At 73.9% G+C, this 56,134-nt stretch carries 53 protein-coding genes and 1 pseudogene (2 of these 54 running past the window's edge); 28 read left to right on the plus strand and 26 right to left on the minus strand.

Going from position 1 to position 56,134, the window contains the following annotated elements; translation table 11 throughout:
• The 8 genes and pseudogenes from NMK34_RS14500 to rapZ all read right to left on the minus strand — a co-directional run.
• Positions 1-240 carry the 5' portion of a glycosyltransferase family 2 protein gene (locus NMK34_RS14500; protein WP_318333839.1) on the minus strand. Its footprint begins 1,533 nt before the window's first position, so 240 of the gene's 1,773 nt are visible here — the first part of the coding sequence; its start codon is at positions 238-240; its stop codon lies off the left edge, out of view.
• A gap of 363 nt (positions 241-603) precedes the next feature.
• Positions 604-768, minus strand: a pseudogene (gene secG, locus NMK34_RS14505) (preprotein translocase subunit SecG); the annotation flags it as partial.
• A 95-nt stretch (positions 769-863) separates the two neighbouring features.
• Positions 864-1,655: a triose-phosphate isomerase gene (gene tpiA, locus NMK34_RS14510; protein ID WP_318333840.1), complete on the minus strand. Its 792-nt coding sequence runs from the start codon at positions 1,653-1,655 to the stop codon at positions 864-866.
• Positions 1,656-2,855 (minus strand): phosphoglycerate kinase, encoded by a 1,200-nt coding sequence (locus tag NMK34_RS14515; protein WP_318333841.1) that lies wholly within the window; start codon positions 2,853-2,855, stop codon positions 1,656-1,658.
• Between the two features lie 52 nt (positions 2,856-2,907).
• The gene (gene gap, locus NMK34_RS14520; RefSeq protein ID WP_013287466.1) at positions 2,908-3,912 is read right to left on the minus strand and encodes a type I glyceraldehyde-3-phosphate dehydrogenase; all 1,005 of its coding nucleotides are present in this window, start codon (positions 3,910-3,912) and stop codon (positions 2,908-2,910) included.
• Positions 3,913-4,176: 264 nt separating this feature from the next.
• Entirely contained in the window at positions 4,177-5,157 is a 981-nt protein-coding gene (gene whiA / locus NMK34_RS14525) for a DNA-binding protein WhiA (protein ID WP_018788213.1), read from the minus strand.
• Between the two features lie 54 nt (positions 5,158-5,211).
• Positions 5,212-6,216: a uridine diphosphate-N-acetylglucosamine-binding protein YvcK gene (locus tag NMK34_RS14530; RefSeq protein WP_318333842.1), complete on the minus strand. Its 1,005-nt coding sequence runs from the start codon at positions 6,214-6,216 to the stop codon at positions 5,212-5,214.
• Positions 6,213-7,109, minus strand: coding sequence for an RNase adapter RapZ (gene rapZ / locus NMK34_RS14535; protein ID WP_135244018.1), 897 nt, complete (start codon positions 7,107-7,109; stop codon positions 6,213-6,215). Before rapZ ends, NMK34_RS14530 begins: the two co-directional genes overlap by 4 nt.
• 198 nt (positions 7,110-7,307) lie before the next feature.
• Here rapZ and recQ point away from each other — a divergent pair, with 198 nt between their 5' ends.
• Entirely contained in the window at positions 7,308-9,179 is a 1,872-nt protein-coding gene (gene recQ / locus NMK34_RS14540; protein ID WP_318333843.1) for a DNA helicase RecQ, read from the plus strand.
• Positions 9,180-9,271: 92 nt separating this feature from the next.
• Here recQ and NMK34_RS14545 read toward each other — a convergent pair whose 3' ends face one another.
• Positions 9,272-9,925 (minus strand): C39 family peptidase, encoded by a 654-nt coding sequence (locus NMK34_RS14545; protein WP_318333844.1) that lies wholly within the window; start codon positions 9,923-9,925, stop codon positions 9,272-9,274.
• Positions 9,926-10,566: 641 nt separating this feature from the next.
• Between NMK34_RS14545 and NMK34_RS14550 the strand changes: the two genes are divergently transcribed.
• The gene (locus tag NMK34_RS14550; RefSeq protein WP_318333845.1) at positions 10,567-11,118 is read left to right on the plus strand and encodes a GNAT family protein; all 552 of its coding nucleotides are present in this window, start codon (positions 10,567-10,569) and stop codon (positions 11,116-11,118) included.
• Positions 11,119-11,127: 9 nt separating this feature from the next.
• Here NMK34_RS14550 and NMK34_RS14555 read toward each other — a convergent pair whose 3' ends face one another.
• Positions 11,128-12,573, minus strand: a complete 1,446-nt coding sequence (locus NMK34_RS14555) for a M20/M25/M40 family metallo-hydrolase (RefSeq protein ID WP_318333846.1) — start codon at positions 12,571-12,573, stop codon at positions 11,128-11,130.
• A 100-nt stretch (positions 12,574-12,673) separates the two neighbouring features.
• On the opposite strand from NMK34_RS14555, the gene NMK34_RS14560 reads away from it, so the two are divergent.
• Positions 12,674-13,972 carry an NAD(P)/FAD-dependent oxidoreductase gene (locus NMK34_RS14560; RefSeq protein ID WP_318333847.1) on the plus strand — a complete coding sequence of 433 codons (1,299 nt, stop codon included), beginning with the start codon at positions 12,674-12,676 and terminating at the stop codon, positions 13,970-13,972.
• Between the two features lie 26 nt (positions 13,973-13,998).
• Here NMK34_RS14560 and NMK34_RS14565 read toward each other — a convergent pair whose 3' ends face one another.
• The 3 genes from NMK34_RS14565 to NMK34_RS14575 form a co-directional block, all read right to left on the minus strand.
• A complete protein-coding gene (locus NMK34_RS14565; protein ID WP_318333848.1) occupies positions 13,999-15,087 on the minus strand; it encodes an AI-2E family transporter in 1,089 nt (362 codons plus the stop codon).
• 39 nt (positions 15,088-15,126) lie between these two features.
• Positions 15,127-15,915: a fused MFS/spermidine synthase gene (locus NMK34_RS14570; RefSeq protein WP_318333849.1), complete on the minus strand. Its 789-nt coding sequence runs from the start codon at positions 15,913-15,915 to the stop codon at positions 15,127-15,129.
• 71 nt (positions 15,916-15,986) lie between these two features.
• Complete coding sequence (locus NMK34_RS14575; protein ID WP_318333850.1) at positions 15,987-16,958, minus strand: DUF2267 domain-containing protein; 972 nt, start codon at positions 16,956-16,958, stop codon at positions 15,987-15,989.
• A 184-nt stretch (positions 16,959-17,142) separates the two neighbouring features.
• Here NMK34_RS14575 and NMK34_RS14580 point away from each other — a divergent pair, with 184 nt between their 5' ends.
• Positions 17,143-17,457, plus strand: coding sequence for a hypothetical protein (locus NMK34_RS14580; protein ID WP_194801686.1), 315 nt, complete (start codon positions 17,143-17,145; stop codon positions 17,455-17,457).
• Between the two features lie 91 nt (positions 17,458-17,548).
• Here NMK34_RS14580 and NMK34_RS14585 read toward each other — a convergent pair whose 3' ends face one another.
• Together NMK34_RS14585 and NMK34_RS14590 are read right to left on the minus strand one after the other, a co-directional pair.
• Complete coding sequence (locus NMK34_RS14585) at positions 17,549-17,896, minus strand: STAS domain-containing protein (protein ID WP_318333851.1); 348 nt, start codon at positions 17,894-17,896, stop codon at positions 17,549-17,551.
• Between the two features lie 43 nt (positions 17,897-17,939).
• The gene (locus tag NMK34_RS14590; protein ID WP_318333852.1) at positions 17,940-18,284 is read right to left on the minus strand and encodes an STAS domain-containing protein; all 345 of its coding nucleotides are present in this window, start codon (positions 18,282-18,284) and stop codon (positions 17,940-17,942) included.
• 253 nt (positions 18,285-18,537) lie between these two features.
• Between NMK34_RS14590 and NMK34_RS14595 the strand changes: the two genes are divergently transcribed.
• The 5 genes from NMK34_RS14595 (at position 18,538) to NMK34_RS14615 (ending at position 22,887) form a co-directional block, all read left to right on the plus strand.
• Positions 18,538-20,298 (plus strand): PP2C family protein-serine/threonine phosphatase, encoded by a 1,761-nt coding sequence (locus NMK34_RS14595; RefSeq protein WP_318333853.1) that lies wholly within the window; start codon positions 18,538-18,540, stop codon positions 20,296-20,298.
• Positions 20,295-21,341 carry a B12-binding domain-containing protein gene (locus tag NMK34_RS14600; protein WP_318333854.1) on the plus strand — a complete coding sequence of 349 codons (1,047 nt, stop codon included), beginning with the start codon at positions 20,295-20,297 and terminating at the stop codon, positions 21,339-21,341. Before NMK34_RS14595 ends, NMK34_RS14600 begins: the two co-directional genes overlap by 4 nt.
• A 76-nt stretch (positions 21,342-21,417) precedes the next feature.
• Positions 21,418-21,765: an STAS domain-containing protein gene (locus NMK34_RS14605; RefSeq protein ID WP_318333855.1), complete on the plus strand. Its 348-nt coding sequence runs from the start codon at positions 21,418-21,420 to the stop codon at positions 21,763-21,765.
• 71 nt (positions 21,766-21,836) lie between these two features.
• A complete protein-coding gene (locus NMK34_RS14610; protein WP_318333856.1) occupies positions 21,837-22,283 on the plus strand; it encodes a response regulator in 447 nt (148 codons plus the stop codon).
• Between the two features lie 118 nt (positions 22,284-22,401).
• Positions 22,402-22,887, plus strand: a complete 486-nt coding sequence (locus NMK34_RS14615) for an ATPase (RefSeq protein WP_318333857.1) — start codon at positions 22,402-22,404, stop codon at positions 22,885-22,887.
• A 10-nt stretch (positions 22,888-22,897) separates the two neighbouring features.
• On the opposite strand, the gene NMK34_RS14620 is transcribed toward NMK34_RS14615, so the two are convergent.
• The gene (locus NMK34_RS14620) at positions 22,898-23,731 is read right to left on the minus strand and encodes a hypothetical protein (RefSeq protein WP_412098879.1); all 834 of its coding nucleotides are present in this window, start codon (positions 23,729-23,731) and stop codon (positions 22,898-22,900) included.
• A 363-nt stretch (positions 23,732-24,094) separates the two neighbouring features.
• On the opposite strand from NMK34_RS14620, the gene NMK34_RS14625 reads away from it, so the two are divergent.
• Positions 24,095-25,033: an endonuclease/exonuclease/phosphatase family protein gene (locus NMK34_RS14625; RefSeq protein ID WP_318333859.1), complete on the plus strand. Its 939-nt coding sequence runs from the start codon at positions 24,095-24,097 to the stop codon at positions 25,031-25,033.
• Between the two features lie 4 nt (positions 25,034-25,037).
• On the opposite strand, the gene NMK34_RS14630 is transcribed toward NMK34_RS14625, so the two are convergent.
• Together NMK34_RS14630 and NMK34_RS14635 are read right to left on the minus strand one after the other, a co-directional pair.
• Positions 25,038-25,466 (minus strand): OsmC family protein, encoded by a 429-nt coding sequence (locus tag NMK34_RS14630; protein WP_013285994.1) that lies wholly within the window; start codon positions 25,464-25,466, stop codon positions 25,038-25,040.
• 80 nt (positions 25,467-25,546) lie between these two features.
• Positions 25,547-26,494, minus strand: coding sequence for a serine/threonine-protein kinase (locus tag NMK34_RS14635; RefSeq protein ID WP_318333860.1), 948 nt, complete (start codon positions 26,492-26,494; stop codon positions 25,547-25,549).
• Between the two features lie 138 nt (positions 26,495-26,632).
• On the opposite strand from NMK34_RS14635, the gene NMK34_RS14640 reads away from it, so the two are divergent.
• The gene (locus tag NMK34_RS14640; RefSeq protein WP_318333861.1) at positions 26,633-26,848 is read left to right on the plus strand and encodes a hypothetical protein; all 216 of its coding nucleotides are present in this window, start codon (positions 26,633-26,635) and stop codon (positions 26,846-26,848) included.
• Positions 26,849-26,875: 27 nt separating this feature from the next.
• Here the strand turns inward: NMK34_RS14640 and NMK34_RS14645 are convergent, their stop codons facing one another.
• Positions 26,876-27,673, minus strand: a complete 798-nt coding sequence (locus NMK34_RS14645) for an alpha/beta fold hydrolase (RefSeq protein ID WP_318333862.1) — start codon at positions 27,671-27,673, stop codon at positions 26,876-26,878.
• On the minus strand, positions 27,670-28,563 hold the full coding sequence (locus tag NMK34_RS14650; protein WP_318333863.1) for an SDR family oxidoreductase: 894 nt from the start codon (positions 28,561-28,563) through the stop codon (positions 27,670-27,672). The genes NMK34_RS14645 and NMK34_RS14650 overlap by 4 nt, the downstream gene beginning before the upstream one ends.
• A 136-nt stretch (positions 28,564-28,699) precedes the next feature.
• Here NMK34_RS14650 and NMK34_RS14655 point away from each other — a divergent pair, with 136 nt between their 5' ends.
• The 5 genes from NMK34_RS14655 (at position 28,700) to NMK34_RS14675 (ending at position 35,480) form a co-directional block, all read left to right on the plus strand.
• Positions 28,700-29,446 (plus strand): response regulator transcription factor, encoded by a 747-nt coding sequence (locus NMK34_RS14655; RefSeq protein ID WP_412098880.1) that lies wholly within the window; start codon positions 28,700-28,702, stop codon positions 29,444-29,446.
• Entirely contained in the window at positions 29,424-30,956 is a 1,533-nt protein-coding gene (locus NMK34_RS14660) for a sensor histidine kinase (RefSeq protein WP_318333864.1), read from the plus strand. Before NMK34_RS14655 ends, NMK34_RS14660 begins: the two co-directional genes overlap by 23 nt.
• Before the next feature lie 45 nt (positions 30,957-31,001).
• Positions 31,002-33,413, plus strand: coding sequence for a glycosyltransferase family 39 protein (locus tag NMK34_RS14665; protein ID WP_318333865.1), 2,412 nt, complete (start codon positions 31,002-31,004; stop codon positions 33,411-33,413).
• Positions 33,414-33,416: 3 nt separating this feature from the next.
• Complete coding sequence (locus NMK34_RS14670) at positions 33,417-34,640, plus strand: glycosyltransferase family 2 protein (RefSeq protein ID WP_318333866.1); 1,224 nt, start codon at positions 33,417-33,419, stop codon at positions 34,638-34,640.
• 114 nt (positions 34,641-34,754) lie between these two features.
• Positions 34,755-35,480, plus strand: a complete 726-nt coding sequence (locus NMK34_RS14675; protein WP_318333867.1) for a helix-turn-helix transcriptional regulator — start codon at positions 34,755-34,757, stop codon at positions 35,478-35,480.
• 34 nt (positions 35,481-35,514) lie between these two features.
• On the opposite strand, the gene NMK34_RS14680 is transcribed toward NMK34_RS14675, so the two are convergent.
• The gene (locus NMK34_RS14680) at positions 35,515-35,916 is read right to left on the minus strand and encodes a VOC family protein (protein ID WP_318333868.1); all 402 of its coding nucleotides are present in this window, start codon (positions 35,914-35,916) and stop codon (positions 35,515-35,517) included.
• Between the two features lie 180 nt (positions 35,917-36,096).
• On the opposite strand from NMK34_RS14680, the gene NMK34_RS14685 reads away from it, so the two are divergent.
• The 4 genes from NMK34_RS14685 to NMK34_RS14700 all read left to right on the plus strand — a co-directional run bounded on the left by NMK34_RS14685 (position 36,097) and on the right by NMK34_RS14700 (position 41,183).
• Positions 36,097-36,255: a hypothetical protein gene (locus NMK34_RS14685; protein WP_013286005.1), complete on the plus strand. Its 159-nt coding sequence runs from the start codon at positions 36,097-36,099 to the stop codon at positions 36,253-36,255.
• Positions 36,252-37,667: a methyltransferase domain-containing protein gene (locus tag NMK34_RS14690; protein ID WP_318333869.1), complete on the plus strand. Its 1,416-nt coding sequence runs from the start codon at positions 36,252-36,254 to the stop codon at positions 37,665-37,667. The genes NMK34_RS14685 and NMK34_RS14690 overlap by 4 nt, the downstream gene beginning before the upstream one ends.
• Entirely contained in the window at positions 37,660-39,723 is a 2,064-nt protein-coding gene (locus NMK34_RS14695) for a sulfatase-like hydrolase/transferase (protein WP_318333870.1), read from the plus strand. Before NMK34_RS14690 ends, NMK34_RS14695 begins: the two co-directional genes overlap by 8 nt.
• Positions 39,724-39,899: 176 nt before the next feature.
• Positions 39,900-41,183, plus strand: a complete 1,284-nt coding sequence (locus NMK34_RS14700) for a citrate synthase (RefSeq protein ID WP_318333871.1) — start codon at positions 39,900-39,902, stop codon at positions 41,181-41,183.
• 179 nt (positions 41,184-41,362) lie between these two features.
• Here the strand turns inward: NMK34_RS14700 and NMK34_RS14705 are convergent, their stop codons facing one another.
• Positions 41,363-42,760 (minus strand): glycosyltransferase family 4 protein, encoded by a 1,398-nt coding sequence (locus NMK34_RS14705; protein ID WP_318333872.1) that lies wholly within the window; start codon positions 42,758-42,760, stop codon positions 41,363-41,365.
• Positions 42,761-43,077: 317 nt separating this feature from the next.
• Here NMK34_RS14705 and glgX point away from each other — a divergent pair, with 317 nt between their 5' ends.
• The 4 genes from glgX (at position 43,078) to NMK34_RS14725 (ending at position 50,049) form a co-directional block, all read left to right on the plus strand.
• Complete coding sequence (gene glgX, locus NMK34_RS14710) at positions 43,078-45,198, plus strand: glycogen debranching protein GlgX (protein ID WP_318333873.1); 2,121 nt, start codon at positions 43,078-43,080, stop codon at positions 45,196-45,198.
• 3 nt (positions 45,199-45,201) lie between these two features.
• Positions 45,202-47,502, plus strand: coding sequence for a malto-oligosyltrehalose synthase (gene treY / locus NMK34_RS14715; RefSeq protein WP_318333874.1), 2,301 nt, complete (start codon positions 45,202-45,204; stop codon positions 47,500-47,502).
• Positions 47,499-49,232, plus strand: a complete 1,734-nt coding sequence (gene treZ / locus NMK34_RS14720) for a malto-oligosyltrehalose trehalohydrolase (protein ID WP_318333875.1) — start codon at positions 47,499-47,501, stop codon at positions 49,230-49,232. Before treY ends, treZ begins: the two co-directional genes overlap by 4 nt.
• Before the next feature lie 169 nt (positions 49,233-49,401).
• Positions 49,402-50,049, plus strand: coding sequence for a maleylpyruvate isomerase family mycothiol-dependent enzyme (locus NMK34_RS14725; protein WP_318333876.1), 648 nt, complete (start codon positions 49,402-49,404; stop codon positions 50,047-50,049).
• 64 nt (positions 50,050-50,113) lie between these two features.
• Here NMK34_RS14725 and map read toward each other — a convergent pair whose 3' ends face one another.
• Positions 50,114-50,887, minus strand: coding sequence for a type I methionyl aminopeptidase (gene map, locus NMK34_RS14730; protein ID WP_318333877.1), 774 nt, complete (start codon positions 50,885-50,887; stop codon positions 50,114-50,116).
• A gap of 66 nt (positions 50,888-50,953) precedes the next feature.
• Here map and NMK34_RS14735 point away from each other — a divergent pair, with 66 nt between their 5' ends.
• The 3 genes from NMK34_RS14735 (at position 50,954) to bla (ending at position 52,992) form a co-directional block, all read left to right on the plus strand.
• The gene (locus NMK34_RS14735; RefSeq protein ID WP_318333878.1) at positions 50,954-51,244 is read left to right on the plus strand and encodes a helix-turn-helix transcriptional regulator; all 291 of its coding nucleotides are present in this window, start codon (positions 50,954-50,956) and stop codon (positions 51,242-51,244) included.
• Between the two features lie 47 nt (positions 51,245-51,291).
• On the plus strand, positions 51,292-51,897 hold the full coding sequence (locus NMK34_RS14740) for a DUF6518 family protein (RefSeq protein WP_318333879.1): 606 nt from the start codon (positions 51,292-51,294) through the stop codon (positions 51,895-51,897).
• A 144-nt stretch (positions 51,898-52,041) separates the two neighbouring features.
• Positions 52,042-52,992 (plus strand): class A beta-lactamase, encoded by a 951-nt coding sequence (bla, locus tag NMK34_RS14745; protein WP_318333880.1) that lies wholly within the window; start codon positions 52,042-52,044, stop codon positions 52,990-52,992.
• Positions 52,993-53,005: 13 nt separating this feature from the next.
• Here bla and NMK34_RS14750 read toward each other — a convergent pair whose 3' ends face one another.
• On the minus strand, positions 53,006-54,484 hold the full coding sequence (locus tag NMK34_RS14750) for a glutamate--cysteine ligase (RefSeq protein WP_318333881.1): 1,479 nt from the start codon (positions 54,482-54,484) through the stop codon (positions 53,006-53,008).
• 187 nt (positions 54,485-54,671) lie between these two features.
• Here NMK34_RS14750 and NMK34_RS14755 point away from each other — a divergent pair, with 187 nt between their 5' ends.
• A complete protein-coding gene (locus NMK34_RS14755; protein WP_318333882.1) occupies positions 54,672-55,013 on the plus strand; it encodes a DUF3817 domain-containing protein in 342 nt (113 codons plus the stop codon).
• On the opposite strand, the gene NMK34_RS14760 is transcribed toward NMK34_RS14755, so the two are convergent.
• Positions 54,994-55,884, minus strand: coding sequence for an alpha/beta hydrolase (locus NMK34_RS14760; protein ID WP_318333883.1), 891 nt, complete (start codon positions 55,882-55,884; stop codon positions 54,994-54,996). The genes NMK34_RS14755 and NMK34_RS14760 overlap by 20 nt on opposite strands.
• Positions 55,885-55,920: 36 nt before the next feature.
• Positions 55,921-56,134, minus strand: partial view of a hypothetical protein gene (locus NMK34_RS14765; protein ID WP_412098881.1) — the 3' portion only. It continues 326 nt past the right edge of the window; the window shows 214 of its 540 coding nt (coding positions 327-540); the start codon falls outside the window, past its right edge; the stop codon is at positions 55,921-55,923.

Genomic DNA, 56,134 nt, shown 5'->3' on the forward strand with positions numbered 1-56,134 from the left:
GCCGGGGTGCTTCGCGGCGTACCGGTCGAGCAGGCGGCCGCTGCCGTCGGTGGACCCGTCGTCCACCGCCACGATCTCCACCCGGTCCGCCCCGATGGTCTGCCGCAGCACCGAGTCGAGGCAGGACCGCAGATAGCGCAGCGTGTTGTAGACAGGCACGACGACACTCACGTCGGGGCGGCTCGTCACCGGTGGGCGGGGCGTGGTCGGTGGGCGATGCGTCGCCTCCTCGGCTGCCACGGCTGCTCCTTCACGGTCGCCCGGACGATCCGGCGCGACCCAGCGTGGTGGAGCGAGCCGTCCGGGTGACGACACCGGCGTGACGGCGAGGTGACCGGAAGGCAGCCGTTGGATACGCGCGAAAGGGCCCGGCCCCTCGTGGTGGGGGTCGGGCCCTTCCGCGTGCTCATGTTCTTGCTCTGCAGCCATCGGTGCGGCGGGTGGTCAGCTGGTGCTGTAGCCGCGGGTGGCGATCCAGTCGGCGAGGTTGTCGATGCTCATCCGGTAGGTGGCGGTGTTGGGGTCGGCGCTGTCGGCGATGGTGACGGTCTCACCGTTGTCGCGGTAGCCGATGACGCTGATGTAGTGGCCGCCTTCTGGCCGGTTCTTCTCGGCCACCGACGAACCGGCCAGGCTGGAGCTGACGCCACCGCCGAACATGCTCGACAACCCGCCGCCCTTACCGCGGTGCAGGAGGATCAGCAGGGTGAGCAGGACGCTCGTGATGACCAGCAACGTGATCATCGTGTAGGCGAACCAGATCGGCATGGCGGGGGTCAGTCCTCTCGTTGCGATCACTGCCCGGACCTGTCGGGCACTGCGGCACCGACCGGTGGACGGGCAGCGTCAAGGATAGCGAGCGATCAGCGGGTGATGTGCTCCGGGAACCGGCAGATCTGCGCGAACTCCTCCGCGTCCAGGCTGGCGCCCCCGACCAGAGCCCCGTCCACGTCCGGCTGCGCCATGATCGCGGCGACGTTCGACGCCTTGACCGACCCGCCGTACAGGATCCGGACCTGCTCGGCGGTGCCCTCGTCGTAGGTCTCGGCGATGCGCTTGCGCACCGCGCCGCAGACCTCCTGGGCGTCGTCCGGGTTCGCCGTCTTGCCGGTGCCGATCGCCCAGACCGGCTCGTACGCGACGACGACCTTGGTGACCTGCTCGGCGGTGAGCCCCTTCAGCGCGCCGTCGAGCTGGTCGCAGCAGTGCCGCACCTGACCCGACTGCTCCCGGACCTCCAGGCCCTCACCGATGCAGAGGATCGGGGTGAGCCCGTTCGCCAGCGCCGCCGACACCTTCGCGTTGACGAGCGCGTCGTCCTCGTGGTGGTACTGCCGCCGCTCCGAGTGCCCGACCACCACGTAACCGCAGCCCAGCTTGGCGAGCATCGGCCCGGCGATGTCACCGGTGTACGCGCCGGACGGGTGCGGCGACAGGTCCTGCGCGCCGTAGCCGATCAGCAGCTTGTCGCCGTCCACCGCGGTCTGCACGGTACGCAGATCCGTGAAGGGCGGCAGCACCACGCACTCGACGTCGGTGAGCTGCTTCTCGTTCAGGCTCGCGGCCAGCTTCTGCACCAGCAGGTTGGCCTCGAGGTGGTTCAGGTTCATCTTCCAGTTGCCGGCCATCAGCGGCCGGCGGGTCGTGCTCGCCATTCAGTTCTCCAGGGCCGCGATGCCGGGGAGGGTCTTGCCCTCCAGGTATTCCAGGGAGGCGCCACCACCGGTGGAGATGTGCCCGAACGAGGACTCGTCCAGGCCCAGCGCGCGCACCGCCGCGGCCGAGTCGCCGCCGCCGACCACGCTGAACGCGTCTGCCTTGGTGATCGCCTCGGCCACGCCCCGGGTGCCGTTGGCGAACGCCGCCATCTCGAACACGCCCATCGGGCCGTTCCAGAAGACGGTCTTCGCCTGCGACAGCGCGGCGGCGAAACCGGCCACCGTCTCCGGGCCGATGTCCAGGCCCAGCCGGTGGCTGGGGATGCCGTCGGCGGGCACGATGTCGTGCGCGGCGTCAGGCGCGAACGCGTCGGCCACCACCACGTCGACCGGGAGCATGATCTTGCCCGGCGCGCGCTCCATCAGGTTGCGGCAGGTCTCGACCATGTCCTTCTCCAGCAGCGACGTGCCCACCTCGTGGCCCTGGGCCTTGAGGAAGGTGAAGCACATCCCGCCGCCGATGAGCAGCCGGTCCACGGTCGGCAGCAGCGCCTCGATCACGGCGAGCTTGTCCGAGACCTTCGAGCCGCCCAGCACCACCACGTACGGCCGCTCCGGCTCGCCGGTGAGGCGGCTGAGCACCTCGACCTCGCGCAGCACCAGCCGGCCCGCGAAGTGCGGCAGCCGGGCCGGTACGTCGTGCACGCTGGCGTGCTTGCGGTGCACCGCGCCGAACGCGTCGTCCACGTAGGCGTCACCGAACGCCGCGAGCTGGTCGGCGAACGCGCCCCGCTCCGCGTCGTCCTTGCTGGTCTCGCCCTTGTTGAACCGCAGGTTCTCCAGCAGCGCGACCTGCCCGTCGGCCAGGTCGGCCACGCATGCCCGCGCCGAGTCGCCGACGGTGTCCTCGGCGAAGTGCACCGGGGCACCGAGCAGCTCACCGAGCCGCCCGGCGACCGGGCGGAGGCTGAACTGCGGGTCCGGCGCGCCCTTCGGGCGGCCCAGGTGCGAGCAGACGACCACCTTCGCGCCGGCCTGCACCAGCGCGCTCAGCGTCGGCAGGACGGCCCGGATCCGGCCGTCGTCCGTGATCTCACCGGTCTGCTTGTCGAGTGGGACGTTCAGGTCGGCGCGCACCAGCACGCGCCGACCCGACACCCCCTCGGCGAGCAGGTCGTCGAGGTTGCGGATGCTCACAGAGCTAGCCCTCCGTTCGTGACTGCGGGGCTCGTAAGCTCGCTCCTCGCACTCACAGGGACTGACCCACCAGCTTGACCAGGTCCACCAGGCGGTTCGAGTAGCCCCACTCGTTGTCGTACCAGCCGACGACCTTGACCTGGTTGCCGATCACCTTGGTCAGCGGCGCGTCGAAGATGCACGACGCCGGGTCGGTCACGATGTCGGCGGAGACGATCGGGTCCTCGTTGTAGGTGAGGATGCCCCGCAGCGGGCCCTCGGCGGCGGCCTTGAGCGCGGCGTTGACCTCGTCCACAGTGGTCTCCCGGCCGACCTCGACGGTCAGGTCGGTGGCCGAGCCGGTCGGGATCGGCACGCGCAGCGCGTAGCCGTCCAGCTTGCCCTTGAGCTCCGGCAGGACCAGGCCGATCGCCTTCGCGGCACCGGTCGAGGTCGGCACGATGTTGAGCGCGGCGGCGCGGGCCCGGCGCAGGTCCTTGTGCGGCGCGTCCTGCAGGTTCTGGTCCTGCGTGTACGCGTGGATGGTGGTCATCAGGCCCTGCTTGATGCCGAACGTGTCCTGCAGGACCTTCGCCATCGGCGCGAGGCAGTTGGTGGTGCAGGAGGCGTTCGAGATGATGTTGTGCTTGGCCGGGTCGTACTGGTCCTGGTTGACGCCCATGACCACGGTGACGTCCTCGTTCTTCGCCGGCGCGGAGATGATGACCTTCTTGGCCCCGCCGTCGAGGTGCGCCTTCGCCTTGGTGCCGTCGGTGAAGAAGCCGGTGGACTCGATGACCACGTCGGCGCCGACCTCGCCCCACGGCAGCTTCGCCGGGTCCTTCTCGGCGTACGCCTTGATGGTCTTGCCGCCCACGGTGATCTCGTCGGCGGTGGCCTTCACCTCGTGCGGGAGGCGGCCCAGGATGCTGTCGTACTTGACAAGGTGGGCGAGCGTCGCGTTGTCGGTCAGGTCGTTGACCGCCACGACCTCGATGTCAGCGCCGGACGCCAGCACTGCCCGGAAGAAGTTGCGGCCGATCCGGCCGAAGCCGTTGATGCCAACCCGGATGGTCACAGGTCCCATCTCCTCGCGTTCTGGTCCGCCGGCGCCAGACCGCTGCCGGCGGAGGTGTGTGCGCCGACCGTTGGAGCCGGCCGTCGACATGTCATCTCGGCCACCCCGCCGCGGTCACGGAGACCTGACCGCCCGAGGCGGTGAGCACGGCGAGGAGCGCCTGTTCCGGCCCCCTTGCCGTACGCAGCGACCATATCCGAGCGCGCGGCGTCGCGCTGCGGCGGGTGGTGATCCCGCTCGCGGTGCGCTGCCGCCCGAGTCCTATCAGACCACGAGCATGTCCGGCGTGACTGCCGCTTCCGTATCCGGGATGCCCAGGTCACGGGCACGCTTGTCGGCCAGCGCGAGCAGCCGGCGGATCCGGCCGGCGATGGCGTCCTTGGTCAGCGGCGGCTCGGCGAGCGCGCCCAGTTCCTCCAGCGAGGCCTGACGGTGCTCCAGGCGCAGCCGCCCGGCCGAGGTCAGGTGGTTCGGCGCGTCGTCGGCGAGGATCTCCAGCGCGCGGGTCACCCGGGCGGCGGCGGCCACCGCGGCACGGGCGGAACGGCGCAGGTTGGCGTCGTCGAAGTTGGCCAGCCGGTTCGCGGTGGCGCGCACCTCCCGGCGTACCCTCCGCTCCTCCCAGGCCAGCACGCTGGAGTGCGCCCCGATGCGGGTGAGCAGCGCGGCGATCGCGTCTCCGTCCTTGACCACCACCCGGTCCACGCCGCGCACCTCGCGGTTCTTGGCGGTGATACCGATCCGGCGGGCGGCGCCGACGAGCGCCAGCGCCGACTCCGGGCCGGGGCAGGTGATCTCCAGCGCGCTGGAACGGCCCGGCTCGGTGAGCGAGCCGTGCGCCATGAACGCGCCCCGCCACGCCGACACGGCACAGCAGACGTTCGCGGCCACCACGTGCGGCGGCAGGCCGCGCACCGGGCGGCCCCGCACGTCGAGCAGGCCGGTCTGCCGGGCGAGCGCCTCGCCGTCCTTGACCACCCGCACGATGAAGTGGCTGCCCTTGCGCAGCCCGCCGGAGGCGAGCACGTGGATCTCGCTCGGGTAGCCGTACACCTCGGCGATCTCCCGCCGCAGCCGGCGCGCGACCGCGCCGGTGTCCAGCTCCGCCTCGACCACGACGCGGCCCGACACGATGTGCAGGCCGCCGGCGAAACGCAGCAGGGCGGCCATCTCCGCCCGCCGACAGCAGGGCTTGGGCACGTCGACCCGACTCAGCTCGTCCTTGACCGCAGCCGTCATCGCCATAGTGCGCCCCCTCACGGACCGGTTCCGGCGTGTCGCCGGTGATTACGTACGTGTCTAACGATCGGCGCGCAGGACAGGCACCAGCGCGGCGCCCAGTGCGGCTGGATCATGACGGGGCGTGCCGTCCAGGACGGCGACGGGAGCGAGGACCAGCCGGGCACCAAGCGATTCTGCCGCACGTTCGACCGCCGCGGGATCACCCACCGCCGTGGAGTCGGCGAGCACCCGGTCCACCTTCAGCTCGGGCAGATAGCGCCGCAGGGTGTCCAGATGGTCGGGCAGGGAGAGCCCCGAGGTCTCCTTCTCGGCCACCAGGTTGAGCGTCACCAGCCGCCGCGCCGGACTGGACACGATCGCGTCGGCAAGCCCCGGCACGAGCAGGTGCGGCAGCACACTCGTGTACCAGCTGCCCGGCCCGAAGATCAGCCAGTCCGCGGCGCGTACCGCCGTCACCGCCTCGGCGCACGCGGCCGGCGCGGACGGGCTGAGCCGCAGCGACTCGACGGTGCCCGGCGTGACCGCGACCTGGTGCTGGCCGCGCACCGTGGACACCTCGTCCGGGTGCTCCGGGTCGGCGCCGCGGACCCGGGCCTCGATGCCGACCGGCTGGCGGGACATCGGCAGCACCCGCCCCACCGCGCCGAGCATCGCCCCGGCGTGGTCGAGCGCCGCCACCGGGTCGCCGAGCAGTTCGGTGAGCCCGTGCAGGAGCAGGTTGCCGACCGCGTGGCCGGCGAGCGAGTCGCCGATCGCGACCGGCACCGGCGCGGCGATCGTCGGCGCCGGCGGCACGGCGGCGGCGAAGCGGTGCTGGAACAACGCCGCGCTGCGCCGGGTGGCCGGGTGGTCACCGGCCAGCGCGACGAGCGCCTGCCGAAGGTCGCCCGGCGGCAGGCCGCCGCGCTCGGCGCGCAGACGGCCGCTGGAGCCGCCGTCGTCACCGACGGTGACCACCGCGGTGATGTCCAGGTCCAGCTCGGGTACGCAGTGACGCAGCGCCCGCAGCGACGCCGAGAGCCCGTGCCCACCGCCGAAGGCGACCACCCTGGTCGGGGTCACTCCCGCCCCAGGTCCCGGTGCTGGGCGTTCGCGGCGATGCCGGAGTGGCGCAGCCGGGAGGCCAGCTCCTCGGCGATGGCCACGCTGCGGTGCTTGCCGCCGGTGCAGCCGACCGCCACGGTCAGGTAGCGCTTGCCCTCCCGCTCGAACCCGGCGGTGGTGGCGTTGACCAGGTCGGCGTAGCCGGCCACGAACGCGTCGGCACCCTCCTGGCCCAGCACGTACGCGCTGACCGCCTCCTCGCGGCCGGTGTGCTCGCGCAGCTCCGGCACCCAGTACGGGTTCGGCAGGAAGCGGGCGTCCATCACGAAGTCGGCGTCCGGCGGCAGGCCGTACTTGAAACCGAACGAGATCACGGTGATCCGCAGCCGGCGGGCGTCCTCGCCGCCGAACAGCTCCTCGACCCGGCGGCGTAGCTGGTTCACGTTCAGGTGGCTGGTGTCGATGATCACGTCGGCCTGCTCGCGGGCCTCCTCCAGCAGCGTCCGCTCGACCGCGATGCCGTCGGCGAGCCGCCCGTCGCCCTGCAACGGGTGCGAGCGGCGCACGCTCTCGAACCGGCGGATCAGCACCTCGTCGTCGGCGTCGACGAAGACCACCCGGGGCTGGAAGCCGCGCTCGCGCAGCTCGCGGATCGCCCCGGCCAGGTCGGTGGAGAACGCGCGCGAGCGCACGTCCAGCACCATCGCCGTACGCCGGGCCGCGCCACCGGCCTTGAACGCCAGCTCGGCCATGTCCAGCAGCAGCGCCTGCGGCAGGTTGTCGACCACGTAGTAGCCGACGTTCTCCAGCGCCCGCGCCACAGTGCTGCGCCCGCCGCCGGACAGGCCGGTCACCACCACCAGGGAGGTGTCCGACTCGGCCGGCGCCGTCTCCCCCTCGGTCCGTCCCAGGTCACCCGCTGTACGCGCCTCGCTCACCCGCTACCCCCAGCCGTGGCGCCGCGGCCGGTCGGCCGCGCATGGTCAATCAGCGACTCTAACGGCTGCGACCCGGCCCGGGATTCCACGGGGTGACCACCGGAACATGTCGCCGCCCCCGGAACGGCTCGCCGGGCGGGCGCTGTCGGGGGACGCTCGTAGACTGCGCGGATGGTCTCCCCCACCGACGAGCGGACCACCTCCGCACCGGCCGGCTCCGCACCGACCGGCGACGCGCTCGACGTGTTGCGCCGGGTCTTCGGGTACGACGCCTTCCGCGGCTTCCAGCAGGAGGTCGTCGAACACGTGGTGGCCGGCGGCGACGCGCTGGTGCTGATGCCCACCGGTGGCGGCAAGTCGCTGTGCTACCAGATCCCCGCGCTGGTCCGCGACGGCGTGGCGGTGGTCGTCTCGCCGCTCATCGCGCTCATGCAGGACCAGGTCGACGCGCTCACAGCGGTCGGCGTCCGGGCCGGGTTCCTCAACTCGACCCAGGATCCCGCGCAGCGGCGCCGGGTCGAGGCGGCCTACCTCGCCGGTGAGCTGGACCTGCTCTATCTCGCCCCGGAAGGGCTCGCCGTGCGGTCCACGCTGGGCCTGCTGGAACGCGGCCGGATCGCGCTGTTCGCGATCGACGAGGCACACTGCGTGTCGCAGTGGGGGCACGACTTCCGCCCCGACTACCTCAACCTGTCGATGCTGCACGAGCGCTGGCCGGACGTACCGCGAATCGCGCTGACCGCCACCGCGACCCAGGCCACGCGCACCGAGATCGCCACCCGGCTGCGGCTCACCGAGGCCCGGCACTTCGTCGCAAGCTTCGACCGGCCCAACATCCAGTACCGGATCGTGCCCAAGCGGGAGCCGCGCCGCCAGTTGCTGAGCCTGCTGCGCGACGAGCACCCCGGCGACGCCGGCATCGTCTACTGCCTGTCCCGGGCCTCGGTGGAGAAGACCGCCGAGTTCCTGGTCGCCAACGGCATCCCCGCGCTGCCGTACCACGCCGGGCTGGACGCCTCGACCCGCGCCGCCAACCAGCAGCGCTTCCTGCGCGAGGACGGTCTGGTCATGGTCGCCACCATCGCGTTCGGGATGGGCATCGACAAGCCCGACGTACGCTTCGTCGCCCACCTCGACCTGCCGAAGTCGGTGGAGGGCTACTACCAGGAGACCGGCCGCGCCGGGCGCGACGGGCTGCCGTCCACGGCCTGGCTGGCGTACGGACTCCAGGACGTGGTCCAGCAGCGCAAGATGATCGAGACGTCGGAGGGCGACCTGGCGCACCGGCGCAACCTCGCCGCCCACCTGGACGCCATGCTGGCGCTCTGCGAGACGGTCCGCTGCCGCCGCTCCCAACTGCTCGAATACTTCGGCGAGACCGGCGTGGCCGACTGCGGCAACTGCGACACCTGCCTCGAACCGCCGGAGTCCTGGGACGGCACCGTCGCCGCGCAGAAGCTGCTGTCCACCGTCTTCCGGCTCGACCGCGAGCGCAACCAGCGGTTCGGCGCCGGTCACAGCATCGACATCCTGCTCGGCAAGCACACCGACAAGATCGACCAGTACGGCCACGACGCGCTGAGCACGTTCGGCATCGGCACCGAGCTGCGCGAGGCGGAGTGGCGTGGGGTGGTGCGGCAGCTCCTCGCCGAGGGGCTGCTCGCGGTCGAGGGCGACTACGGCACGCTGGCGCTGACCGAGGCCAGCGCGGACGTGCTCGGGCGCCGCCGTACCGTGACGCTGCGCAAGGAGCCGGAGCGCCCGGCGGCCGGCCGGTCCGCCAAGCCGCGGGGCGCGGCCACTGTGGTCGCCGACCTCTCCCCCGCCGCCGCGCCCGTCTTCGAGCGGCTCCGCGCGTGGCGCGCGGCCACCGCCAAGGAGCAGGGCGTCCCGGCGTACGTCATCTTCCACGACGCGACCCTGCGGCAGATCGCCGCCGAGCCGCCCGCCTCGCTGGCCGAGTTGTCCCGGGTCAACGGGGTCGGCGAGAACAAGCTCGCCAAGTACGGCGAGGCGATCCTGGCCGTACTCGCCGAGTCCTGACGGCACGCGGAAGGGCCCGGCCCCTCGTGGTGGGGGTCGGGCCCTTCCGCGTGCTCATGTTCTTGCTCTGCAGCCATCGGTGCGGCGGGTGGTCAGCTGGTGCTGTAGCCGCGGGTGGCGATCCAGTCGGCGAGGTTGTCGATGCTCATCCGGTAGGTGGCGGTGTTGGGGTCGGCGCTGTCGGCGATGGTGACGGTCTCACCGTTGTCGCGGTAGCCGATGACGCTGATGTAGTGGCCGCCTTCGAAGGAGTGGGTGGTGCCGTCGGTGTCGGTGGCGGTGCCGGCGATGTTGGCGACCACGGCCCGGCCGGCGTCGACGGTCTTGACCACGTCAGCGCGGAGGGTGTCGGTCTGCTTGTCGTCGGCCTTGGGGGTGCTGATCTCGACCGACTTGTAGGCGTCCTTGGCGCCGGTCTCCTTGTTCAGCACGGGGGTGATGTCGTTGATGCTGTTGGTGCCGGCCTCGGTGGTGCCCATCTCCTTGGCCATGGCGTGCACGTCGATGTTCTTGCCCTGCACGCTCAGGGCGTTGCGGGCGGCGGCGGGGCCGCAGAAGTAGAAGTTGGGCTGGGCCTCGTAGCGGACGTCGAGTTCCCGCTCGCCGTGGCCCTTGCGGTCGGCCACCACGCTGGTGCCGGTGGTGGGGGCGGCGTGGGCGGCGATCGCGGGGCCGGCGATACCTCCGGCGGTGGCGGCGATACCGGCAGCGGTCAGAACGGTCTTACGCAGCAGAGTGGTAGCCATGATGGTTGCCTCCCTGAAGTCGGGGGATCACGCGGCGAAGGGGGATGCCGCACGAGGGGGGAAGTCTTGGGGGTGCCCGTCGAGTGGGCTGGCGCGCGGGCGACCCGGCGGGGCCTGCTCCGCGGCTCGGGGATGTAACGACCGGCGGTCCGGGGTCATTCCCGGGGACGGCCGGGGGTGCTCGTCGCTCGAGGATGTAACGACGACCGGGCCGGGCCGATTCCCTGACCTGCCGTGGGTGCCGGGCGGGCCGGTGTGTCCGGCGCTCGTGCCTGGGCGGTCAGCCATGTACAACGCCCCGCGCCCGCCACCGATTCCATGCTGACGATGGCACCGACCACAGCCCCCGCAAGGCCCCCGCAACGAACCGGACACCGCACACCAAACCCGTCACGCCGTCACCCGGCCGGACCGCATCACCGCGCGATCTTGCATTTTGGTCCTCGGTGATCCCCCGCAAAGCCGACATCTCCCGGGCATCAAGTGCAAGATCGCGTGGGTGTCGGATGCCCCAGGGATCTTGGTACGACAGGGGCCCGCATAGGGGCCGTTTCCTACCAAGATCTACGAAGGGCTCGGGGTGGCGGCGGGGAGTGCACCCCGGGTGGGGTGGGATGGACGCGGTGGCGGAGAGTGGCGCTGTGCGATATCTGCGCAGCGACGGACGCGTCGCCATCCGCCGTCCCCGACCCGCCGACGAGGCGGAGTTCGTCGCCGCCGCCCGGCGCAGCCGCGACCTGCACCATCCGTGGCTCTCCGCGCCCGACGACGCGCAGCGGTACGCGGCGTACCTGCGCAAGATCCGGGGGCGGGACGGCGCCGGGTTCCTGCTCTGCGACCGGGCCACCGGGGACATCGCCGGATACGCGAACATCAGCGGCATCGTGCTGGGCGCGCTGCGCGGCGGTTACCTCGGATACGCGGCGTTCCGCCCGTACGCGGGTACCGGGCACGCCTCGGCCGGGGTGCGGCTGGTGATCGAGTACGCGTTCGGGCCGCTCGGTCTGCACCGGCTGGAGGCGAACATCCAGCCCGGCAACGAGCCGTCGAAGCGGCTGGCGCGCCGGCTCGGCTTCCGGCTGGAGGGGTTCTCCCCGGACTACCTGTTCATCGACGGCGCGTGGCGCGACCACGAACGCTGGGCGATCACCGCACCGGCGCCGGATCGGGCGGAACCGGCGCCGGGGCGGTGACCGGCGGCCTCAGCTGCCGGGCTTCGGGAAGGCGACCGGGCTGCGGTGCCCGTCCCGGTCCACCGCCCGTACGCCGAAGAACACGTTGTCCTTGGACAGGTCGATGGTCACCTCGGTGACGTCGCCGACCGGCAGCACCTTCTGCCACCGGTCGGCGGTGGTCTCCCGCCACACCACCTCGTACCCGGCCAGGTCCGGCTCGGGCCCGCGCTGCCACCGCAGCGTGGTGTCGTTCGTCAGGTTCGTGGTCACCACGGTGACGCCCTTGGGTGTGCCCGGCGCCTGGGCCAGTGACCACAGCGTCGCGGCGTTCACCCGCGCCACCCGGGTGATGTAGCCGAAGTCGCAGAACTCGGGCAGGTCGCCGTACTGCACGCCGTCGACGACCCGCACATCCTGGTGCTGGTGGGCGAAGTCCTCGTTCGGCTCGGTGAACCGGCCGGCCGGCCAGCCCTCGCGCAGGAACGAGATGTGGTCGCTGCCGCGCAGGTAGCGGTCCCGCCGGTAGATGACGCGTACGTCCATGCCGGTGGCGGAGTTCTCGGCCACGTCGGTGACGAACCGGGCGACCTGCCGGGACGGGGAGTCGTTCTCGCCGCCGACGGACTGCCGCACGCTCGCCTCGGCCGGGGTCTCGGCGGTCGGCACGCCCTCGGCGAACAACCGCACGGTACGCGGGTCGCGGGTGCCGTCGTCGGCGGTGCTGGAGCCGACGATGTCGTTGCTGAACATCCCTTGGATGTCGGCGCCGGCCGCCTTCAACTGCGCGGCCAGGTACGCCGACCCGTACAGTCCCTGCTCCTCGGCGGCGACGGCGGCGAGCACGATGGTGGCCTCGGTGCGGCGGGTGGACAGCACCCGGGCCAGCTCCATCACCACCGCCACGCCGGAGGCGTCGTCGTCGGCGCCCGGTGCGTCGCTGACCGCGTCCATCACGTCGGTGGCCCGGGAGTCGTAGTGGCCGGTGATGACGTACACCCGCTCGGGCGTGACGTCGCCGCGCAGGGTCGCCACCACGTTGGTGATGGTGGTGGGGACGGGGATGCGGGAGGCGGGTTGCTGCACGTACGACTGCAGTTCGACGCTCATTCGGCCGCCGGACGCGGCCGCGTACCCGGAGAGCTGGGCGTGGATCCAGTCGCGGGCGGCGCCGATGCCGCGTACCGGATCGGTCTGGCTGGACAGGGTGTGGCGGGTGCCGAACGCGGCGAGCCGGCGCACGACGGCCTCGATCCGGCGGCTGTCGATCTCGCGCAGCAGCGCGGTCAGCTCGCGGCCGGGCCGCTGCGGGCGTGCCGGACGGCCGGGGCCCGGGGGAGCGCCGGTCGCGGCGGCGGCCGGGGCGGCGGTGAGCGGGGTGGCGACGGCGGCGGCGGTGGCCGCCGCGGAGGCGGTGAGGAAGGTACGCCGGCTGGACCTCGTGGGCCGACCCCCGGCGGTCTCGTGGTTTCCCATCCCGGCATCCTCGCGCCGATCACGAGGAATGTCCATATAGCCGCCGATGGATGGACCATGGGCACGTTTGTCGCAGGTCTGCCCGGGAACGGCAGCAGGCATGACGAAACCACGGGTGGTGATCGTGGGGGCCGGGTTCGCCGGGTACCACGCGGCCAAGACGTTGCGCCGACTGGCCCGCGACCGGGCCGAGATCGTCCTGCTGAACACGACCGACTACTTCCTCTACCTGCCGCTGCTGCCCGAGGTGGCGGCCGGTGTGGTGGAGCCGACCCGGATCGCCGTGCCGCTCGCCGGCACGCTCGACGGCGTCCGTGTGGTGGTCGGCGAGGCGGACCGGGTCGACCTGCAGAACCGGTGGGTCGGCTACCGCTCGATCGAGGGCGACCACGGGCAGCTCGCGTACGACCGCCTCGTGCTCAGCGTCGGCAGCGTCAACAAGCTGCTGCCGATCCCCGGCGTGACCGAGTACGCCCACGGCTTCCGCGGCCTGCCCGAAGCGCTGTTCCTGCACGACCACGTGGTCCGGCAGGTGGAGCTGGCCGAGCTGACCGACGACCCGGCCGAGCAGCGGGCCCGCGCCACGTTCGTGGTGGTCGGCGCCGGCTACACCGGCACCGAGGTGGCCGCGCACGGGCAGCTGTTCACCGATCGGCTGATGGCCCAGCGCCCGCACCTGAAGGTCCGGCCGCGCTGGATGCTGCTGGACGTGGCGCCCCGGGTGCTGCCCGAACTGGACCGGCGGATGTCGGTCACCGCCGACCGGGTGCTGCGCAAACGCGGCGTGGACGTGCGGATGGGCACCTCGGTCGCCGAGGCCACCCCGGACGGGGTGATGCTCACCGACGGCGAGTACGTCCCGACGTGCAGCCTCATCTGGTGCGTCGGCGTACGCCCCGACCCGTTCGTGGCCGAGCTGGGGCTGCGCACCGAGAAGGGCCGGCTGGTGGTCGACGAGTTCCTCAACATCCCCGGCTACCCGGAGGTGTTCGCCTGCGGCGACGCCGCCGCCGTGCCCGACCCGACCCGCCCCGGGCAGGTGTGCGCGATGACCGCGCAGCACGCCCAGCGGCAGGGCAAGCTGGCCGCGCACAACATCGCCGCCTCGTACGGGCAGGGCGTGCGCAAGTCGTACAAGCACCACGACCTGGGCTGGGTGGTGGACCTGGGCGGCAAGGACGCGGCGGCGAACCCGCTCAAGGTGCCGCTCGCCGGGCTGCCCGCCAAGGCCGTCACCCGCGGTTACCACCTGCTCGCCATGCCCGGTAACCGGCCGCGGGTCGCGGCGGACTGGGCGCTGGACGCGACTCTGCCCCGGCCCGCCGTGCAGCTCGGGCTGGTCCCGGCGAACGCGGTGCCGCTGGAGAGCGAGTCACCGGAGCTGGCCCGCCGCCGCTGAGCCTCGACCACCCGCCGGCCGGTCCGTCACCCGCCGGCCGGCGGGTGACGGGAACCCGCCGGATCGCCGTCGGCGGGCTGCGGCAGGGCCTGCCGCCCGGCCGGCGCGAACTCGCGCAGCAGCACCTGCACGATGCCGGCGGCCGGGATCGCCAGCAGCGCCCCCACCAGCCCGGCCAGCTCGACCGACAGCAGCACGCTGACCAGCACCGTCAACGGGTTCAACCGGACTGCGCGGCCCATGATGACCGGTTGCAGCAGATGGTTCTCCACCTGCTGGTAGACCACGAAGAAGACAAGCACGACGAGGCCGGCGGTGGGGGAGTGCAGGAACGCCGCGCCGGCCGCGGCGAGCGCGCCGAGCGTGGCGCCGACGAGCGGGATCAGGTCGAACACGGCGACCGTCAGGGCGATCACCGCGGCGAACGGCACACCGAGCAGGAACAGCACGACGAACGTCAGACCGCCGCAGATCACGCTGATCAGCAGGTTGCCGCTCAGGTAGCCGGTGACGATCCGGGACGAGTCGCGCCCGATGCGCCGCAGCCGCGCCGCCGCGCCGTCGCCGGTGAGCCGCAGCGTCGCAGCCACGATCTTCGGTGCCTCCAGGACCATCAGGTACGCCAGCACCACCACGGTGACAACCGCGGCGACCGCCTGGGCCACGCTGCGGACCACCCCGACCGTCGGGTCGCCGAGCCGGGCGCCGTACCGGCGGAGCTGGCCGGGTTCGGCGTACCGGAGCAGGTGGAAGCGGTCCAGCAGCCGCCCGAGCGGCCCCTGCCCGGCCTGCGCCTCGCGTACGAGGTCCGGCGCCCGGTCGGCGAACCGGCCCACCTCGTCCACCAGCGGCACCACGATCAGCGCGGCGACGGCGGATAACAGCGCGAACGCGGCCAGGAACACCAGCAGCGTGGCGAGGGCGCGGCGGCGTACCCGGCGTTCGAGACGGTCCACGAGCGGTTTGAGGGCGACCGCGAAGAACACCGCCACCAGCCCCCACACCAGCACCCGGCGGGTGGCCCAGACCAGCGCCAGCCCGACCCCGGTGGCGAGGACCAGACCGATCACGATCAGCGTCCGGCGCGCGATGGACCGATCGTCGGCGGCGCTCATCCGGCGCGGCTACCCGCGCTGGGGGTACGAAAACCCGGCTCAGCCCAGGTCGGCGTCGGTGACCGGGTGGGCGCCCGCGGCGAACGCGTCGAGCGTCGCGCCGTGCAGCACCGTTCCGGGCACCGGGTCGGCGGCGACGCGGGTGGCGAGCCGGATCACCGGGATCCGGCCCGCCGTGGGCGTGGCGGCGAGCACCACGTTGCCGTAGCGGCGCCCGCGCAGCATCCGCCGGTCGGCGACCAGGCAGACGTCGGCGAACACCGCCCGCAGCGTCGCCACCTGCGCCCGGGTGTGCGCCAGCGGCGGCAGGTCCGTGAGGTTGATCAGGTAGAGGCCGTCCGGGCGCAGCACCCGGGCCACCTGCGCCGCGAACTCGACCGCCGCCACCTGCGGCGGCATCCGGGCGGCCCGGTACACGTCGGCCACCACCACGTCGTACGCCCCGGGCGGCTCCTCGGCGACCGCCTCCCGGGCGTCGCCGAGCGCCACCACCACCTCCGGCGGCAGCCGCGGCAGCCTCCGCCGGACCAGCTCGACCACGCCCGGATCGCGCTCGATCACCCGCTGCGCCGAGCCGGGCCGGGTGCTCGCGAGCCAGCGCGGCAGCGTGAGCGCGCCGCCGCCCAGGTGCAGGGCGGTCAGCGCCACCCCGCGCGGGGCGGCCAGGTCGATCGCGGCGGCGATCCGCCGCACGTACTCGAAGTGCAGGTACCGGGCGTCGGCCACGTCCACGTACGACTGCTCGACCCCGTCGGCCAGCAGCGTGCGCCCGGACGGGCGGGCCGGGTCCACCACGATCTCCAGGGTCTCGGTGTCGTCGTGATCCACGGCGGGACACGGTACCGCGCGGACACGGGTGGCCCCGGCCCGCGTGGGACCGGGGCCGTTCCGCCGCCGGGTCAGCCGGCCGCCATCCCGGCGCCGGCCTCGTCGACTGCCGCGTCCACCCGGTGCGCGAGGTCCACGTCCGCTGCCGTCACGCCGTCGACCTGCTGGGTCCGGACCGTCAGCACGGCGTTGTCCGGGTCCGGCCGCCCGATCTGCGGCGACCGTCCGACGTCGGACTTGAGCCGGTCCAGCCGGTCGAGCACCCGGTCCAGGTTGCCGCCGGGCAGCTCGATCGTGCGCACGAGCGAGCGCCTGTCGCTGGACCAGTAGGGCAGCGTCGCGAGCGCGTCGCGCAGCTCCGCCTCGGTCAGCGGCGCGGTGGCCGAGGACGCGCCCACCAGGCCGCCGCCGAAGTCGGTCGGCCCGAGCAGGTCACGCAACTCGTCCGGTACGCGCAGCGACTCGACCAGGTCCGCGTCGGCCTCGGCGAGCGCGGCGAGCGTCGCCTCGGCCTGATAGCGGGCCTGCTCCGGGGTGAGGCGGCTGTACCGGCCCACCTCGGCCAGGAAGCCGGGCAGGTCGCGGCGGCGTTCCAGGCCGTACACCGGCACCACGTCGTGCAGGGTCAGCGGCACCGCCTCCAGCAGCCGCTCCCGTTCCGCCTCGTCCAGCGCCCGGGCCAGGGCCAGCACGGTGCCCTCCGCCGCGACCTTGGCCGTGGTGAAGTCCACCCCGGCGCGCCGGCTCACGTCGTCGACGAGATCCCGGTAGCCCATCGAGACCCCGGGTGACGGCGTCGGGTCCGGCAGCGGGCGCTGCTGCTCCGCGACGGCGACCGGTGGCGGCGCGGGACCGCCCCGGGTGGTGTCCGGCTTGTGCCGTCCGGCCGGCGGCGGGCCGGACCGGTCGTGCTGGTCCAACGACGTGACCTGCTTGGACGCGCTCAGGCTGGCGCCGGTCTGGCTCGGCCGCAGCCCTCGTTCGCGGGCCTCGCGGGCCAGGGCCCGGCGGCGCTGGTTGTCGCCCTCCATCTGCTTGCGCATCGTCGCACCTCGTTCCTGGGTCGGTTGCGCTTGCGCCGACCGCGTTCCCGGCGCTGCCGGGAAGGTAACGGCGGACCGCCCGGCCGGACGCTTCATTCGCTGCGGGTGAGGAGTGCTCACCCCGGCGGGCGGCAGGCTCGGACGGACCGGACAACTTCCGACGCACGCGGAAGGGCAGGTCGACATGAAACGGATCGTGGAGATCGTCCCCGCCCGTCCCGGCTGGTACGCCCGTTGGCGCATCGGCCCGGACGACACCCGCTCCTACCCGGTGACCCTGTGGGCGCTGCTGGAACACCACGACGGCAGCGGACGCGAGGTGGTCGGTGTCGACTGTGTGGGGCAGTGGCCCGGCGCGGACGACGACGACATGAGTGGGGACTTCGTCCGTTATCTGTTCCAGACGCCTGATTCCGGCGCGCCGGAGGACGTCGAGCCTCCGCTCGCGGGGCAGTCGCGCGACGAGACGCGGCACCGGCAGGCCGAGCCTGCCGCCTGAGCCATCCTCCCGGCCCCCGGCCCCTGGTCCCAGGGTCGGGGGCCACCCCTGTCCGCCTGTCGCTCAGCCCGCCTGGCGGGTCTGGGCCGGGTCAGCCGGCCTCGCGGACCCCGCCGGTCAGGTCGCGCGGCGGGGTGGCGAGCAGTTCGGCCAGGCCGGTGCGGTCCAGCAGGTGCCTGATCTGCGGGTTCAGGTTGAACAGGCGGATCGCCCCGGTGCCGGCCCGGTGGATCACCACGAGCGCGCTCAGGCCGGAGGAGTCACAGAGGTCCACCCCGGCGAAGTCGAGTTCCAGCTCCTGGTGACCGTCGCGGCGCAGGTCGGCCACGGCGTCGACGAGTTCCGGCGCGGTGTCGAAGTCAAGCTCTCCGGCCAGCCGCACCCGGGCGGAACCGGCGTCGAGCCGGTCCACCTCGATGGTCAACATCTGGGAGGGCACGTTCCCATGTTCCCAGCCGGGCCCGGGCGGGAAACCCCCGGGGTCACGCGGACGCGGTCGAATCCGGCGCGGAGAGGCCCGGCGCGTCGTCGACCGGCGAGCGGTCGAGCAGACCGGTGACGCCGGTCAGGTCGAGGATGGTCTCCAGGAACCGGGGGACCGCGCGTAGCTCGATGGCGGTGCCGGCCTGCTGGCCCTCCCGCCAGGCGTGCACGATCACGGACAGGCCGGTGCTGTCCATGAACTGCAGGTCGCCGAAGTCGAACACCAGCGTCACCGGACGCGCGGCGAGCAGCCGGTCGATCTCGGCGCGTAGCGGGGCCGCCGTGGCGTACGCCAGGTCGCCGCCGACGACCACCACCGGAACGGCCGGGTCGGAACGATCCACGGAGATGCTCAGCGGGCTCGCCTCGGGCCTTCTCCGTTGAGGAACCACGTCACGCCTTTCCGCGGGGGTGCCGGTCGGGCCGGGATGACAGGATCGTAACAACAGCGGCATCACCTCGCTGGACGCGCGAGCCGGGCGCCCGCGCCGTGGGGTGGCGGTCCCGGCGTACCGGCGTAGGGTGGGCGGTGAGACGTGACCACAGGCGCCGGCTCCGGCGCCTCCGGGTGTCGACGAGGAGAGTGGGGCTCAGCTGGTGACTGCTGCCGACGTCAGGGGTGCCGACCCGGGCGACGGACGGATCTCCACGCCGAGCGCCGCACGGGCTCCGGCGTGTTCCGCCGCCGCGCCCGTGCCGCCCGCCCTGCCGCCGCTGGCCGCCGACCGCGACCTCACCGTCCCGAACTGGTCCGAGGTGGTCGAGCACTTCCGTGAGGGCCTGGTCGTGTGCGACGCCGACGGTGTCGTCCAGCACGTGAGCCCGGTCGCGGAGCGCCTGATCCCCGAGGTGACGCCCGGCGAGCTGCTGGCCGCCGCGGGTCCGGCCCCGCTGCGCGGCGACGGGCCGGCCGAGTTCACCCACCGCGGGCGGCGGCTGCGCGTACGCCCGGTCGCACTGTCCCACCGCGGGCGCTGCTGGTACGTCGACGACGTCACCGAGATCGTCAGCCGGGCCGACGCGCTGCTGGCCGAGCGGGCCCGCTCGGCGTTCCTCGCTGTGGTCGGCGAGAAGCTCGGCAACCCCCTGCACCCGGACCGGGCCGCCGCCGCGGTGGTGCGCCTGGCCGTGCCGACGGCGGCCGACGTGGCGGTCCTGGTCCTCGCCCCCCGCTCCGGCCGGGTCCGCTGGTGGCGGGCGGTACGCGCGGACGACCGGCCGCCGGTGGTGGACAGCGGGGTGCTGCCCGCCACGGCGCTGCCCGCGGCGATCGAAGCCGGTCTGGCCGGCACCGAGCCGCACGCGCTGGACTGGCTGGTCGAACAGGCCGCCGACGCGGGCTGGCTGCCCGGCCTGGACGCCTCGGGCGCCACCGCACGGGTGGTGCCGCTGCCCGGCCGGGAGGCGCCTGCCGGTGCGCTGCTGGTGGCCCGGCGCGCCGACCGCTGGTACGACGAGGCCGACGTGGACCTGGTCCGCGCGTTCGCGGCCCGGGCCGGCGCGGCGCTGACCACCGCGATGCTCTACCGCGACCAGGCCGAGGTCGCCGACACGTTGCAGGCCAGCCTGCTGCCGGTCGAGCCGGCCGCCGCGACGGGCGTGCAGTGGGGCACCGCGTACCGGCCGGCGCAGGCCGGGCTGCGCATCGGCGGTGACTTCTACGGCTCGCACCGGCTCGCCGACGGCGGCTCGGTCTTCTTCCTCGGTGACGTGTCCGGCAAGGGTGTGGAGGCGGCCGTGTTCACCGGCCAGCTCCGCCAGTGCCTGCAGGCGCTGCACCGGGTGGAGACGCAGCCGGGCCGGCTGCTGAAGCTGCTCAACGACGCGTTGCTGGAGACCACGCAGGCGCACGGGCAGGGCCGCTTCGCCACCCTGGTGCTCGGCGTGTCCCGGCCGCACCGTGACGGCGGCCTGACGCTGACCCTGGCCGGCGGCGGGCACCTGCCGCCGCTGGTGCTGCGGGAGTCCGGCGAGGTCGAGGTGGTGCCGTTGCGCGGCATGCTGATCGGCGTGGTGCCCGATCCCCGCATCGGCGAGGTGACGGTGCACCTGGCGCCGGGGGAGACCTGCCTGTTCTACAGCGACGGGGTGACCGAGGCGCGCGGCGGCCGGCGCGGCGACGAGCAGTTCGGCCCCGAGCGGCTGCTCCACGCGGTGACCGGCTGCCACCGGATGCCCGCGCCGGCGCTCGCCGAGCGGGTCGAGCAGGTGACCTGCGACTGGCTCGCGCACGGCGACCACGACGACATCGCGGTGCTGGCGCTGCGCGCCACCGGCCCGGCCGGGCGGGCGCCGCGGCACCTGCACGCGGTGCCGGACCCGGCCGTGACCGAACCGACGAGGGAGTTGTCCGCGTGACCGTGCCGACCGTCGAGGCCGACCCGGGCCACGCCTTCCCCCGCTACCTGGAGTGCCTGGCCGACGCCGACGAGTCCGCCGCCGTGGCGGTGGCCCGGGGGCTGCTGGAGGCGGGCGTACCGGCCGAGCGGGTGCTGCTGGACCTGGTCGCCCCGGCCCAGGCCGAGGTGGGTGAACGCTGGGCCCGCAACGAGTGGAGCGTCGCCCAGGAGCACGCCGCCACCCACATCAGCGAGCGGGTGGTGGCGGCGGTGGCCGCGTACGCCGATCCCCGCCCGACCCGCGGGCGGATCGTGATGGCCTGCATGGACGGCGAGTGGCACGCGCTGCCGGCCCGGCTGGTGGCCGAGGTGCTGCGGCTGCGCGGCTGGCAGGTGGTCTTCCTCGGCGCCAGCGTCCCGGCCGCGCACCTGGTGTCCTACCTGCACCGCTACGACGCGGAGGCGGTGGCGCTGGCCTGCGCGCTGCCGATGCGGCTGCCGCACGCCCACCGGATGGTGGAGGCGTGCCGCCGCTCCGACGTGCCGGTGGTGGTCGGTGGCCGGGGATTCGGCGACGACGGCCGCTGGGCCCGCGTGCTCGGCATGCCGTGGGCGCCCGACGCGCCGGCCGCGGCGGACCTGGTGGCCGACGAGCGGGCGTTGCGCGAGGCGCCGCCCGCGCGGCTGGACCACCTGGCCGACGACGAGTACGCCAGCCTGGTCAAGCGGCGCGGCGAGCTGATCGACAGCGCCCTGGCCGACCTGCGGGAGCGGGTGCCGTCGACCGCGGACTACACGCCCGCGCAGCTCGACTCCACGATCAGCGACCTCGGCTACATCGTGGACTTCCTGGCCGCCGCGCTCTACGTGGACGACGCGACGCTGTTCACCGGGTTCGTCGAGTGGCTGGTGGAGATCCTGGTCAGCCGTGGGGTGCCGGCGGGCGCGGTCGGGCTGACGCTGGAGCACTATGGACAGCATCTGCGGGACTTCCCGCGCGCGGCTGCCTTCCTCGACCGGGGCCGCGCTCTGGTGGGCGGGCTGTCGGCGGCGGGCCGCTGACGGGCGCCGGTGCGGCCGTCGCATATACTTGCACCACTGCAAGTGTTTTCCTGTGGTGGGAGCGAGGGGGGCCACTGTGACGTTCACCGTCACGTACGCCCAGCGGGACGGGGGCGGCGCCCGCCTCCGGCTGGCCGGCGAGCTCGACCTCGGCACGGCCGGAGAGCTGAACTCGGCGATCGACCGGCTGATCGCCGAGGGGCACCGCGAGCTGCTGCTCGATCTCACCGAACTGACGTTCTGCGACTCCACCGGCATCGCGGCGTTCGTCCGGGGGGACAACCTCGTCGCCGCCGACGGCGGCTGGCTGCGGCTCACCGGGGCGACCGGCCGGGTCGCCCGGGTGCTCCAGGTGACCGGGCTGGCCGAGGTGCTCCACCTCGACCGCGACACCGTCGACCCGACCGCGCCGGCCGCCTCCTGATCCGATACATTTCCCCGCCAGCAGCCGGCCGTGCGGCCGGACGCCCTCCTCACCGAGAAACAGGTAAACCCATGGGTCAGACCAGTCCCAGCCCCGTTCGCATCCTGGTGGTGGACGACGACCCGGGCGACGTCCTGATGATCGAGGAGGCGCTCGCCGAGTCCGACGTCGACAAGGTCATCGACGTGGTCGCCGACGGCCAGGAGGCGATGGAGTTCCTCCGCCGCGAGGGCCGGCACACCGAGGCGCAGCGCCCGGACGTGATCCTGCTCGACCTGAACATGCCCCGGATGGACGGGCGGCAGGTGCTCGGCGAGGTCAAGGGTGACGAGAGCCTGCGGACCATCCCGATCGTCGTGCTCACCACCTCCAACGCCGACACCGACGTGGTCAGCAGCTACACGCTGCAGGCCAACGCGTACGTGACGAAGCCGATCGACCTGGACGACTTCAACGACGTGGTACGCCGGATCGACGAGTTCTTCGGACGGGTGGTCGTGCTCCCGAAGCACCAGTAGGGGCGGGAAGTCCGGGCCCCCGCATCCTGCACATTTTGTGGGAACGGCCGCGCCCGGGAGCGTCCGGACCGCAGGATCGGCTGGTGGGGACGCACACCGGCTGCCTGGGGGGCGACGCATGAGGTTCTCGGTGGTGGAGACCGGCTATGACAGGCGTCAGGTGGACGCCTGCCTGGACGAGCTGAGCCTGCGGCTGAGGCGGCTGGCGGCGCGTGCGGAGGGCGCCGCCGGGGCCGGCCGGGAGTGGGACCAGATCCGGTCGGACGCCCTGCACCTGTGCGACTTCCTGCATCGCCGTACCGCCCCGGTCGAGGGCGGCACGTCCCGCCCGCCGGTCGCCGAACGGGAGGCCGCCGAGCTGCTGGCGCAGGCCCGCGCCGAGCTGGAGGCCGCCCGCGAGGAGGCCCGCCGGTTGCGGGAGGAGGCGTACGCCGAGGCCGTGCGGGCCCGCCGCGAGTTCGAGGCGGCCCTGCTGGCGCGCCGACGCCGGGAGTCCCGGGTCGACGAGATCCTGGCCGGCGCGCGGGGCGATCGGGTGGCGGTGGACACCCCCACCGCCGCGGCGGGCGTGCGGCCCGGTGGCACCGGGCGCAGCGCCGCGTGACCCGCGCCGGTCAGACCAGCGCCGCCACCACGGTCGTAGCGCGCCTCTCGTGCCGGGCGTACGCGTCGGGGTAGGCGGACACCTGCACCGCCTGGGCCGCGGCGGTGACGCTCATGTCCTCCCAGCCGGGTACCTCGCGCAGCGCCGCGTAGAAGGCCCGGGCCGCGTACGCGGGACGCATGAGCTGGGCGACGGTGCCCCAGCCGCTGCTGGGCCGCTGCTGGAACAGCCCGACCGAGTCGTGGTCGGAGCCGCTGCCCTGGTGCGGGTGGTCGAAGGACTCCGGCAGTACGTCGCTGGCCAGGTTGTAGAGGTCGCTCTCCTGCATGGCGGTGGCGACGGCGACGACCAGCGCCCGGCGGGGCATCTTCATCTCCCGCCCCACGTCGACGATGGCCTTGGCGTTGTCCATCTGCCGCTGGTCCAGGCCGGCGACCGGCCGGGGGCGCTTGGGCGGCACGGGCTTGCGCGGCGGCTTCCTCGTCGCCGGGGTGGCGCTGGGTGTGGGGGCGGGCGGCGGCACGGCCGCGGCGGCGGGCGGCGCGATCCGGGTGAAGTCGCGGGAGGCGCGCTGGTCGGTGGCGGCCCGGTCGGCGACGGCCTCGCGTACCTCCAGGTGCGCCGGGCCGGTCTCGCCGACGCCTGCCACGCCGATCAGGCCGAGGCAGCAGGTGACACCGGTGGCGACAGCGATCCGGCCGGGTACGGTCCGGGCCGGGCCGCGTCGCGGCGGTTCCGGGGCGCGGTGACGCCCCACTCTCCGTTCGGCTGATGCCGGGTCAATCGTTCGGCGAACCGGGCGGTTGGCGGGCAACGGCTGATGATCGGAGTCGTCGGGATGCACCCGCCGAGGCTAGAGAGCTTCCGGGCCTTTGCCATCGGGGTGATTGGTGGCATGCGCCACAATCCGCCGGATTCGCGGTCCGCATTAGGGGTGCTGGATCATGAAAACCGCTAACGCCTCGTACCCGGAAGAATGCCTATGTCGGTTTCGGCGGTGCGAAACGGACGCTCGGCCGATCCGGCGGCGGCGCACCCCCGGTTCCTCCGTTCGGCGGAGGGTGCCCTGTTCGGACGGCCTGCGCGCGGCGTCGGTCCACCGACCGGCAGGGATCGACGCCGCGCGATCGGACGGTCCGCGCCTGCGCCCTGTGGATCATGGTGAGGCCGCCGCGCGGCGGCCCGGGCGCTCGATACGATTCCCACGGTGACGGAGCGGATGGTCGACGAGCGCCCGAGCGGCCCCCGCAGCCGGCGCGGCACGCTCGTCGTCGTCTGCGCCGTGCTGCTCGCGCTGCTGCTCGCCGGACACCGGCTGGTGCCCAACGTCCACGGCCTGGGCAGCCTGGTGGACAGCGTCAACCCGCTGCTCGGGATCGCCGTACCGGTGCTCGCGCTGGCGGCGCTGCTGCGCCGCTCCCGGCCCGCGCTGCTGGCGGTCCTGCTGCCGGCCCTGATCTGGGCCGGGCTGTACGGACGCGCCTGGCTGCCCCCGGCCGCCGGCGCGGACGGCGCCACGGTCCGGGTGGTCAGCCAGAACCTGCGCGTGAGCAACCCCGACCCGGCCGCCACCGTCGGTGCGCTCACCGGCGACGCCCCGGACCTGATCGGGCTCCAGGAGGTCGCCGACGGTGGCCGGGTGGCGCCGGTGCTGGCCGAGCGCTACCCGCACCGGGCGGCCGTGTCGACAGTCGCGCTGTGGAGCCGGTGGCCGATCCGCGAGGCACACGGCGTGGACACCGGGCTGGGCTGGGACCGCGCGCTGCGGGCCGTCGTCGCCGCGCCCCGGGGTGACCTGACCGTGTACGTGGTCCACCTCGGCTCCGCGCGGGCCGGGCACACCGCCACCCGGGACCAGACCGTCGCCGCGCTGGCCGACGCCGTGCGCGCCGACCCGGCCGACCGGCTGGTGGTGCTCGGCGACCTGAACACCGCCACCACCGACCGCGTCTTCGACCCGCTGACCCGGCTGCTCGGCGACGCGCAGGCCGAGGCCGGGCAGGGATTCGGCTTCACCTGGCCGGCGGAGCTACCGGTCACCCGCCCGGACCACGTCCTCTACCGGGGACTCACGCCGACCACCGCCGGGGTGCTGCGCACCCCGGACAGCGACCACCGCGCGGTGACCGCCGGCTTCCGCTGGTGAACGCTCAGTGCCGGCCGTTCTCCGCCGGGGTCACGGTGAGCCGGTGCCGGCTCGGGTCGCCGCTGGAGAACGGCCACAACCGATCGGCGTACGCGACAAGGTCGGCCAGCTGATCCCGGGTCAGTCCCGCCGAGGAGATCTCGGCGTGCACGTCGGCCCGGTAGCGGCCGTCGTCGTCGCGGCCCAGCTTCGCCTCGGCGGTCACCTGCACGGTGTGCGCCTCGTCCGTGATCTCCCCGGCCGCCTCCACCGCCGCGTGGTGCAGGCAGGAGGCGAACGCCGCGGCCAGGAGCTGCTCCGGCGTCAGGCCGGTGCAGTGCGGCGCCAGCGGGGACGCCAGGGCGGAGGAGAGCCCGCCGTCGTCGGTGCGTACGTGACCGCCCGCCGCGGTCGCCGTGGCCGTCTCGGCCAGCCAGGAACTCGGATCCGGCATCGCGTTCCTCCCGTCACTCACCGGACCGCGTTCCCGGACCCGCAGCGGCGAAACCGTGCCCGGGTGGGCAGTAGGAGCGCTCAGCCGACCCGGCCGCTGGTCGCGGCGTCGACGACCATCGCCTCGGTGGCCTCGGCGGCGGCCCGGCTTGTCCACGGCGACACCTGCGGTTCCCGCTGCCGGGGCAGCGCCGCGGTCATCGGCACGTAGACCCGGGCGTCCACCGCCTCGGCCAGCAGCAGCGCCGCCATCGGGCTGGTCGGCCTGGCGCACGGGTCGGCGTCGAGGCAGCGCCGGCACAGCTCGGCCACCTCGCCCGGCAGACCGGGCACCTCGGGCAGGGGGCGGGGCGGCCGGCGGCGGCGCGACCCGAGCAGCTGGGTGGTGCTGCCGGCCTCGTACGGCAACTCGCCGGTCAGGCAGTAGTACAGCAGCACGCCGAGCGCGTACATGTCGGCCGCCGGGGTGGCCGGCTGCCGGTCGAGCTGCTCCGGCGCCAGGTACGCCGGGGTGCCCACCACCACGCCGTCCGGAGTGTGGTCCGGTGCGCCGGCCGGGGTGGCGATGCCGAAGTCGAGCACCTTCACCCCGCACGGGGTGAGGATCACGTTCGCGGGCTTCACGTCCCGGTGCACGATGCCGTGCGCGTGCGCGGCGGCCAGCGCGGCGCACACCTCGGCGCAGACCCGTACCGCAATCCGCCAGTCCAGCGGCCCGCCGCGCAGGTGCGCGGCGAGCGTCTCGCCCTCGGCCAGCTCCATCACGATGTACGGCACCGGCCGCCCGTCCGGCAGCGTCGCGGTGCCGAAGTCGTGCACGCTGGCGACGTTCGGGTGCACCAGCCGCGCCGCCGAGCGTGCCTCGGCCCGGATCCGGTCCACCGAACCGGCGTCGCCGTCGAGCGCGGGGGAGATGAGCTTCACCGCGACGGTCCGGTCCAGCACGCGGTCGTGCGCGCGCCACACCTCCGACATGCCGCCCAGGCCGGCTCGCTGTTCGAGCTCGTACCGCCCGCCCAGCGTCCTCATCGCCCACTCCTCGCCTCGTCCGGTGCCCTCCGGTCCCGCTACCCGGCCCCGGAGCTGTGCAAACCGCCGAGGGGCGGCGCCGCGGCGGGGTAGCTTCGCGGCGGGGGCGTCGAGGAACGGGGGACAGCGGTGGGCGCGGTGCGCGTACGGTTCGTCGGCGGACCGGCCGACGAGCTGACCCGGGAGCTGCCGGCCGGGCCGGACGGCGCGCCGCCGCCCCGGTGGGTGCTGCGTCACCCGGAGGAACCGGCTGAGGGGATCGCCGACCACCTCTACGAGCGCGACGACCACGCGTCGCCCGGTGGCTGGACGATGCGGTACGTGCACACGTTCCCGTTCGGCGCGACCGAGTGAGGCTCCGGAGCAGCCGGGCGCGTCGCGTCAGGCCGGCCGGACGCCGGTGGTGCCGAGGATGACCGAGGCGACCAGATCCGGGTCGTCGTGCATCGGCACGTGCCCGCAGCCGGGCAGGTCCAGGTGCCGCGCGGCGGGCAGCCGGGTACGCGCCAGCGCCGCCTGCCGGTAGGGCAGGATCCGGTCCCGCGTACCCCAGGCCACTGTGACCGGCACTGTCGGCGCGCCGGCGTAGGCGTACCCCCGTCCGGCGCGGGCGACGGCGCGGAACGCCCGCGCCTGGCGCAGCGCGCGGGCGTCGGCCAGCGCGTCGTCGAGGGCCATCCGGTTGGGCCGGGCCAGGATCATGCCCATCGCCAGCATCCGCAGCGCGGGCGCGGCGAACAGGCGGCGCAGCACCGGTTCGGGCAGCCGGGCCGCGTTGCGGTGCAGGGACAGCACGGTCAGCGCCCAGCGCAGCTCGCGCGCGGTGCAGAAACCGGCCGGCGACAGCGCCGTGGCCGACGAGACCGCGCCGAGCGCGGCCAGCTCCAGCGCGATCGCCCCGCCGAGGCTGTTGCCCGCCACGTGCGGACGTTCCAGCCCGAACGCGGCGAACAGCTCGACCATGGCCACGGCCAGGCCGGGCATGTCGGCGGGCAGCCCGGCGGCGGGCACCGGGGAGCGGCCGAAGCCGGGCAGGTCGACGGCTATCACGTCGTGCGCCTCGGCGAGGCGGTCCAGCACCGGCCGCCAGGCGCCGCCGTGGTGGCCGATGCCGTGCAGCAGCACCAGCGCCGGCCCGGCGCCCCGCCGCTCGTAGACGACCTCCACCGGCGCGGTCACGGCCGCCCCTGCGGCGTGCTGGCGCCGAAGCCCCGGCCCAGCGCCCGGGACTGCTCCTCGATCAGCGGGACGGTGGCCCGGGCGGTGCGGCCCACCAACCGGTCGGCCAGCGGGCTGACCAGCACCGACCGCATCGCCTGCACGCCGGCCACGGCGCGCGGCACGTACACCCGGCGGCTGCGGCGCTCGATCGCCCGGACGAACGCCTCGGCGCACTCGGCCACTGTCGTGGTGCGCCGCAGCGGCCACGGCAGCTTCGCCAGCGCCGTGGAGAAGGCCGGCAGGTCGGCGCGCGCCTCGCGGACCAGGTCGGTGTCCACCCACGACGGATGGGCGGTGCCGACCGCCACGCCCCGGTGCGCCAGCTCCAGGCGGACCGCGTTGCCGAACTGCTCGACGCCCGCCTTCGACGCGCAGTAGGCGGCCATGCCGGGCAGCGCGGCGAACGCCGCGGCCGAGGAGACGATCAGCAGGTATCCGCCCCGGTCCACGAGCGCCGGCACGGTCGCCGCCGCCGTGCGCATCACCCCGATCAGGTTGACCTCGACGGTACGCACCAGCGCCTCGACGTCGCCGACGGCGATCGTGCCGCGGTTGGCGACCCCGGCGTTCGCGACCACCGCGTCGATCCCGCCCAGCGCCGCCACGGTGCCGTCGACCGCCTCGGCCAGCGCCTGCTGGTCGGTGACGTCGGCGGCGAACCAGGCGTGCCCCGGGCCCAGCTCGGCGGCGAGCGCGGCGAGCCGGTCGGGTTCCAGCCCGACGAGGGACAACCGGGCGCCGCGGGCGGCGGCGAGGCGGGCGGTGTGCTCGCCGATGCCCCGGGCCGCCCCGGTCACCAGCACCACCTTGCCGGCCAGCCGACCGGAAAAACGACCGTCGATGGACATGCCGGGAAGTTACCACCGGGTAGCCCGGGTGCGGAAGACCTCGCCGGACCTGCCTGGATCCGCACCGTACGGCGCGCACAGCTGGTACACAGGATCGGGACAGCCCGCCGACAGCGGGTCCGCCCACGATGGGGGCATGGTCATGAACGCGCAGTCCGCGCAGGGCCGCATCGAGCTGCGCCGACCGGACGGCGAACCGGTGCGGGTGCTCGTCGTCGACGACGAGCCGACGCTCACCGATCTGCTCTCGATGGCCCTGCGGTACGAGGGCTGGCAGGTCGCCGCCGCCGGCAGCGGCATGGCGGCGGTCACCACCGCCCGCCAGTTCCGCCCGGACGCCGTGGTGCTCGACGTGATGCTGCCCGACCTGGACGGCTTCCAGGTGCTGCGCCGCCTGCGCGAGCAGTTCCCGAGCGTGCCGGTGCTGTTCCTGACCGCCCGCGACGCGGTGGAGGAACGCGTCGCCGGGCTCACCGTCGGCGGCGACGACTACGTCACCAAGCCGTTCAGCCTGGAGGAGGTGATCGCCCGGCTGCGCGCGCTGCTGCGCCGCTCCGGCTTCGCGGTCGCCGCCCGCCAGGAGGCGGTGCTCACCGTCGGCGACCTCACCCTCGACGAGGACAGCCACGAGGTACGCCGCGGCGACGACCTGATCACGCTCACCGCCACCGAGTTCGAGCTGCTGCGCTACCTCATGCGCAACCCGCGCCGGGTGCTCAGCAAGGCACAGATCCTCGACCGGGTGTGGAACTACGACTTCGGCGGCCAGGCCAACGTGGTCGAGCTGTACATCTCGTACCTGCGCAAGAAGATCGACGCGGGCCGCGCGCCCATGATCCACACATTGCGCGGGGCGGGTTATGTCCTCAAGCCCGCCGAGTGACAGCCGTGGCCGGCTGCGCCGCCGCCTGGCCGGCTGGTCGCTGCGCCGCCGGCTCGTGCTCTCCGTGGTGGCGCTGCTCGCGCTGGTCAGCCTCGGCATCGGCGGCCTGACCACAGTGGCGCTGCGGCACTTCCTGATCGACCAGATCGACAACCAGCTCACCTTCGGTGACCGGCGGCCCGCCGACTTCGAACGCTGGGCCCGCCGCGGCATCGACCCGCCGCGCCCGGATCAGCGGTCCACCCCGCCGGAATCCGACGAGGTCGCGCCGGACCCCCCGGGCGGCTTCCCGCCAGGCTCCATCGCGGTCCGGGTGCCCGCCGCCGCCGAACCCGTCGGCCGGGTCCGGTCCGAGAGCGGCGGCAGCGAGGAGGTGCCACCCGCCGACCTGACCGAGCTGGCCCGCGTACCCGTCGGCGACCGCCCGCGCACCGTCGTCGTCGGGGACCGCGGGGACTACCGTGCGATCGCGCTGCCCTCGCCGCGCGGCGACGGCGACGTGCTGGTCCTCGCGATCCCGCTGGCCCAGGTGGACGACACCGTCATGTGGATGATCGTCGCGCAGGCCGGGGTGATCGGCGCCGGCCTGGTCATCGCCGGCGCCCTCGGTCTGCTCATCGTCCGGGTCACGCTGCGCCCGCTCAACCGCGTCGCCGCCACCGCCGCCCGGGTCACCGAACTGCCGCTCGACCGCGGCGAGGTCGCCCTGTCCGTGCGGGTGCCGGCCGCCGACACCGACCCCCGCACCGAGGTCGGGCAGGTCGGCGGCGCGCTCAACCGGATGCTCGGCCACGTCGCCGCCGCGCTCGCCGCCCGGCAGGCCAGCGAGACCCGGGTACGCCAGTTCGTCGCCGACGCCAGCCACGAGCTGCGCACCCCCCTCGCGGCCATCCGCGGGTACGCCGAGGTGGCCCGCCGGGGCCGCCAGGAGGTGCCGCCCGACGTGGCGCACGCGCTGCGCCGGGTCGAGTCGGAGAGCACCCGGATGACCAGCCTCGTCGACGACCTGCTGCTGCTGGCCCGGCTGGACTCCGGCCGCCCGCTCGCCGCCGAGCCGGTCGACCTGACCGCCATGGCGGTGAACGCGGTCAGCGACGCGCACGTCGCCGGGCCCGACCACCGCTGGCAACTCGACCTGCCCGACGAGCCGCTCACCGTCACCGGCGACACCCACCGGCTGCACCAGGTGCTGGCGAACCTGCTGGCGAACGCGCGGGTGCACACCCCGGCCGGCACCACAGTCACGGTCCGGCTCGCACCAGCGCCCGACGGTGTCGAACTCCGCGTCACCGACGACGGGCCGGGCATCCCGGAGCAGTTGCAGCCGGAGGTCTTCGAGCGGTTCGCGCGCGGCGACACCTCCCGCTCCCGCGCCCAGGGCAGCACCGGCCTGGGGCTGGCCATCGTCGCCGCCGTGGTGGAGGCGCACCACGGCCGGGTCGACGTGGTCAGCCGGCCCGGCCGTACCGCGTTCACGGTCTGGCTGCCGGGATCCACAGCCGACGCATAGGCCGTTCACGGGAGCGGGCCAGCGGGCCCGCCGAGTCTTGCCGGCATGAACCGAACCGACAGCCTGCCGACCGTGCCCACGGCCGCGCCGCCCGGCACCGAGCCGGCCCCCGCGCCCGTACCCCCGCAGACCCGCACCGGCCGCGATCCGCGCTGGGCCCGGCCGGCCCTGCTCGGCCTGCTGGTCGTGACCGCGCTGCTCTACCTGTGGGGTCTGGGCGCCTCCGGCTGGGCCAACGCGTTCTACTCGGCCGCCGTGCAGGCCGGGTCGCAGAACTGGACGGCGTTCCTCTACGGCTCCTCGGACGCGGCCAACTCGATCACCGTGGACAAGACCCCCGCCTCGCTGTGGCTGATGGCGCTCTCGGTGCGGATCTTCGGCCTGAGCGGCTGGTCGATCCTCGTGCCGCAGGCACTGCTCGGCGTCGCCTCCGTCGGCGTGCTGTACGCGACCGTCCGCCGCTGGTACGGCCCGGCCGCCGGCCTGCTCGCCGGCGCGGTGCTCGCGCTCACCCCGGTGGCGACGCTGATGTTCCGGTTCAACAACCCGGACGCGCTGCTGGTGTTCCTGCTCGTCGCCGCCGCGTACGCCACGGTGCGCGCGGTGGAGACGGCGAGCACCCGGTGGATCGCGCTGACCGGAGTGCTCGTCGGCTTCGGCTTCCTCACCAAGATGCTCCAGGCGTTCCTGGTGATCCCGGTCTTCGCCGGCGTCTACCTGCTGGCCGCGCCGACCGGCCCCGGACGGCGGATCCGCCAGCTCCTGCTCGCCGGGCTCGCCGTGGTCGTCTCCGCCGGCTGGTGGGTGGCGATCGTCGAACTGGTGCCGGCGAGCGCCCGCCCGTACATCGGCGGCTCGCAGAACAACAGCATCCTGGAGCTGACGCTCGGCTACAACGGCCTGGGCCGCATCACCGGCGACGAGGTGGGCAGCGTCGGTGGCGGCGGTGGCGGCCGCCCCGGCGGGGGAGGCGGCGGACCGTTCTCCGGCCAGACCGGGCTGCTGCGGATGTTCGACACCGAGGTCGGCGGGCAGATCTCCTGGCTGCTGCCGGCCGCCCTGATCCTGCTGGTGGCGGGGCTGTGGCTGGCCGGGCGCGCGCCGCGTACCGACCGCACCCGGGCCGGTCTGCTGCTCTGGGGCGGCTGGCTGCTGGTCACCGGACTGATCTTCAGCTTCATGTCCGGGATCTTCCACGCGTACTACACGGTCGCCCTGGCCCCGGCGGTCGGCGCGCTGGCCGGCATCGGCGTCACGCTGCTCTGGCGCGCACGCTCGGCACCGGTCGCGGCAGACGCGGCAGCTCCGGTCCCCGCTGCGGCGGATGCGCCGGTCGTCGCGGGTGCCTCGGTCGTCGCGGCTCCGCGCCGGCGGCGGGCGCTCGTCGCCACGCTGGTCCTGGCCGGCACGCTGGCGGTCACCGCCTGGTGGTCCTGGCACCTGCTCGGCCGCACCCCCGACTGGCACCCCTGGCTGCGCCCCACAATCCTGGCCCTGGGCCTGACCGCTGCCGCCCTCCTGGCCACCTCGGCGGTGATCAAGGAGTTCGTGTCCGGGAACGGCGTTCGACGTGACGCGAACTCCTTGGTCAACTCGGAGACGGGGGTGAAGGCGAGGTCCGGGGCCGGGGTTGCCGGGCGGGTCGTGCGGTGGGTGGTGCCGGTGGTGTCCGTCGCCGGGATCGCGGTGGCGCTGGCCGGGCCGGCCGCGTACGCCATGCAGACCGCTGCCACCCCGCACAGCGGCTCGATCCCGAGCGCCGGGCCGGCCGGAGCGGGTGGCTTCGGCGGCCCCGGTGGACCGGGCGGGCGGATGCCGGGTGGCGGGAACGGGCAGTTCCCCGGTGGTCCGGGCGGTGGGAACGGGCAGTTCCCGGGCGGCCCGAACGGCACCGGCTCCAACGGCACCGGCTCCAACGGCACCGTCCCGGGCGGTACCGGCCAGGACGGCGGGGCGAACGCCGGCGGGTTCCCCGGATTCCCCGGTGGTGGTTCGGCCCCGGGCGCGCCCGGCGGCACCGGGCAGGACGGCGGGACCGGGCAGGACGGCGGGACCGGGCAGGACGGGCGGGGGCAGCGCGGCGGCATGGGCGGGCTGCTCGACGCCCGCGAGCCGAGCGCCGAGATGACCGCGCTGCTCACCGCCGACGCCGACGACTACACCTGGGTCGCCGCGACTGTCGGTTCGAACAACGCCTCCGGCTACCAGCTGGCGACCGGCCGGCCGGTCATGCCGATCGGCGGATTCAACGGCAGTGACCCGTCGCCGACGCTCGCCCAGTTCCAGCGGTACGTCGCCGACGGGCGGATCCACTACTTCCTCGGCGGCGGCGGGTTCCGGGCCGACGGCGGCAGCAAAGCCTCGGCCGAGATCGCCGCGTGGGTCGCCGAGACCTTCACCGCGACCACCGTCGACGGCGTGACCGTGTACGACCTGAGCAGCGGAAAGCAGGGCTGAGCGATGACTGACACGTACGCGCCCCGGGCCGCCGTGCAGGCCCGGCCCGCCGCCGGCAGCGCGGTGCTCGACGTGGTGGTCCCGGTCTACAACGAGGAGGCCGACCTCGGGCCCTGTGTCCGGCGGCTGCACGCGCACCTGACCGCGCACTTCCCGTACCCGTTCCGGATCACGGTGGCCGACAACGCCAGCGTGGACGGCACCCCGGCGGTGGCCCGGGTGCTCGCCGACGAGTTGCCCGAGGTGGGGGTGCTGCGCCTGGACGAGAAGGGCCGCGGCCGGGCGCTGCGGGCGGCGTGGTCGGCCTCGCCGGCGCCGGTGCTCGCGTACATGGACGTGGACCTGTCCACCGACCTGGCCGCGCTGCTGCCGCTTGTCGCGCCGCTCATCTCCGGGCACTCGGACCTGGCCATCGGCACCCGGCTGGCCCGCACCAGCCGGGTGGTCCGGGGCGCCAAGCGGGAGGTCATCTCGCGCGGCTACAACCTGCTGCTGCGTGGGGCGCTCGCGGCGCGTTTCTCCGACGCCCAGTGCGGGTTCAAGGCGATCCGCGCCGACGTGGCCGCCGAGCTGCTGCCGCTGGTCCGCGACACCGGCTGGTTCTTCGACACCGAGCTGCTGGTCCTGGCGCAGCGGGCCGGGCTGCGCATCCACGAGGTGCCGGTGGACTGGGTGGACGACCCGGACAGCCGGGTCGACATCGTCGCCACCGCGCTGGCCGACCTGCGCGGCATCGGGCGGCTGGGCCGGGCGCTGGTGACCGGGGCGCTGCCGCTGGCGCAGTTGCGCGCCCAGCTGGGCCGGGGGCCGTTGCCGGCACCGCCGGCGCGGGTGCCGATCGGGTTGCCGCGCCAGCTCGCCCGGTTCGCCGCGGTGGGGGTGGCGAGCACGCTCGCGTACCTGCTGTTGTTCCTGCTGGCCCGCGGCCCGCTCGGGGCGCAACCGGCGAACCTGCTGGCGCTGCTGCTCACCGCGGTGGCGAACACGGCGGCCAACCGGCGGCTCACGTTCGGCGTCAGCGGGCCTCGGCACGCGGGCCGGCACCACCTCCAGGGGCTGCTCGCGTTCGCGCTCGGCCTGGCCCTGACCAGCGGCTCCCTGGCCGCGCTACACGCCACCACCACCCCGAACCGCGCCCTGGAGCTGACCGTCCTGGTGACGGCCAACCTGGCGGCGACGGCCCTGCGCTTCCTCCTGCTCCGCCTCGCCATGCATCACCGCCCCTGACCCCGACCGTCCCGGCCCCCACCCACCCCGTCGATCATGAGGTTGGCGGTGCGACACGCCGGGTGCCGGTGCCGTCAACCTCATGATCGACGGGGACGGTGGCAGGGTTGGGGTGTGTACCGGGAGTGGAAGGTGGCGGGGGTTCCGGGCGGGGTGCTGTGGCGCAGCGTCTCCGGTGGGGGTGAGACGCGGGTGCTGCCGGACGGGTGCCTGGATCTGCTCTGGTCCAGCCGGAGCGGGCTGCTGGTCGCGGGTCCGGACCGCACCGCGCACCTGTCGCGATCCGCGCCGGGGGACCGGTGGATCGGGCTGCGCCTGCCGCCGGGAACCGGCCCGGCCGTGTTCGGGGTACCGGCCGAGGAGCTGCGGGACCGCCGGGTACCGCTGGCCGACCTGTGGGGCAGCGCCGCCGCCGAGGTGACCGAGCGGGTCGAGGCGGCGCTGGCCGCGCCGGGCGACGGGGCCGCCGCGGTGCTCGCCGGGGTCGCCCGCGACCGGCTGCGCGCGGCCGGCGGCCCCGACCCGATCGGCGCGCATGTCGCCGCCCGCCTGGCCGCCGGGGCCACCGTCGCCGCGACCGCCGCCGAGGTCGGCCTCGGTCCGCGCGCCCTGCACCGCCGCAGCCGGGCCCTGTTCGGGTACGGCCCGAAGACGCTGGCCCGCATCCTGCGGATGCGCCGCGCGCTGGACCTGGCCCGCGCCGGTGCGCCGCTCGCCGAGGTGGCGGTGCGCAGCGGGTACGCCGACCAGGCCCACCTGACCCGCGAGGTGCGGGAGCTGGCCGGGGTGCCGCCGACCCGGCTGCTCGCCCCGGCCCGGAGCCGCGCGCAGGCGAGCTGACCGGCCCGGAAGCCGCCCGCGAGCCGGCTCACGTCTACTCGGTCGTGGGCAGCGGGGCGAACAGGTCCACGCCGTTGCCGTCCGGGTCGTGCAGGACCGCGTACCGCTGCCCCCAGAACGCGTCCCACGGCGGCATCTCGCCGTGGTGCCCGGCGCCGGTCAGCTCGGCGTACCAGCGGTCCACCTCGGCCGGGTCGGCGCACCGGAAGGCCAGGCTCATCCGGTTGTTGCCGCCGGACGGGTCGAACCCGGGATGGAAACTGCGGATCACCTCGACCGTGTCCCAGGCCAGCCGTACCCCGTTCGGCAGGGTGACCTCGACGTGCCCCTCGGTCTCGGCGCCGGGCGGGATCGGCAGCCCCAGCCGCCGGTAGAAGTCGAGCGTGCGGGCCATGTCGGTGACCACGGCCCCGACCAGATCGAACTGCGGTGTCATGCGGCCACCGTAGGCGCGACCGGGCCGGCCCGTCTTGAACGGATCGGACGGGGGACGAGTGGCCGGTGTGGCCGCGCACCCGGACGCCGAGACGTTACGGTGGGGGACAAGTCCGGCGTGGAGCAATAAAGCTCGCATTCCGGGCGTGCTCCGATGACCGGCGAGGGAAGGAAAGCAGCCGTGACGCATCTGGCCTACCTGGACGCGGGATCCGGCAGTCTCATCGTGCAGGCGGTGGTCGGCGGGGTGGCCGGGGTGGCGGTGGCCGCCAAGCTCTACTGGCGCCGCCTGGTGTCCCGGTTCCGGCGCCAGCCCTCCGACCAGGGTCCGGCGGCGTGACGATCCCCGACACCGGCGCCCGCGTCGAGCCCGGCTCCTTCCGCGACCCCGGCAACCGGGTGTTCCACCGGGGCGATGAGGTGCTGCGCGGACTCGACGAGCGCTCCGCCCGGGACTGGCGGGCGCTGTCCGTCACCGACTTCTTCCGGCAGGCCACCAGCAGCGGGCAGATCGTCGGCACCGAGGAGCTGACCCCGACCCCTGTCGACGCGCCCTGGACCGCGGTGCTGCGGCACGAGCGGATCCCGTTCGTCTCGCACCCCTACGAGTGGTCGTCCGCCATGCTGCGCGACGCGGCGCTGCTGCACCTGGACGTGCTGCGCGCCGCCCTGGAAGCGGGCTTCACCACGAAGGACGGCTCGGCGTACAACGTGCAGTGGCGCGGCGCCCGGCCGGTCTTCATCGACGTGGGCTCGTTCGAGGCGCTGCGCGACGGCGAACCCTGGGCCGGCTACCGGCAGTTCTGCCAGACGCTGCTCTACCCTCTGCTCATCCAGGCCCACCTCGGGCTGGACTTCCAGCCGTTCCTGCGCGCCCGCGTCGACGGCGTCGAACCGGACCAGATGCGCCGGCTGTTCGGCGGCACCCGGCGCTGGCGGGCCGGCGTGCCCACCCACGTGCACCTGCACGGCGCCATGCAGGCCCGCAACTCCGCCGCGAGCACCACCGACGTCCGCGCCCAGTTGCGCGCCGCCGGGTTCTCCCGCGAGCTGGCGCTGGCCACGGTACGCGGGCTGACGAAGCTGGTCCGCCGCCTCGACCACCGGCCCGGCGACAGCCACTGGTCGGACTACCAGCGCACCTGCGCGTACTCGGTGCCGGACCGGCAGGCCAAGGAGGAGTTCGTCGACCGGGCGGTGGCCGCCGTCGGTGGCGGCTCGGCGCTGGACCTGGGCGCCAACGACGGCCGGTACGCCCGCGTCGCCGCCCGGCACGCCGCGCACGTCGTCGCCGTCGAGCAGGACCCGGCGGTGGTGGACACGCTCTACCGCGTGCTGCGCGACGAGGGCGAGACACGGATCCTGCCGCTGGTGATGGACCTGGCCGACCCGTCCCCGGGCGGCGGCTGGCGCGGCGTCGAGCGGGCCGCGTTCGCGGACCGGGCCCGCGCGGACACCGTCCTGGCCCTGGCCGTCGTGCACCACCTGGCGATCGGGCGCAACGTGCCGCTGCCCGAGGTGCTCGACCAGCTCACCGCGTTCACCGCGACCGGCGGCAGCCTGGTGGTGGAGTTCGTCCACCCGGACGACCCGATGGCCCGCCGTCTGCTGGCGAACAAGCCCGACGGACTGTTCCCGGACTACCGGCGCGACGCCTTCGAGGCGTTGCTCGCCCGCCGGGGCCGGATCGTCGCCCGCACCGAGCTGCCGTCCGGCACCCGCACGCTCTACCAGGTGGTGGTGGGTGGCTGAGGACACCCTCGCGCCACCCCGGGACCACGCCGCCGTCCCGGTCCGGCGGGAACGCCGGCAGTGGTGGCGTCCCGAGGCGGCGCGGCTGGCCGAGGTGGTGGCGCTGGTCGGGCTGGTGGTCACCCAGCCCCTGCTCGACGTGCTCGGCCGCAGCCCCGACTTCTTCCTGTTCCACCGCGCCTCCCGGGGCGAGGTGCTGCTCCTGGTCGCCCTGATCGCGCTCGCGCCGACGACGGTGCTCGGGCTGCTGGGCGCGCTCGCGCTGCTCGGCTCGCTGGCGGTGCCCGCCGGGCACCTCATCCGGGCCGCCGTGCACACCGCGTTCGTCGGCCTGCTGCTCGCCGCGCTGGCGGTCCAGGTCGGCCGGCACGTCACGCCGCTTCGAGGCGTACCCCTGCTCGTCGCCGCCGGTGTGGCCGGAGCCGCCGGCGCGGCCGCACACCGGCGGTGGCGGGCGCCCCGGCGGGTGCTGCGGGTCGCCGCCGCCGGACCGCTGGTGTTCGTCGGGTTGTTCCTGTTCGCGTCGCCCGCCTCGGCGGTGGTGCTGCCGCGCGGCGAGGGCGGCGCGGCCGGTGTGGCCGGCGCGGGCGCGCACCCGCCGGTGGTCATGATCGTGCTGGACGAGCTGCCGCTGGTCTCCCTGCTCGGCCCGGACGGCCGGATCGACGCCGAGCGCTACCCGAACTTCGCGGCGCTGGCCGGCGGGTCGACGTGGTACCGCAACGCCACCGGCGTCAGCGGCTGGACGCCCTACGCGCTGCCGGCGATGCTCACCGGGCGCTACCCGGAGCGGGGGGCGGCACCGCACTACTCGCAGTACCCGGACAACCTGTTCACCGCACTCGGCGGCCTCTACCGGATCAAGGCCGAGGAGAGCATCACCCGGCTCTGCCCGCCGAGCCGCTGCGAGCAGGCCACCACCCCGGAGCAGGGACTCGGCGTGCTGGTCCGGGAGAGCGGCAAGCTGATGGGCCGCATCGCCGCGCCGGTGGACAGCCGGATCGACCCGGAGGACTCCTACCGCGAGCGGACCGCCGCCGAGGCCGGGCTGGACGCCGCCGAGCCGGTGCCGGACGACCCGAAGTTCCGCTGGGACACCCTCGACGACAACCAGCCGGCCCGGTTCACCTCGTTCCTGGCCGGGCTGCGCCCCGACACCCGGCCCACGCTGTACTTCCTGCACCTGCTGATGCCCCACTCGCCGTGGGCGTACCTGCCGTCCGGGGCGCACTACGCGGCGCCGGAGGATCTGCCGAACGACGGCGCCGGCTGGGTCGACCTGGCCCGCGCCCGGCACCTGGCGCAGCTCGGCTACACCGACCGGCTGATCGGCGAGACGCTGCGGACGCTGCGCGCCACCGGCCTCTACGACAAGGCGCTGGTGGTGCTCACCGCCGACCACGGCGTCAGCTTCCGCCGGGACTGGCAGGGCCGGGGGATGGACGCCATCGACCACGCCGCGAACGAGGTGGCCTGGGTGCCGATGTTCGTCAAGGAACCCGGCCAGCGCACCGGACGGGTCGACGACCGCAACTGGGAGCACGTCGACCTGCTGCCCACGATCGCCGACGAGACGCACATGCGGGTGCCCTGGCGGATGGACGGCCGGTCGGCGAAGGCCGCGCCGCGCGAACGGGCCGACAAGCGCTTCTACGACCGCCCCGGCCAGCCGGTCACCGTCACCGGTGGCGTGCCCGCCCCGCTCCCGCCGCTTCCCGTCGACCCGCTCGTCGGCACCCGCGTCGGTGACGCGCCGGTCGGCGGGACCGCCACGGTGGCGAACCGGGACGCGTTCGACGCGGTCGACCCGGCCGGCGGCGGGCTGCCCGCGCTGGTCTGGGGCACCGTGCCGGACGGCGTACCCGACGGCACCCGGCTCGCCGTGGCGGTCAACGGCACCGTCGGCGCGGTGGTGCCCGTGGTGCCGCCGGACGCCGGTGGACGGCGGTTCGCCGCGCTGCTCGCCGACGACCGGCTGTTCGCCGCCGGAGCCAACCGGCTCGACCTCTACCGGGTCGGCGACGACGGGACGCTGCGGCGGCTCACGCTGTCGTGACGGACCTCCCGAACGTGCCCATGGCCGCGCTCCCATCCGGTTTCCGGACCGGCTGGCCGGGAAACAGGTGACGCACACCTCACCCTCAAACCATGACGAGCGGTGTTCTCCGCGCCGTGATTACGGTAGAAGCGAAGGCAATTCAACGAAGATCTTGCCGGCGAAGCGAGGAACAGATGACGGAAGTCAAGCTCGACCACCCCGGTGGGCAGCTGTCGATGCCGGTGCAGTCCGCGGTTGAGGGCCCCGCCGGGATCGGGGTGAGCAAGCTGCTCAAGGAAACCGGGATGACCACGTACGACCCCGGTTTCGTGAACACCGCGTCCTGCTCGTCCGCCATCACCTACATCGACGGTGATGCCGGCATCCTGCGGTACCGGGGTTACCCGATCGACCAGCTGGCCGAGAAGTCCTCCTTCCTGGAGGTCTCCTACCTGCTGATCTACGGCGAGCTGCCGACCCAGGCGCAGCTCACCGAGTTCAGCGAGCGGATCCGGCGGCACTCGCTGCTGCACGAGGAGATGCGCCGCTTCTTCGACGGCTTCCCCCGCGAAGCGCACCCGATGGCCGTGCTCTCCTCGGCCGTCAGCGCCATCTCGACCTTCTACCAGGACAGCCTGGACCCGTTCGACTCCGAGCACGTGGAGATGTCCACGGTGCGGCTGATGGCGAAGGTCCCCACCATCGCCTCGTACGCGTACAAGAAGTCGATCGGGCAGCCGCTGCTGTACCCGGACAACTCGCTGGGCTACGTCGAGAACTTCCTGCGGATGACGTTCGGCGTACCGGCCGAGCCGTACGAGGTCGACCCGGTCGTCGCCCGGGTGCTGGACATGCTGTTCATCCTGCACGCCGACCACGAGCAGAACTGCTCCACCTCGACCGTGCGGCTGGTCGGCTCCAGCAACGCCAACCTGTTCGCCTCGGTCTCGGCCGGCGTGAACGCGCTGTTCGGCCCGCTGCACGGCGGCGCCAACCAGGCCGTGCTGGAGATGCTCCAGAAGATCCAGGCCGACGGTGGCGACGTCCGCTCCTTCGTGCAGAAGGTGAAGGACAAGCAGGACGGCGTGAAGCTGATGGGCTTCGGGCACCGGGTCTACAAGAACTACGACCCGCGCGCCGCCATCGTGAAGAAGGCCGCCCAGGACGTGCTCGGCCGGATGGCCAAGCCGGACCCGCTGCTGGACCTCGCGGTGCAGCTCGAGGAGATCGCGCTCGCCGACGACTTCTTCGTGTCCCGGCGGCTCTACCCGAACGTGGACTTCTACACCGGCCTGATCTACAAGGCCATGGGCTTCCCGACGAAGATGTTCACGGTGCTGTTCGCGCTCGGCCGGCTGCCCGGCTGGATCGCGCAGTGGCGCGAGATGATCAACGACCCGGAGACCAAGATCGGTCGGCCGCGGCAGATCTACACCGGCGCCACCGAGCGGGACTACGTCCCCGCCGCCCAGCGCTGAGCGTGCAAGGAAGGGCCCCCTATTATCGCCTCGGGTAGAGGCGGGGCCCCCTTTTAACACGCGGACGACGAAGGCCGCCGACCCTGCTCGGGTCGGCGGCCTTCGTCGTGCTCACCGGGGTGCGGGGGCGTTAATAAGGGACCCTTCCTCTACCGGAGGCGTTAATAGGGGGCCCTTCCTTACCGCAAGCCGGCGGCGGTGAGGAGGTTGCCGTCGGGCACGTGCGGGGTCGCGTGGCCGTGTGCCATGCGGTGCTGGGCGCGGGCGGCGGTGAACGCCGGATCGCCGGCGATGGCGGCGGCGTACGCGGCGGCCGTACGGGACGCGATCGCCGCCCAGCCGTACTGCTCGTGCACCATGGTGCGGGCCCGCCGGGCGAGCGCACGCGCCCGGTCCCGGTCGGACAGCAGCGTGTGCACCGCCTCGGCGAGGCCGTCCGGGTCGTGCGGGGCGAACGTCATCCCGGTGACGCCCGGCTCGACGATCTCGGCCAGCCCGCCGGTACGGGCGACTGCCAGGGGCGCGCCGGCGGCGGCCCCCTCCAGCGCCACCATGCCGAACGGCTCGTAGATGCTCGGCACCGCGAAGCAGTCCGAGGCGGCCATGACGGCGGGCAGGTCGGTGCCGCCGAGGAACCCGGGCATGCTCACCGTGGCGCCCAGCCCGAGGCGGTGCACCTCGGCCTCCAGGTCCGCCTTGTACGGCCCGTCGCCGACGATCACCGCGCGCAGCCCGGGGTGCCGGTCGCGCAGCCGGGGCAGCCCGGCCAGCAGGTGCTGCACGCCCTTCTCGTACACCAGGCGGCCGGCGAACGTGATCAGCGGGCCGTCGGCGGCGAACCGGGCCCGGGCGGCGGCGACCGCCGACGCGGGCACCCGCCAGCGGTGCGGCTCGACGCCGTTGGGGACCACGTCGACGCGGGCGGCGTCCACGCCGAACAGCGCGCCCACCTCGTCGCGCATGTACCCGGAGCAGACGATCACGCGCCCGGACTCGCCGGCGAGCCAGTGCTCGACGCCGTGGATGGTCCGGTTCATCTCCTCGGGCAGCCAGCCCTGGTGCCGGCCCGCCTCGGTGGCGTGGATGGTGCTGACCAGCGGCACGTCCAGGTGCTCGCGCAGCGTCATCGCGGTGTGCGCGACGAGCCAGTCGTGGGCGTGGATGACGTCGTACGAGCCGGAGGAGGCGGCGCGCAGCGCGGCCCGGGTGAGGGTGTGGTTGAACGCCATCGTCCAGGCGAGCAGCGAGCCGGTGGCGAGGGGGAAGGTGACCGGGTCCTCGGCGGCGCGGACGATGCGCACGCCGTCGGCGTACTCCTCCAGGGGAGCGCCCTCGGCGTGGCGGGTGACGACTGTGACCTCGTGCCCGGCGGCGGCCAGGGCGACCGACAGCGCGTGCACGTGGCGGCCGAGCCCGCCGACGAGCACCGGCGGGTACTCCCACGACAGCATCAGGATGCGCCGGGTCCGGGGCGCGGACCCGGCCGGCGCCGGCGGGGCCGGGCGGGAGGTGAGGGTGGGCCGGTGGAGCCGGTCCGTCGCGGTGGCGGGCTGAGCGCCGACCCGCAGAGTGGTCACGTGGATCTCCGTCCATGCATGGTGAGGCACGCCGGCATCGGTGGCGGCGTCGAGCGGTGGTGAGGGGTGGCCGAACGGCCGGGCGGGCCCGCGCGCGCGTGGGCCCGGATCCAGGAAAGTCCATCCGCCGCCGGTCCGCATCTCGAAAAGGGCGATCGTGACGGATGACACCCGAACGTCTGTCCGTTCGCACGAGGGCGGATTCGGTTACGGTCCGAACGGGTGGATTGACGGCGGGTACGACTGGGCATCACCGGCGTGCGCATCGGCGGTTCCCCCTGTCCGGTGCGCTCACGATCATGGGCCGAAGGAGCGACATGCAGGTCTGGCCGGGCGAGAGCTATCCCCTCGGCGCCACGTACGACGGGATGGGCACCAACTTCGCGATCTTCTCCGAGGTGGCGGAGAAGATCGAGCTGTGCCTGTTCGACGAGTGGGACATCGGCACCGAGCGGCGGGTGGAGCTGCGCGAGGTCGACGCGTACGTCTGGCACGCCTACATCCCCGGTGTCGAGCCCGGCCAGCGTTACGGCTACCGGGTGCACGGGCCGTGGAACCCGGCCGAGGGGCTGCGCTGCAACCCGCACAAGCTGCTGCTCGACCCGTACGCGAAGGCTGTCGACGGGGAGGTCACCTGGGATCCGTCGGTCTACGACTACGAGGTCGGCGGCGACCCGGACCGGATGAACACCGCCGACTCGGCGCCGTACATGCCGAAGTCGGTGGTGGTGAACCCGTACTTCGACTGGGGCAACGACCGGCCGCCGCGCACCCCGTACCACCACTCGGTGATCTACGAGGCGCACGTGCGCGGGCTGACCATGCGCCACCCGGGCATCCCGGAGGAACTGCGCGGCACGTACGCGGCGATCGCCTCCCCGGTGATGATCGAGCACTTCAAGCGGCTCGGCGTGACGGCGGTGGAGCTGATGCCGGTGCACGAGTTCGTGCACGACCACCGCCTGGCCGACCTGGGGCTGCGCAACTACTGGGGCTACAACACGATCGGGTTCTTCGCCCCGCACCACGGCTACTCCGCGCTGGGCCGCCTGGGCCAGCAGGTGCAGGAGTTCCGGGGCATGGTCAAGGCGCTGCACGCGGCCGGCATCGAGGTCATCCTCGACGTGGTCTACAACCACACCGCCGAGGGCAATCACCTCGGTCCGTCGCTGAGCTTCAAGGGCATCGACACCCCCAGCTACTACCGGCTCTCCGAGGACGATCGGCGCTACTTCGTCGACTACACCGGCACCGGTAACAGCCTCAACGTCCGCAGCCCGCACTCACTGCAACTGATCATGGATTCGCTGCGCTACTGGGTCACCGAGATGCACGTCGACGGCTTCCGGTTCGACCTGGCGGCCACGCTCGCCCGCGAGTTCTACGAGGTGGACCGGCTGTCCACGTTCTTCGAGGTGGTGCAGCAGGATCCGGTGGTCGGCCGGGTGAAGCTCATCGCCGAGCCGTGGGACGTGGGCCCCGGCGGCTACCAGGTCGGCAACTTCCCGCCGCAGTGGACCGAGTGGAACGGCAAGTACCGCGACACCGTCCGCGACTTCTGGCGCGGCGAGCCGGCCACGCTCGCCGAGTTCGCCTCCCGCATCTCCGGCTCCGCCGACCTCTACCAGGACGACGGACGCCGCCCGTTCCACAGCATCAACTTCGTCACCTGCCACGACGGGTTCACGCTCACCGACCTGGTGTCCTACAACGACAAGCACAACGAGGCGAACGGCGAGGACAACCGGGACGGGGAGAGCCACAACCGGTCCTGGAACTGCGGCGTCGAGGGCGAGACCGACGACCCCGGCGTACGCGCGCTGCGTGCCCGGCAGCGACGCAACTTCCTGGCCACGCTGATGCTGTCCCAGGGCGTGCCGATGCTCGGCCACGGCGACGAGCTGGGCCGCACCCAGCGCGGCAACAACAACGCCTACTGCCAGGACAGCGAGATCGCCTGGGTGGACTGGGACCGGGCCGACGACGAGCTGCTGGACTTCGTCCGCCGGCTCACCGACTTCCGCAACCGGCATCAGGTGTTCCGCCGCCGCCGGTTCTTCACCGGCCTGCCGGTGGGCGGCCGGGCCGCCGGGTCCGGCCTGCCGGACCTGGCCTGGTACACCCCGGACGGCCGGGAGATGACCGGCGAGGACTGGGGCAACGACTTCGGCCGTTCGGTGGCCCTGTTCGTCAACGGCGACGGCATCGGGGAACGCGGCCAGTACGGCCAGCGCCACCGGGACGACTCGTTCCTGCTGCTGTTCAACGCGCACGACGCGCCGCTGGACTTCACGCTGCCCGGCGAGGAGTTCGGCACCCGGTGGGAGCTGGTCATCAGCACCGCGGAACCCGATCCGGAGAAGACGACGCTCGTCGAGGCGGGCGGCACGGTCTGCGTGCCGGACCGCTCGCTGCTGGTCCTGGAGAGGACGGCCTGACCGATGCCCGACACCCCCCGCTCGACGTACCGGGTCCAGGTGCGTCCCGGCTTCGACCTGGACGCCACGGCCGAGCTGGCGGGCTACCTCGCCGCGCTCGGCGTCACCCACCTCTACACCGCGCCCCTGCTCACCGCCACCCCCGGCTCCACGCACGGCTACGACGTGGTCGACCACCGCGCGGTCAACCCGCAGCTCGGCGGCGAGGCCGCCCGGGTACGGCTGGTCCGGGCGCTGCGCGCGGCCGGGCTGGGCCTGGTCGTGGACATCGTGCCCAACCACGCCGGGGTGGCCCGCCCCGAGGCCAACCCGGCCTGGTGGGACGTGCTGCGGTCCGGACGCGACTCGGCGTACGCGCGCTGGTTCGACGTCGACTGGGACCGGGGGAGGCTGCTGCTGCCGGTGCTCGCCGACACCGCGGACGCGCTCGACGACCTGAAGCTCGTCGACGGGGAGCTGCGCTACCACGAGCACCGCTTCCCGGTCGCCGACGGCACCGGCGACGGCACGCCCCGGCAGGTGCACGACCGGCAGCACTACGAGCTGGTGAACTGGCGGCGCGGCGACGCCGAGCTGACGTACCGCCGGTTCTTCGCCGTGTCCGACCTGGCCGGCCTGCGGGTGGAGGACCCGGAGGTCTTCGACGCCACCCACGCGGAGATCCTGCGCTGGGTCGGCGCCGGGGAGGTCGACGGCATCCGCGTGGACCACCCGGACGGGCTGCGCGACCCGGCCGGCTACCTGACCCGGTTGCGCGCCGCCGCGCCGGCGATCTGGCTGGTGGTGGAGAAGATCCTGGAGTACGGCGAGGACCTGCCGGACTGGCCGGTCGACGGCACCACCGGGTACGACGCGCTGGCCGCCGTGTCCGGGCTGTTCGTCGACCCGGACGCCGAACCGGAGTTCACCACGCTCGACGGCCGGCTGACCGGCCGGCACACCTCCTGGCCGGACCTGACGCACGCCACCAAGCTGGAGGCCGCCGCCCGGCTGCTCGCCGCCGAGCTGACCCGGCTGGCCGCGCTCGTGCCGGAGCTGCCCGGCGAGCAGGTCCGCGCGGCCCTGGCCGAGCTGGCCGCCTGCTTCCCGGTCTACCGAGGCTACCCGCCCTCCGGTGCCCGGCACCTGGCCGCCGCCCGCAGCGAAGCAGGCCGCCGCCGTCCCGACCTGACCGGCGTCCTCGACCAGGTCACCGCCCGGCTGCGCGACCCCGGCCACGAGCTGGCCGCCCGGTTCCCGCAGTTCACCGGCGCGGTCATGGCCAAGGGCGTGGAGGACACCGCGTACTACAGGTGGAGCCGGTTCGTCGCCCTCAACGAGGTCGGCGGCAGCCCGGCCCACTTCGGCGTACCCCCGGCCGAGCTGCACCGCTTCGCCGCCGCCCGGCAGGTGCGGTGGCCGGCGAGCATGACCGCGCTGTCCACCCACGACACCAAGCGCGGCGAGGACGTCCGCGCCCGGCTCGCGGTGCTGTCCGAGCTGCCCGGCCGCTGGGCCGAGCGGGTCGCCGACTGGATGTCCCGGGTGCCGCTGGCCGACCCCGCGCTGGCCCATCTGCTCTGGCAGACCGCCGTCGGGGCGTGGCCGCTCGAACGGGAACGACTGCACGGGTACGCCGAGAAGGCCGCCCGGGAGGCGTCGGTCACCACGAGCTGGGCCGACCCGGACCCGGCCTTCGAGCACGAGCTGCACGCCCTGGTCGACAGGATGTACGACGACCCGGAACTGCACGCCCAGATCACCGCGTTCGCCGCCGAGATCACTCCGCCCGGCTGGTCGAACGCGCTCGGGCAGAAGCTGGTGCAACTCGCCATGCCTGGCGTGCCCGACGTCTACCAGGGCACCGAGCTGTGGGAGAACTCGCTCGTCGACCCGGACAACAGGCGGCCTGTCGACTTCGCCGTACGCCGGGACATGCTGGCCCGGCTCGACGCCGGCTGGCGGCCGGCGGTGGCCGGCGACGGCGCGGCCAAGCTGCTCGTGGTGTCCCGGACGCTGCGGCTGCGCCGCGACCGCCCGGACCTGTTCGGCGGCTACCGGCCGGTGCCGGCGCGCGGCCCGGCCGCCGCGCACGCGGTGGCCTTCGACAGGGGCGGCGCGGTGGTGGTGGCGACCCGGCTGCCGCTGCGGCTGGCCCGCTCCGGCGGCTGGCGGGACACGACGGTGTCACTTCCCGTTCACGAGTGCACCGACTTGTTCACCGGGCGGGTCTACAGTGGTTCTGAGCTGCTCCTGGATGATCTGCTGAGCACCTATCCCGTCGCCCTCCTCGCACCCACCGACTCTGTGGAGGCCGCCGCATGACCGAGTTCACGGTGTGGGCGCCCGAGGCCGCGCGGGTTCGGCTGCGCCTGCCCGGCGCCGCCGACCACGCGATGCGTCAGGGGCCGGACGGCTGGTGGCGGGTCGAGGTGCCCGACGCCGGGCCGGGCACCGACTACGCGTTCCTGCTCGACGACGACGGCCAGGCCCTGCCCGACCCCCGCTCGGCCTGGCAGCCGGCCGGGGTGCACGGGCCCAGCCGGCTCTACGACCACGCCGCGTTCGCCTGGACCGACGCCGCCTGGACCGGCCGGCAACTACCCGGCAGCGTGCTGTACGAGCTGCACATCGGCACGTTCACCCACCAGGGGACGTTCGACGGGGCGATCGCCAAGCTCGACCACCTGGTCGACCTCGGCGTGGACATGGTCGAGCTGCTGCCGGTCAACGCGTTCAACGGCGAGTACAACTGGGGCTACGACGGCGTGTGCTGGTATGCCCCGCACGAGCCGTACGGCGGCCCGGACGGGCTGAAACGGTTCGTCGACGCCGCCCACGCCAAGGGCCTGGGGGTGATCCTCGACGTCGTCTACAACCATTTCGGGCCCTCCGGGGCCTACGCGCCGCGGTTCGCGCCGTACCTCACCGAGCAGAGCAACACCTGGGGCCGCACCGTCAACCTGGACGGCCCGCACTCCGACGGGGTACGCCGCTACATCGCCGACAGCGTGCTGGGCTGGCTGCGCGACTACCACGTCGACGGGCTGCGGCTGGACGCCGTGCACGCCATGCCCGACGGCCGGGCCGTGCACTGGCTGGAGGAGGTCGCCGCCGAGGTGGAGGCGCTGTCGACGCACCTCGGGCGGCCGCTGTCGCTGATCGCCGAGAGCGACCTCAACGACCCGCGCCTGATCACGCCCCGCGAGGCGGGCGGCTACGGCCTGCACGCCCAGTGGAACGACGACGCCCACCACGCGCTGCACACGCTGCTCACCGGCGAACGGCAGGGCTACTACGGCGACTTCGGCTCCCTGGAGTGCCTCACCGACGTGCTGACCGGCGGGTTCTTCCACGCCGGCACCTGGTCCAGCTTCCGGGGCCGCAGTCACGGCCGCCCGGTCGACAGGCAGCGCACCCCCGGCCACCGCTTCGTGGCGTACCTGCAGAACCACGACCAGATCGGCAACCGGGCCACCGGCGACCGGATCTCCGCCACCCTGTCACCCGGGCTGCTGCGCGTCGGCGCCACGCTGCTGATGACCGCGCCGTTCACGCCGATGCTGTTCATGGGGGAGGAGTGGGCGGCCTCCACGCCGTGGCAGTTCTTCACCAGTCACCCCGAGCCGGAACTCGCGACGGCGGTCGCCACCGGCCGCAGACGGGAGTTCGCCGACCACGGTTGGGCCACCGACGACGTACCCGACCCGCAGGATCCGCAGACGTTCCTGCGGTCCCGGCTGGACTGGGCCGAGCTGGACAAGCCGGAGCACCGCGAGACGTACGACCTCTACCGGCGGCTGATCGCGCTGCGCCGTTCCCGGGCCGACCTGTCCGACCCCCGGCTGGACCGGGTCGGCGTACGCCACGGCGACCGGTTCCTGGTGATGCGGCGCGGCGACACGCTCGTGGTGGCGAACCTGGCCGGCCGGGCACAGCGGATCAACCTGCCCGGGGTGGTACGCCGGGTGCTGCTCACCACGTCGGAGGGCGTCACGGTGATGCGCGACGGCGTCGAGCTGCCGCCGGAGTCGGCCGCGATCGTGGCGCTCTGACCGCGCGCGCCCTGCGGCCCTCGGCGTCGATCTTGGACTTGTGGCGCCTCGAAGGTCGCGCATGTCCGGGTTCGTGAACCACCACAACTTGAAGATCGGCGGGGCGGGGAGCGGTGAGTTCGCCGAGGGGGCGCGGTCCGACCTCTGACGGCCCGACTCTGGAGGTTCCATGTCCGACACGCTGACCCGCCGCGAGCTGTGGGCGCTCGCGCACGCCGAGCGCGCCGCCCTGGCCGACGATCTCGCCGGCCTCGACGCGGCGCAGTGGGCCCGGCCCTCGTTGTGCGGCCGGTGGACGGTGCAGGAGACGCTCGCGCACATGACGGCGGCGGCGAGCGTCGGCCGTGTCCGCTGGCTCGCCAGCGTGCTCGGCGCCCGGTTCGACTTCGACCTGCACAACGACCGCCGGCTGGCCGAGTACCGCGGCGCCGGCCCGGGGGAGACGCTGGACCGGTTCCGCCGCATCATCGGCAGTACCACCTCGACGTTCGGGCCGACCGAGGCGTGGCTGGGTGAGGTGGTCGTGCACGCCCAGGACATCCGGCGTCCGCTCGGCCTGACACGGACGCCGTCGGTCGAGGCCGTCACGCCGGTCGCCCGGTTCTACGCCGGGCGGGACTTCACGGTGGCCGGCCGCAGCGCGATCGAGGGCCTGCGGGTGGAGGCGACCGACGGCCCGTTCACCGCCGGCGCCGGCCCGCTGGTCAGCGGCACCACGCTCGCGTTGATGATGGCGATGGCCGGGCGGGCCGCCTACTGCGACGACCTCACCGGCCCCGGCGTGCCGGCGCTGCGGGAACGCTGCGCGCCCGCCTGACGACGCCCGGCGGCGACGAAACGGAAGTGCCGTCGTGCCGGACGCCTGCGGGCCGCGGTGCGGGTCACGACCTCGGCAGCGTCAGGATCTCCGCGCCGTCGTCGGTGATGGCGATGGTGTGCTCGCTGTGTGCGGTACGGCAGCCGGTCGCGCTGCGCAGCGTCCACCCGTCGGCGTCGGTGACCAGCGTGGCGGTGTCCGCCATGATCCACGGCTCCAGCGCCAGCAGGAGCCCGGGGCGCAGCGTGTAGCCGCGGCCGGGCCGCCCGGTGTTCGACACGTGCGGATCCTGGTGCATCGTCGACCCGACGCCGTGGCCGCCGAACTCGGTGTTGACCGTGTAACCGGCTTCGGTGAGGACCGAGCCGATGGCGTACGAGAGGTCGCCGACGCGGGCGCCGGGACGTGCCGCGGCGATCCCGGCCTGCAACGCCCGTTCGGTGGCGTCGATGAGCGCGACGCTCTCCGCGGGCCGGGTGTCGCCGACGACGAAGCTGATCGCGGAGTCGGCCACCACGCCGCCCAGCGAGACGGCGAGGTCGAGGCTCAGCAGGTCGCCGTCGGCCAGTGTGTAGTCGTGCGGCAGCCCGTGCAGCACCGCGTCGTTGACCGAGGTGCAGATGTAGTGGCCGAACGGGCCGCGCCCGAACGACGGCTCGTAGTCGACGTAGCAGGACTGCGCCCCGGCCTCGGCGATCATGCGCTGGGCCTGCCTGTCGATGTCGAGCAGGTTCGTGCCGACGGTGGTGCTGCCGCGCAACGTCTGCAGGATGTGGGCGACCAGGGCGCCGGTGTCCCACGCCCGCCGTACGTCGGTGGGGCTCAGGATCTCGATCATGCAGGCGCCTTTCTCACAGAACCAATAAGTATCCCGGCCATGTTATCCCGGTACTAGAATCCTGGCATGGTCCGGTTGCCCCTCACCCCCGCCGAGGTCGAGCGCGGGCAGCGCCTCGGTGCGCTCCTGCGCCGCGCCCGGGGTGAGCGTTCGATGCTGCTCACCGCGCTCGACGCCGGTGTCTCCCCGGAGACGCTCCGGAAGATCGAGTCCGGTCGGGTCGCCACGCCGGCGTTCCCCACCATCGCGGCCATCGCCGACGTCCTCGGCCTCTCCCTCGACGAGGTGTGGGCCGAGATCAACCGCTCCGACGCCGCGGTGCGTCTCGCGTCGTCCGAGCGGCGCCTGGCCTCGTAGCGCCGCCCTGTCGGCGAGAAGCATACCGAGTATGTATGCTCCCCCGCATGCCACCCTCGCGTCGCGCCGTCGCGCTTGTCGTTCCGGTCGCCGGTTTCCTGCTCGGCTTCCTGGACTTCGTCTGGATCAAGTGGGTGCCGTTCCCCTTCGCCGAGCTCGGCAACTCCACCGCAACCTGGGCGGTGGCCGCGTTCGCGCTGGGCTGGTGGATCCGGTCGGGCGCGGTGCGCGCCGCCGTGGCCGCCAGCGTCCTGCTGATCGTCGCGGTGCCCAGCTACTACCTGGCGGCGACCCTGCTCCAGGGCGACGACCTCGCCGTGATCTGGTCGCCCACCTCGATCCTCTGGATGGCGTTCGGCATCGTGGCGGGCGTGGTGTTCGGCGTCGCCGGCATCTGGGCGCGGACCGACGGATGGCGGCGCGTCGTGGGGACCGCCCTGCCGGTGGCCGTGTTCGTGGAGGAGGCGCTGCGGTTCGCGCTGAAGTCCGGGTCGTACCCCGGTGCGTGGTGGAACGTGGCGATCGACCTCGCACTCGCCGCGCTGCTGGTGGTGCTGATCGGCCGGTCCGCCCGGGTGCGGCTGCTGGCCGCCGCGGTGGCGCTGCCGATGGCCGCGCTCGGCGCCGTCACGTTCGCCACCGTCGCGGGCTGACCCGCCGGGTCGGCCGGCGGGCCACCGCGCGGCCGAGAGGCGGCCGGCCACCGGTCCGGCCGAGAGGCGGCGGACACCCGCCCGACCGGGATCGGCGACAATGACCCGAGAAGGGCGTGGTCCGGACGACGGGGGAGGAAACGGATGATCCGACGGCAGGTGCTCGCGGCGGCGATGCTCACGGCGACGGCTCTGGTGGCCGGCTGCACCACGGACCGGCCCGAAGCCGCGCCGCCCACCAGCGCCCCGGCCGCATCCACCGCCCCGGCCACGCCGAACAACACACCGAACCCCACGGCGAGCGCCGAGCCGGTGCCCGCGCCGGCCGAGCTGGCGGCGCTGGAACGGCGCTTCGGCGCCCGGATCGGCGTCTTCGCCCTCGACACCGGCACCGGCCGCACCGTCGCGCACCGGGCCGACGAGCGGTTCGCGTACGCCTCGACGTGCAAGGCGCTCGCGGCGGGCGCGATGCTGGCCACCACCTCCGGCGCCGACCGGGACCGGGTGGTCTGCTACCGGCGCGCGGACCTGGTGGCGCACTCCCCGGTGACCGAACGGCACGTGGAGACCGGGATGACGCTGCGGGACGTCGCCGAGGCGGCGGTGCGGTACAGCGACAACACCGCCGGCAACCTGCTGTTCGACGCGCTCGGCGGCCCGGCGGGCTTCGCGCGGGCGCTCCGGGAGGTGGGCGACTCGGTCACCCGGCCCGCCCGTACCGAGCCGGAACTCAACGCGGCCACACCCGGCGACCAGCGCGACACCAGCACGCCCCGCGCGCTGGCCGGCTCGCTGCGGGCGTACACGCTGGGGGAGACCCTGCCGCCCGCGGACCGCGGCCTGCTGCTCGGCTGGATGCGGGCCAGCACCACCGGCAGCGGGCTGGTCCGGGCCGGCGTGCCGGCCGGCTGGCAGGTGGCGGACAAGTCCGGCACCGGTGGGTACGGCACCCGCAACGACATCGCCGTGGTGTGGCCGCCGGACCGGGCGCCGATCGTGCTGGCGGTCATGTCCAGTCGCGACAGCCGCGACGCGAAGCCCGACGACGCGCTGGTCGCCCAGGCCGCGCGGGCGACGGTGACCGCGTTGCGCTGACGGGCGGCCCGGCTCAGGGAATCGGCCACTCGTGCACGGGCCGGTTGCTGTGCATCAGGTCGACGTAATGGCGGACCACCTCGCGCAGCGCCGCCGGCCGGTCCATGTGGTCGGCCGACTCCAGCCGGTGCAGCGTCTCCACCTGCCAGGTCGCGCCGTTGCGACCGGTCAGGCAGCGCTGCTCGACGATGCCGAGCAGCCGGTCCCGCTCGGCCGGGTCGAGGCCCCACCGGTCCAGACCGTGGTGGGCCATCGGCAGCAGCCGGCGCAGCACCAGCTCGGTCACCGGCAGGTAGCCGAGCCCGGGCCAGTACACCTGGGCGTCGATGCCGTGCCGGGCGCAGGCGTTGAAGTTCTCCTCGGCCGCGCTGAACGACATCTGCGACCACAGCGGGCGGTCCGACTCGGCGAGCGCCCGGACCAGGCCGAAGTAGAACGCGCCGTTCGCGACCGTGTCCAGCACCGTCGGCCCGGCCGGCAGCACCCGGTTCTCCACCCGCAGGTGCGGCCGGCCCTTGAGCACGTCATAGACCGGCCGGTTCCACCGGTAGATGGTGCCGTTGTGCAACCGCAACTCGGCCAGCTTCGGCACGCCGCCGCTGTGCAGCGTGGCCGCCGGGTTCTCCGGGTCGCACACCGGCAGCAGCGCCGGGAAGTAGCGGACGTTCTCCTCGAACAGGTCGAACACCGAGGTGATCCAGCGCTCGCCGAACCACACCCGCGGGCGTACGCCCTGGGCCTTGATCTCCTCCGCCCGGGTGTCGGTGGCCTGCTGGAACAGCGGCACCCGGGTCTCGCGCCACAGCTCCCGGCCGAAGAACAGCGGGGAGTTCGCGCCGAGCGCCACCTGGATGCCGGCGACCGCCTGGGCCGCGTTCCAGTAGTCGGCGAACTGCGCCGGGCTGACCTGGAGGTGGAACTGGGTGCTGGTGCACGCCGCCTCGGGGGTGATCGTGTCGGCGGTGGTGGCCAGCCGCTCCACCCCGCTGATCGCGATCGGCAGGTCCTCGCCGCGGGCGGCGAAGATCTGCTCGTTGAGCAGCGCGTACCGGGGGTTGGCCGACAGCGTCTCGGCGGTCAGGTGCTCCGGGCGCAGCGTCGGCAGGATGCCCACCATCACCATGTGCGCGCCGACTGTGCGGGCCTTCTCCTCGGCGGCGTTCAGGCTGGCCCGGACGTGCTCCTCGAACGCCGCGGTGCCGGTGCCGGCGAGCCGCCGCGGCTCGACGTTGATCTCCACGTTGAACTGGCCCAGCTCGGTCTGGAACGCCGGGTCGGCGATCGCCTCCAGCACGTCGGCGTTGCGCATGGCCGGGTCGAAGCCGTCGTCGACCAGGTTCAGCTCGATCTCCAGGCCGGTCATCGGCCGCTCCACGTCGAACCGGGACTCCCGCAGCATCTCGGCGAACACGTCCAGGCACCGCCGGACCTTCTCGCGATAGCGGGCCCGGTCCTCCCGGCTGAAGGTACGCACGCCGACGTCCTCGCCCATGGTCACCACCCTGTCACCGTTGGTTCTCCCCAACCTCGCACGGAGTGGCGGGTCAGGAAAGGCCCGGAGGCCCTTTTCTGTACCCCGTGGCGGCCCCGGTGATCCCCGTCGCGGGGCTGCGGGTTCCGTCCGGGCGGCCCGGCCCGGGCGGCTAGCATGGCCGCCGACGGCGAAGGGGAGTGGCGGAATGCGCGACGGGTGGATCCGGGCGTTCGTGGTGGCGGCGTTCGCCGAGGGCTGCTCGTGGGCGGCGCTGCTGGCCGGCATGGCGGTCAAGTACGGCCCGCCCGGCAACGAGATCGGCGTGAAGATCTTCGGCCCGATCCACGGCGCGCTGTTCGTGGTCTACGGCCTGCTGACGCTCGTGGTGGCCCGGCGGCACCGCTGGACGCTCGTGCAGACCGGACTGGCCCTGGCCAGCGCGGTGCCTCCGTTCGCCACAGTGCTGTTCGAGCGCTGGGCGAACCGCCGGGGCCTGCTCGACGCGCCGGCTGTCCCGCAGCGGCCGCTCACCCCCGCCGGTCGCTGACCGCGGCGACGTCCTCCGCGAGGAAGCCGGCCAGCACGTCGGTCAGCTCCCGCGGCGCCTCCTCGGCCATGTGGTGCCCGGACGGGATCGACGCGGTCCGCACGTCGTCGGCCCAGTCGCGCCAGATCGCGGCCGGGTCGCCGTAGAGGTCGACCATGTCGTCGCGCTCGGACCAGGCGAACAGCACCGGGCAGCCGATCCGGCGCCCGGCGGCCCGGTCGGCGTCGTCCGCCGCCCGGTCCGGTCCGAGCCCGGCCCGGTAGTCCTCGCACATGGCGTGCACGGTGGCCGGGTCACCGATGGCGCGCCGGTAGTCGGCGTACGCCGCCTCGCCCATCTCCTCCGGTGATCCGCCGTACCAGGCGTCCGGGTCGGCGTTTATGACCCGCTCGGCCGGCTTGGCGAGCTGACCGAGGAAGAACCAGTGCCACCAGCGGGCGGCGAACCGGGCGTCGCAGCGGGCCAGCGCCTCACCGATCGGCGCCCCGTCCAGCACGCCGAGCCGGCTCACCCGGTCCGGATGGTCCAGGGCGGTCCGCATGGCCACGTACGCGCCGCGGTCGTGCCCGATCACCGCGGCCCGGCGGTGGCCGAGCGCGTCGAGCAGCCCGACCACGTCGGCGGCCATCGCCCGCTTGGAGTAGACGGTGTGCTCCGGGTCGCTCGGCGGCTTCGACGAGCCGCCGTAACCGCGCAGGTCCGGGCAGATCACCGTGTGCCGCGCGGCCAGCCGCGGCGCCACCCGGTGCCAGGTCGCATGGGTGCGCGGGTGCCCGTGCAGCAGCACCGCCGGTGGCCCGGAGCCGCCGTGGCGTACCCGCAGGCGGACCTTGCCGACGTCGATCTCGGTGAGCGTGAATCCGGCGAACATGGCCGCAGCGGTGCCCGCCGCCGGTGACGGGGAAACCTAGGTCAGGGCCGAGCAGGCGGCCACGCCGAACAGCAGCACGGCGCCCAGCATCGCCTGCAACAGCAGCGCCGGACCCAGGTGCGACCAGAGCGTGGCGGTACGCGGGGTGAGCAGTTGCCCGGTGGTCAGGTTGACGATCCGCTCGATCCGCGGCGGCAGGTCCTCGTCGCGCTGCGCCCGCAGCGTGAGCTGGACGTGGTCGCCGGGGTGC

The organism is Micromonospora sp. BRA006-A, from assembly GCF_033433935.1.
Classification (GTDB): Bacteria; Actinomycetota; Actinomycetes; order Mycobacteriales; family Micromonosporaceae; genus Micromonospora; species Micromonospora aurantiaca.

Coding starts and splice junctions, on each gene's coding strand:
- tpiA (WP_318333840.1), bottom strand. CDS start 1,655: ATGGCGAGCACGACCCGCCGGCCGCTGATGGCCGGCAACTGGAAGATG.
- whiA (WP_018788213.1), bottom strand. CDS start 5,157: ATGGCGATGACGGCTGCGGTCAAGGACGAGCTGAGTCGGGTCGACGTG.
- recQ (WP_318333843.1), top strand. CDS start 7,308: ATGGTCTCCCCCACCGACGAGCGGACCACCTCCGCACCGGCCGGCTCC.
- NMK34_RS14545 (WP_318333844.1), bottom strand. CDS start 9,925: ATGGCTACCACTCTGCTGCGTAAGACCGTTCTGACCGCTGCCGGTATC.
- NMK34_RS14555 (WP_318333846.1), bottom strand. CDS start 12,573: ATGGGAAACCACGAGACCGCCGGGGGTCGGCCCACGAGGTCCAGCCGG.
- NMK34_RS14560 (WP_318333847.1), top strand. CDS start 12,674: ATGACGAAACCACGGGTGGTGATCGTGGGGGCCGGGTTCGCCGGGTAC.
- NMK34_RS14565 (WP_318333848.1), bottom strand. CDS start 15,087: ATGAGCGCCGCCGACGATCGGTCCATCGCGCGCCGGACGCTGATCGTG.
- NMK34_RS14575 (WP_318333850.1), bottom strand. CDS start 16,958: ATGCGCAAGCAGATGGAGGGCGACAACCAGCGCCGCCGGGCCCTGGCC.
- NMK34_RS14580 (WP_194801686.1), top strand. CDS start 17,143: ATGAAACGGATCGTGGAGATCGTCCCCGCCCGTCCCGGCTGGTACGCC.
- NMK34_RS14610 (WP_318333856.1), top strand. CDS start 21,837: ATGGGTCAGACCAGTCCCAGCCCCGTTCGCATCCTGGTGGTGGACGAC.
- NMK34_RS14615 (WP_318333857.1), top strand. CDS start 22,402: ATGAGGTTCTCGGTGGTGGAGACCGGCTATGACAGGCGTCAGGTGGAC.
- NMK34_RS14630 (WP_013285994.1), bottom strand. CDS start 25,466: ATGCCGGATCCGAGTTCCTGGCTGGCCGAGACGGCCACGGCGACCGCG.
- NMK34_RS14635 (WP_318333860.1), bottom strand. CDS start 26,494: ATGAGGACGCTGGGCGGGCGGTACGAGCTCGAACAGCGAGCCGGCCTG.
- NMK34_RS14650 (WP_318333863.1), bottom strand. CDS start 28,563: ATGTCCATCGACGGTCGTTTTTCCGGTCGGCTGGCCGGCAAGGTGGTG.
- NMK34_RS14655 (WP_412098880.1), top strand. CDS start 28,700: ATGGTCATGAACGCGCAGTCCGCGCAGGGCCGCATCGAGCTGCGCCGA.
- NMK34_RS14660 (WP_318333864.1), top strand. CDS start 29,424: ATGTCCTCAAGCCCGCCGAGTGACAGCCGTGGCCGGCTGCGCCGCCGC.
- NMK34_RS14665 (WP_318333865.1), top strand. CDS start 31,002: ATGAACCGAACCGACAGCCTGCCGACCGTGCCCACGGCCGCGCCGCCC.
- NMK34_RS14670 (WP_318333866.1), top strand. CDS start 33,417: ATGACTGACACGTACGCGCCCCGGGCCGCCGTGCAGGCCCGGCCCGCC.
- NMK34_RS14680 (WP_318333868.1), bottom strand. CDS start 35,916: ATGACACCGCAGTTCGATCTGGTCGGGGCCGTGGTCACCGACATGGCC.
- NMK34_RS14700 (WP_318333871.1), top strand. CDS start 39,900: ATGACGGAAGTCAAGCTCGACCACCCCGGTGGGCAGCTGTCGATGCCG.
- glgX (WP_318333873.1), top strand. CDS start 43,078: ATGCAGGTCTGGCCGGGCGAGAGCTATCCCCTCGGCGCCACGTACGAC.
- treY (WP_318333874.1), top strand. CDS start 45,202: ATGCCCGACACCCCCCGCTCGACGTACCGGGTCCAGGTGCGTCCCGGC.
- treZ (WP_318333875.1), top strand. CDS start 47,499: ATGACCGAGTTCACGGTGTGGGCGCCCGAGGCCGCGCGGGTTCGGCTG.
- NMK34_RS14725 (WP_318333876.1), top strand. CDS start 49,402: ATGTCCGACACGCTGACCCGCCGCGAGCTGTGGGCGCTCGCGCACGCC.
- map (WP_318333877.1), bottom strand. CDS start 50,887: ATGATCGAGATCCTGAGCCCCACCGACGTACGGCGGGCGTGGGACACC.
- NMK34_RS14735 (WP_318333878.1), top strand. CDS start 50,954: ATGGTCCGGTTGCCCCTCACCCCCGCCGAGGTCGAGCGCGGGCAGCGC.
- NMK34_RS14740 (WP_318333879.1), top strand. CDS start 51,292: ATGCCACCCTCGCGTCGCGCCGTCGCGCTTGTCGTTCCGGTCGCCGGT.
- bla (WP_318333880.1), top strand. CDS start 52,042: ATGATCCGACGGCAGGTGCTCGCGGCGGCGATGCTCACGGCGACGGCT.
- NMK34_RS14750 (WP_318333881.1), bottom strand. CDS start 54,484: ATGGGCGAGGACGTCGGCGTGCGTACCTTCAGCCGGGAGGACCGGGCC.
- NMK34_RS14755 (WP_318333882.1), top strand. CDS start 54,672: ATGCGCGACGGGTGGATCCGGGCGTTCGTGGTGGCGGCGTTCGCCGAG.
- NMK34_RS14760 (WP_318333883.1), bottom strand. CDS start 55,884: ATGTTCGCCGGATTCACGCTCACCGAGATCGACGTCGGCAAGGTCCGC.